Annotated in this window: 46 protein-coding genes, 2 tRNA genes and 3 rRNA genes (2 of these 51 cut by a window edge); 31 read left to right on the top strand and 20 right to left on the bottom strand. The window is 62.7% G+C overall.

From position 1 onward, the window contains the following. Window positions 1-209: the beginning of a 2-aminoethylphosphonate--pyruvate transaminase gene (locus PP4_RS18150; protein WP_016500640.1), read on the bottom strand. It extends 898 nt beyond the left edge of the window; 209 of the gene's 1,107 nt are visible here — the first part of the coding sequence; its start codon is at window positions 207-209; its stop codon lies beyond the left edge, outside the window. A 112-nt stretch (window positions 210-321) separates the two neighbouring features. Between PP4_RS18150 and PP4_RS18145 the strand changes: the two genes are divergently transcribed. The 13 genes from PP4_RS18145 to PP4_RS18090 all read left to right on the top strand — a co-directional run bounded on the left by PP4_RS18145 (window position 322) and on the right by PP4_RS18090 (window position 15,216). Continuing rightward, window positions 322-1,185 carry a LysR substrate-binding domain-containing protein gene (locus PP4_RS18145; RefSeq protein ID WP_016500639.1) on the top strand — a complete coding sequence of 288 codons (864 nt, stop codon included), beginning with the start codon at window positions 322-324 and terminating at the stop codon, window positions 1,183-1,185. Window positions 1,186-1,242: 57 nt separating this feature from the next. After that, on the top strand, window positions 1,243-2,277 hold the full coding sequence (locus PP4_RS18140) for an AraC family transcriptional regulator (RefSeq protein WP_016500638.1): 1,035 nt from the start codon (window positions 1,243-1,245) through the stop codon (window positions 2,275-2,277). Between the two features lie 157 nt (window positions 2,278-2,434). After that, a complete protein-coding gene (locus tag PP4_RS18135) occupies window positions 2,435-6,925 on the top strand; it encodes an NEL-type E3 ubiquitin ligase domain-containing protein (RefSeq protein ID WP_016500637.1) in 4,491 nt (1,496 codons plus the stop codon). Between the two features lie 124 nt (window positions 6,926-7,049). After that, the gene (locus PP4_RS18130; protein WP_016500636.1) at window positions 7,050-8,696 is read left to right on the top strand and encodes an AMP-binding protein; all 1,647 of its coding nucleotides are present in this window, start codon (window positions 7,050-7,052) and stop codon (window positions 8,694-8,696) included. Window positions 8,697-8,709: 13 nt separating this feature from the next. Next, the gene (locus PP4_RS18125) at window positions 8,710-9,477 is read left to right on the top strand and encodes an SDR family NAD(P)-dependent oxidoreductase (RefSeq protein WP_016500635.1); all 768 of its coding nucleotides are present in this window, start codon (window positions 8,710-8,712) and stop codon (window positions 9,475-9,477) included. An 11-nt stretch (window positions 9,478-9,488) separates the two neighbouring features. Further along, window positions 9,489-10,682 (top strand): acetyl-CoA C-acyltransferase, encoded by a 1,194-nt coding sequence (locus PP4_RS18120; protein WP_016500634.1) that lies wholly within the window; start codon window positions 9,489-9,491, stop codon window positions 10,680-10,682. Window positions 10,683-10,690: 8 nt separating this feature from the next. Beyond that, entirely contained in the window at window positions 10,691-11,818 is a 1,128-nt protein-coding gene (locus PP4_RS18115) for an acyl-CoA dehydrogenase (RefSeq protein ID WP_016500633.1), read from the top strand. 13 nt (window positions 11,819-11,831) lie between these two features. Continuing rightward, on the top strand, window positions 11,832-12,605 hold the full coding sequence (locus PP4_RS18110) for an enoyl-CoA hydratase (RefSeq protein WP_016500632.1): 774 nt from the start codon (window positions 11,832-11,834) through the stop codon (window positions 12,603-12,605). A gap of 459 nt (window positions 12,606-13,064) precedes the next feature. Beyond that, a complete protein-coding gene (locus PP4_RS29280) occupies window positions 13,065-13,451 on the top strand; it encodes a hypothetical protein (protein ID WP_158490999.1) in 387 nt (128 codons plus the stop codon). Further along, window positions 13,414-13,818 carry a TraR/DksA family transcriptional regulator gene (locus PP4_RS18105; protein WP_016485822.1) on the top strand — a complete coding sequence of 135 codons (405 nt, stop codon included), beginning with the start codon at window positions 13,414-13,416 and terminating at the stop codon, window positions 13,816-13,818. The genes PP4_RS29280 and PP4_RS18105 overlap by 38 nt, the downstream gene beginning before the upstream one ends. A 178-nt stretch (window positions 13,819-13,996) precedes the next feature. Then, complete coding sequence (locus PP4_RS18100) at window positions 13,997-14,191, top strand: hypothetical protein (RefSeq protein ID WP_012271507.1); 195 nt, start codon at window positions 13,997-13,999, stop codon at window positions 14,189-14,191. 345 nt (window positions 14,192-14,536) lie between these two features. After that, window positions 14,537-15,007, top strand: a complete 471-nt coding sequence (locus PP4_RS18095; protein WP_016500631.1) for a hypothetical protein — start codon at window positions 14,537-14,539, stop codon at window positions 15,005-15,007. Continuing rightward, window positions 15,004-15,216, top strand: coding sequence for a hypothetical protein (locus PP4_RS18090; RefSeq protein ID WP_016500630.1), 213 nt, complete (start codon window positions 15,004-15,006; stop codon window positions 15,214-15,216). Before PP4_RS18095 ends, PP4_RS18090 begins: the two co-directional genes overlap by 4 nt. A 12-nt stretch (window positions 15,217-15,228) precedes the next feature. On the opposite strand, the gene PP4_RS18085 is transcribed toward PP4_RS18090, so the two are convergent. From PP4_RS18085 to PP4_RS18055, 7 genes are all read right to left on the bottom strand, one after another. Continuing rightward, complete coding sequence (locus PP4_RS18085) at window positions 15,229-15,594, bottom strand: Na+/H+ antiporter subunit G (protein ID WP_016500629.1); 366 nt, start codon at window positions 15,592-15,594, stop codon at window positions 15,229-15,231. Beyond that, on the bottom strand, window positions 15,591-15,869 hold the full coding sequence (locus tag PP4_RS18080) for a K+/H+ antiporter subunit F (protein WP_003250109.1): 279 nt from the start codon (window positions 15,867-15,869) through the stop codon (window positions 15,591-15,593). The genes PP4_RS18085 and PP4_RS18080 overlap by 4 nt, the downstream gene beginning before the upstream one ends. Then, window positions 15,866-16,354 (bottom strand): Na+/H+ antiporter subunit E, encoded by a 489-nt coding sequence (locus tag PP4_RS18075; protein WP_016500628.1) that lies wholly within the window; start codon window positions 16,352-16,354, stop codon window positions 15,866-15,868. Before PP4_RS18075 ends, PP4_RS18080 begins: the two co-directional genes overlap by 4 nt. Beyond that, window positions 16,351-18,030 carry a monovalent cation/H+ antiporter subunit D gene (locus tag PP4_RS18070; protein WP_016500627.1) on the bottom strand — a complete coding sequence of 560 codons (1,680 nt, stop codon included), beginning with the start codon at window positions 18,028-18,030 and terminating at the stop codon, window positions 16,351-16,353. Before PP4_RS18070 ends, PP4_RS18075 begins: the two co-directional genes overlap by 4 nt. Then, a complete protein-coding gene (locus PP4_RS18065) occupies window positions 18,027-18,371 on the bottom strand; it encodes a Na+/H+ antiporter subunit C (RefSeq protein WP_003250128.1) in 345 nt (114 codons plus the stop codon). Before PP4_RS18065 ends, PP4_RS18070 begins: the two co-directional genes overlap by 4 nt. Further along, complete coding sequence (locus PP4_RS18060) at window positions 18,371-21,286, bottom strand: monovalent cation/H+ antiporter subunit A (protein WP_016500626.1); 2,916 nt, start codon at window positions 21,284-21,286, stop codon at window positions 18,371-18,373. The genes PP4_RS18065 and PP4_RS18060 overlap by 1 nt, the downstream gene beginning before the upstream one ends. A gap of 149 nt (window positions 21,287-21,435) precedes the next feature. After that, a complete protein-coding gene (locus PP4_RS18055; RefSeq protein ID WP_016500625.1) occupies window positions 21,436-22,386 on the bottom strand; it encodes a DMT family transporter in 951 nt (316 codons plus the stop codon). An 83-nt stretch (window positions 22,387-22,469) separates the two neighbouring features. Between PP4_RS18055 and PP4_RS18050 the strand changes: the two genes are divergently transcribed. Then, window positions 22,470-23,033 (top strand): helix-turn-helix domain-containing protein, encoded by a 564-nt coding sequence (locus PP4_RS18050; protein ID WP_016500624.1) that lies wholly within the window; start codon window positions 22,470-22,472, stop codon window positions 23,031-23,033. Between the two features lie 163 nt (window positions 23,034-23,196). Here the strand turns inward: PP4_RS18050 and PP4_RS18045 are convergent, their stop codons facing one another. Next, complete coding sequence (locus tag PP4_RS18045; RefSeq protein ID WP_016500623.1) at window positions 23,197-23,745, bottom strand: cysteine hydrolase family protein; 549 nt, start codon at window positions 23,743-23,745, stop codon at window positions 23,197-23,199. A 141-nt stretch (window positions 23,746-23,886) separates the two neighbouring features. Here PP4_RS18045 and PP4_RS18040 point away from each other — a divergent pair, with 141 nt between their 5' ends. After that, window positions 23,887-24,267, top strand: a complete 381-nt coding sequence (locus PP4_RS18040) for an antibiotic biosynthesis monooxygenase (RefSeq protein WP_016500622.1) — start codon at window positions 23,887-23,889, stop codon at window positions 24,265-24,267. Here the strand turns inward: PP4_RS18040 and PP4_RS18035 are convergent. Then, window positions 24,246-25,016: an alpha/beta hydrolase family protein gene (locus tag PP4_RS18035; protein WP_016500621.1), complete on the bottom strand. Its 771-nt coding sequence runs from the start codon at window positions 25,014-25,016 to the stop codon at window positions 24,246-24,248. The genes PP4_RS18040 and PP4_RS18035 overlap by 22 nt on opposite strands. Beyond that, window positions 25,000-26,118: a DUF3182 family protein gene (locus tag PP4_RS18030; RefSeq protein ID WP_041167798.1), complete on the bottom strand. Its 1,119-nt coding sequence runs from the start codon at window positions 26,116-26,118 to the stop codon at window positions 25,000-25,002. Before PP4_RS18030 ends, PP4_RS18035 begins: the two co-directional genes overlap by 17 nt. A gap of 220 nt (window positions 26,119-26,338) precedes the next feature. On the opposite strand from PP4_RS18030, the gene PP4_RS18025 reads away from it, so the two are divergent. After that, the gene (locus PP4_RS18025) at window positions 26,339-28,147 is read left to right on the top strand and encodes an aminopeptidase P family protein (RefSeq protein ID WP_016500619.1); all 1,809 of its coding nucleotides are present in this window, start codon (window positions 26,339-26,341) and stop codon (window positions 28,145-28,147) included. 40 nt (window positions 28,148-28,187) lie between these two features. Here PP4_RS18025 and PP4_RS18020 read toward each other — a convergent pair whose 3' ends face one another. Next, the gene (locus tag PP4_RS18020) at window positions 28,188-28,469 is read right to left on the bottom strand and encodes a hypothetical protein (RefSeq protein WP_016500618.1); all 282 of its coding nucleotides are present in this window, start codon (window positions 28,467-28,469) and stop codon (window positions 28,188-28,190) included. Window positions 28,470-28,660: 191 nt separating this feature from the next. Further along, complete coding sequence (gene rhtA, locus PP4_RS18015) at window positions 28,661-29,548, bottom strand: threonine/homoserine exporter RhtA (protein ID WP_016500617.1); 888 nt, start codon at window positions 29,546-29,548, stop codon at window positions 28,661-28,663. A 473-nt stretch (window positions 29,549-30,021) separates the two neighbouring features. Here rhtA and PP4_RS18010 point away from each other — a divergent pair. The 6 genes from PP4_RS18010 (at window position 30,022) to PP4_RS17985 (ending at window position 37,294) form a co-directional block, all read left to right on the top strand. Then, window positions 30,022-31,558, top strand: a 16S ribosomal RNA gene (locus PP4_RS18010). Window positions 31,559-31,645: 87 nt separating this feature from the next. Then, a tRNA-Ile gene (locus PP4_RS18005) sits at window positions 31,646-31,722 on the top strand. Window positions 31,723-31,745: 23 nt separating this feature from the next. Further along, window positions 31,746-31,821, top strand: a tRNA-Ala gene (locus PP4_RS18000). A gap of 244 nt (window positions 31,822-32,065) precedes the next feature. Beyond that, window positions 32,066-34,957: ribosomal RNA gene (locus tag PP4_RS17995) — 23S ribosomal RNA — on the top strand. 134 nt (window positions 34,958-35,091) lie between these two features. Beyond that, a 5S ribosomal RNA gene (rrf, locus tag PP4_RS17990) occupies window positions 35,092-35,207 on the top strand. Together the 16S, 23S and 5S rRNA genes with 2 tRNA genes alongside form the textbook arrangement of a ribosomal RNA operon. Before the next feature lie 278 nt (window positions 35,208-35,485). Beyond that, window positions 35,486-37,294, top strand: a complete 1,809-nt coding sequence (locus PP4_RS17985; RefSeq protein ID WP_016500616.1) for an ABC transporter ATP-binding protein/permease — start codon at window positions 35,486-35,488, stop codon at window positions 37,292-37,294. Window positions 37,295-37,304: 10 nt separating this feature from the next. Here PP4_RS17985 and PP4_RS17980 read toward each other — a convergent pair whose 3' ends face one another. From PP4_RS17980 to PP4_RS29685, 7 genes are all read right to left on the bottom strand, one after another. Further along, the gene (locus PP4_RS17980) at window positions 37,305-38,507 is read right to left on the bottom strand and encodes an MFS transporter (protein ID WP_016500615.1); all 1,203 of its coding nucleotides are present in this window, start codon (window positions 38,505-38,507) and stop codon (window positions 37,305-37,307) included. A 75-nt stretch (window positions 38,508-38,582) separates the two neighbouring features. Beyond that, complete coding sequence (gene prpR / locus PP4_RS17975; protein WP_016500614.1) at window positions 38,583-40,223, bottom strand: propionate catabolism operon regulatory protein PrpR; 1,641 nt, start codon at window positions 40,221-40,223, stop codon at window positions 38,583-38,585. 30 nt (window positions 40,224-40,253) lie between these two features. After that, window positions 40,254-41,027: an SDR family NAD(P)-dependent oxidoreductase gene (locus PP4_RS17970; RefSeq protein WP_016500613.1), complete on the bottom strand. Its 774-nt coding sequence runs from the start codon at window positions 41,025-41,027 to the stop codon at window positions 40,254-40,256. 15 nt (window positions 41,028-41,042) lie between these two features. After that, window positions 41,043-42,227 carry an acetyl-CoA C-acyltransferase gene (locus PP4_RS17965; protein WP_016500612.1) on the bottom strand — a complete coding sequence of 395 codons (1,185 nt, stop codon included), beginning with the start codon at window positions 42,225-42,227 and terminating at the stop codon, window positions 41,043-41,045. A 33-nt stretch (window positions 42,228-42,260) separates the two neighbouring features. Further along, a complete protein-coding gene (locus PP4_RS17960) occupies window positions 42,261-44,363 on the bottom strand; it encodes a 3-hydroxyacyl-CoA dehydrogenase NAD-binding domain-containing protein (RefSeq protein ID WP_016500611.1) in 2,103 nt (700 codons plus the stop codon). A gap of 172 nt (window positions 44,364-44,535) precedes the next feature. Continuing rightward, window positions 44,536-46,323 (bottom strand): acyl-CoA dehydrogenase C-terminal domain-containing protein, encoded by a 1,788-nt coding sequence (locus tag PP4_RS17955; protein WP_016500610.1) that lies wholly within the window; start codon window positions 46,321-46,323, stop codon window positions 44,536-44,538. A gap of 111 nt (window positions 46,324-46,434) precedes the next feature. Continuing rightward, window positions 46,435-49,092, bottom strand: coding sequence for a LuxR C-terminal-related transcriptional regulator (locus PP4_RS29685; protein WP_016500609.1), 2,658 nt, complete (start codon window positions 49,090-49,092; stop codon window positions 46,435-46,437). A gap of 275 nt (window positions 49,093-49,367) precedes the next feature. Between PP4_RS29685 and PP4_RS17945 the strand changes: the two genes are divergently transcribed. From PP4_RS17945 to PP4_RS17905, 9 genes are all read left to right on the top strand, one after another. Continuing rightward, the gene (locus tag PP4_RS17945; RefSeq protein ID WP_016500608.1) at window positions 49,368-50,417 is read left to right on the top strand and encodes a phosphotransferase family protein; all 1,050 of its coding nucleotides are present in this window, start codon (window positions 49,368-49,370) and stop codon (window positions 50,415-50,417) included. Further along, window positions 50,414-50,776, top strand: coding sequence for a DUF6285 domain-containing protein (locus PP4_RS17940; RefSeq protein WP_016500607.1), 363 nt, complete (start codon window positions 50,414-50,416; stop codon window positions 50,774-50,776). The genes PP4_RS17945 and PP4_RS17940 overlap by 4 nt, the downstream gene beginning before the upstream one ends. Then, complete coding sequence (locus tag PP4_RS17935; RefSeq protein ID WP_016500606.1) at window positions 50,769-51,488, top strand: histidine phosphatase family protein; 720 nt, start codon at window positions 50,769-50,771, stop codon at window positions 51,486-51,488. Before PP4_RS17940 ends, PP4_RS17935 begins: the two co-directional genes overlap by 8 nt. Window positions 51,489-51,518: 30 nt before the next feature. After that, window positions 51,519-52,697 (top strand): acyl-CoA dehydrogenase family protein, encoded by a 1,179-nt coding sequence (locus PP4_RS17930; RefSeq protein WP_016500605.1) that lies wholly within the window; start codon window positions 51,519-51,521, stop codon window positions 52,695-52,697. Next, entirely contained in the window at window positions 52,694-53,452 is a 759-nt protein-coding gene (locus PP4_RS17925; RefSeq protein ID WP_016500604.1) for an SDR family NAD(P)-dependent oxidoreductase, read from the top strand. The genes PP4_RS17930 and PP4_RS17925 overlap by 4 nt, the downstream gene beginning before the upstream one ends. Before the next feature lie 157 nt (window positions 53,453-53,609). After that, the gene (locus PP4_RS17920; RefSeq protein ID WP_016500603.1) at window positions 53,610-54,590 is read left to right on the top strand and encodes a quinone oxidoreductase family protein; all 981 of its coding nucleotides are present in this window, start codon (window positions 53,610-53,612) and stop codon (window positions 54,588-54,590) included. Between the two features lie 13 nt (window positions 54,591-54,603). Further along, window positions 54,604-55,452, top strand: a complete 849-nt coding sequence (locus tag PP4_RS17915) for a TauD/TfdA dioxygenase family protein (RefSeq protein WP_016500602.1) — start codon at window positions 54,604-54,606, stop codon at window positions 55,450-55,452. A gap of 97 nt (window positions 55,453-55,549) precedes the next feature. Then, entirely contained in the window at window positions 55,550-56,884 is a 1,335-nt protein-coding gene (locus PP4_RS17910; RefSeq protein ID WP_016485854.1) for an MFS transporter, read from the top strand. Continuing rightward, window positions 56,881-57,434: the 5' portion of a DsbA family oxidoreductase gene (locus PP4_RS17905; RefSeq protein WP_016500601.1), read on the top strand. The gene runs 109 nt beyond the window's last position; only the first 554 of its 663 coding nucleotides appear in the window; it begins with the start codon at window positions 56,881-56,883; its stop codon lies beyond the right edge, outside the window. The genes PP4_RS17910 and PP4_RS17905 overlap by 4 nt, the downstream gene beginning before the upstream one ends.

The following is a 57,434-nucleotide window of genomic DNA, read 5'->3' as shown; positions in this document are numbered from 1 at the left end:
GCTTCCACGGCAAAGGTGCCGCTGCCTTGCAGGGGCACGCAGTGGTGGCTGGCGGTGCCATCGATGATCGCCAGCAGTTGTTCGCAGACGCTGGCAGTCAGCTGGTTGAAGTCACGGTCCCAGGAGCCCCAGTCCACCAGCATGGCTTGGCGGGTGCGGATTGATGTGGTCAGGGGACCGGGGGTCAGCAAGATAGGGGCGTTGCTCATTCCGTTTTTCCTCACAAGCGGTGGAGTGAAACTACGGGTCCTAGGTTGCAATCCGGGCTGTCATCAATCAAATTGTTTGTTGTTATCCCAGCTATAAGTCAGGCCGATAAATATGAACCTGTTCCAGCTACGTGCCTTCGACGCGGTGGCCCGAGAGGGTAGTTTTACGCGTGCTGCCGAGCGCCTGTTCATCAGCCAGCCGGCGGTGACCGGGCACGTCAAGGCCCTGGAGGAGCACTACCAGATCACCTTGCTGCGGCGCACCGCACGGCGTGTGGAGTTGACTGAAGAAGGCATCCGCCTGGCGGCCATCACCCGCGCCATGTTTGGCCTGGCCGAAGAAGCACAGGCCATGCTCGAAGCCAATCGCCAGTTGCTGACCGGGCGCCTGGAGGTGGCAGCCGATGGCCCGCACCGGGTGATGCCGATGCTGGCGCTGTTGCGCGAGCGCTACCCGGGCATCACCGTCAACCTGCGCCTGGGCAATGCTCAGGAAACCCTGGCTGCGTTGCTCAGCGAGCATGCCGACGTGGCTGTGCTGACCGAGATCGAGCCGCGCAGGGGGCTGCATTTGCAAAGTCTTTGTGAGTCTCGCCTGTGTGCCTTGTTGCCGGCGGGGCATGCCTGGGCGAGCGATGAGGAAGACTTGCCGTTGGCCAAGCTGCACCAGCAGATCATGGTGCTGCGCGAACCCAGCTCCACCACCCGGCGTACCTTCGACAAGGCCTGCACCAAGGCGGGTGTGCAACCGCGTGTATTGCTGGAGCTGGACAGCCGTGAGGCGGTGACCGAGGCGGTGGCCTCGGAGTTGGGTATTGGCGTTGTTTCATCAACTGAAGTGGCCAATGACCCACGGGTGGTCGCACGACCCTTATCTGGCGAGGGCCTGATCAACCAACACTTGATTGGTTGCCTGGAGCGTCGTCGAGAATTGCGCCTTATCCAGGCATTCCTGGGGCTGGCGGCGGGGCTGTGATGGCTGTTTTCAGCGTGGCAGCCTAAGATGGCCGGCAACCAGCCGACAGGACCGTCGATGAGCGACAAAGATACGATTTCGATGCAACTGGTGCGCGAAGCGCTGTTGCAGACCTGCCCCGCCGGTAAGCCTGATAGCGGCTTGCTGGCCCGGGCAGGCATTGCCGTTGAACAATTGCACCTTCCAGAGGCGCGGGTCAGTGCCGAGTCCTATGCTCGGCTGTGGCGCTTGCTGGCACGGCGCTGCAACGACGAGTTTTTCGCGATGGATCCGCGCGGCCTGCGCAGCGGCAGCCTGGCGTTCATGTGCCGTGCCAGCATGGGTCAGCCGACCTTGGGCGCCGGCCTGGAAACCGCGCTGGCGTTCCTGTCGCTGATGCTCGAAGACATGCAGCCCAGCCTGGTGCGCCAGGCAGGCCTGGCGGAGATCGTCATCAACGAACCGCGTGACGAACCGCGCCGCGCATTCACCTATTTCACGTTCTGGATGATCGTGCATGGGGTGGCCTGCTGGCTGGCCGGGCGGCGCATCCCTATCCTGGCCATTGACCTGCGCTGTGCCGAGCCGCCGTTCTGTGACGACTATCGGGTGATGTTTTCGGAAAACCTCTGCTTTGAGCGCCCGCGTACGCGCATGATCATCGCGTCTGATTGCCTGGAACTGCCGCTAAAGCGCAGCGAAGAGGAGTTGCAGCGGTTTCTCGCCGGTGCGCCGGATAATATCCTGGTGAAATACCGTGACCCCGCCAGCCTGGCGCGGCGCATCCGTGATCAGTTGCGGCGCATGGACCCGGCCGGCTTGCCGGATGCCGAAGCCGTGGCTGGCGGGTTGTGCATCTCTCTTTCAACCTTGCGCCGGCGCCTGGTGGAGGAGGGGCAAACCTACCAAGGGCTCAAGGACAGCGTACGCCGCGAGCAGGCCATTGCCTGGTTGTCCGACCCCGCGGTGGGCCTTGGCGAGATCGCCGAGCGGTTGGGCTTTGCCGACAGCAGTTCGTTCTACAAGGCTTTTCGCAAGTGGTTCGGTTGCAATCCGGGGCATTACCGAAGCCTGGTACTGGGGCGACAAGCGCCCGCACAGGAAAAGCCTTGATACTGGATGAAGCTGAGCTGAAACACGCCTCGCCTGCCCTTCCTCTCGAGGCGTTTCATGCAGACCCTGGGGCCGGTGGCTGAGGTTCCCCCTGATGACGGCGCGTATCAGCTGACAGAGTGGGTGTTCCCCATGTCAACAAAGATCGCCCCCAATCATGGCCAACCCCACCGAAATCCCTACTGCCCAGACCCCAACGCGCGCCAGCGCGACCGATGCCTTCATCGGCAAGCTGCTGCCCGAATGGTTACGTGCAGCGACCCCGCAACAAATCAAACGCCTGCGCAACCTGTTCAAGGACCACAAGGCCGGGCAGGACAGCGTACGCGCAGCCACTCGGGGGCTTGTCCCGCTGCAAACCTTCGCCCTGGACAAGCTTGGCACGTTGCTCGAGGGCCGGCTCCCCGCGGGCAGCAAACTGAACGAGCTTGAATGGCTTGAACCCGAGGGCGGGGTGGTTAGCGACGGCTTTCTCGGTTTTTCCCTGGGGACTATCGAGGTGCGCCAATCCGCGCTGCTGCGTCTCATGCAGAACTTTCCCAGCGGCGCCACGCCGCTACGCGGTGAGTTTGTCGTCAACGGCGGGCGCAAGGTGCTCTATCGCGCCGACGATGCCTTTGTGAAAGCGTGCAGGGATCTGGACACTGGCAGGTTGTATCAAACCCTGATTGATCAAACCTTCAACGCTCAAACGTGCAAGCTGCTTGTCGCGGAAAAGCGTGCGGGGCTCCGGCTGGCTGCTGAGCTGGCAGTGATCCAGGGTGAACTGAACGAGCAGGTGTGTGAGGCGCTGGCCGAGGTGGCGGATGCCAAGCACAGTGAGGGCCTGCACCTGCAAGGTTACCCAGGGTTGTTGACCATGCTCGGCAAGCCTGTGGCAGATGCCCTGGTGATCGCGTTGCGTGACGCAGCTGGCGAGGCAAGTGGCTGGGTCCTCTATCTTCCCAGCGACCCGTCGCAGGCCTTGCATCACTTCCTCACGCTGGGGCAGATGCATCAGGCCATGGTCAAGCGGCTGAATGCACCTGAATATCAGGATTACTTTATCCAGTTGATTGCGCTTGAGGACCGTCAGGACTTCGTGCAACTGCTTCAGACACGTCTCAAAGACCCAGAGCCTGACCTGCAGATGGATGGCACGACTGGCCAGGGGGACGTGTCCGTACGGCTGGTCGAGCAGCAAGTAAAACGGATAAAAAGCGACGCCAGCCTGCTATTGGTGCCGCTGGCACAAGCTGATGCGCGGGCGGCCAAACAGCGCCAGGCAAGCTGGAAGTCGCTGGGCTGGGACGTGGCCAATCTGGCCGGCATGTTTGTCCCCGTGGTGGGTGAGTTGTTGCTGGGGCGGATGCTGGTACAAACCGTTTCCGGGGTCTACGAGGGTGTGACGGACTGGGCGTACGGCCACCAGCATGAAGCGCTGGAGCACCTGCTTGGTGTGGCTGAGACCCTGGCCCAGGTTGCGGTGACGGGTGCGGTGATCGGCGCTACCGGCCACTTCGTGCGCAGCCGCTTCGTCGATGGCCTTGAGCCAGTGAGGCTGGACAATGGTCAGCAAAGGTTATGGTCCAGCGACCTCACGGTCTACGAGTCGACGCCCGATGAACGCACCCTGGCTGATGATGGCTTGTATGGCAGCGGTACACGCCGCTGGATGCGCAGTGGTGATCGCTACCATGAGGTTCATCGCCCGCAGGTGCAGGGGCCGTGGCGGCTGCGTCATCCACGCGGTGATGAAACCTTTGGACCGGTCGTGGAGTTCAATGGCGAGCGCAGTTGGCATGTGCGGTCGGCTCGCCCGCAGACCTGGGATGACAGCGCCCGCATGCTCGATACGTTGTGGCCGTTCCAGGCACTGCTGAGCACCGAACATGCACAGCAGATCGTACACATGGCGGGCATGAACAAGGACATACTCCGCGGCCTGATAATTGAGAACCGCCCGCTGCCGGTTACCCTGCGCGAGACCTTGCGGCGTTTTGATGCCAACACCCGTATCGAGGCGTTTTTCACATCGCTTGGCGATGCATCGGTGGTGGGGGGGGATGCCGAGATCCAGGCGTGGTGCCTGGCCCGGCCTGGAATGACGGACCTGGATCCGGCCGCCCTCAAAGCCGCTTTACTGCAGCAGCAACCCCAGCTGGAGGGGCCTCTGCTGCAGCATCTGACCCGGGTCAGGCTGCCGGATGACCCCGTAGCCAGGTTGGTAAAGCGTGATTTCCCCCACTTGCCTGACGCCTATGTCGCGGAGGTCGTGGCCGAAGCCGATAACGCCCAGGCCAAGCTGTCCAGGCTCGGCAGGCTGTCTGTGAAGATGGCGACCAAGGCGCGCTTCTTGTCGCAGGTGGCGCGGCTGGACCGGGCAGTGCAGGGCGTGTTTCTAAGCAGTGATTACACAGACGAGGCCGGGGAACTGGTGATCAACCTGCTGTCGAGGCTGCCCAACTGGCCTTCGCAGCTCGGGGTGGAGTTACGCGACGGCTCGCCCTACGGTCGTTTGCTGACCCGGTTGTCGGCCATGTCGACCGAGGGTGAAACCGTGTCAATGGTCCATGTCCACGGACGTTTTCGCTTGTTCGATGGGCAGGGCTATGAACATTCCGCGGAAGTCGCCGAACCAGGCACGATCTTTCAGGCCCTTGCCGCTTTGCTGACGCCCGAACAGCTTGGCCGAATGGGGTTGCCCGCTGAGCAGCCTGCCGCGCTATTGCGTGCCAAGCTCCAGGCCTTGGTGCCCGACACGCGCACCGCCCGCCTGCACCTGCTCGGATGGCGTGAGCAAGCCCCGTGGTTCAACCCGGGCCAGCGTTTGACCAATGGCAGGGTCGGCTATCTGCTGAGCGGCCGCGGCGAAGCCGGTACCGGCCTGCAGCAGCTGTTGCGCGCCCGCCTGGGAGTACTGTATCGAGGGCTCGGTGACGTCGAACTCGAGCAAGAGGCCATACGGCTGCAAGGTTTCGGTGATCAGGCATTCCAGCACCTGCTTGATCTGGAGGATAGCTACAACCGATTGGATCGGGCACTCAACCAATGGTATGGCAGCGAATTGAACGAGGCCCGCCAAACGTGCCGAAAGGTTGTCGCTGACAGCATTCGCAGGGCTTGGCGTTTCCAGGGCGAACAAGTTTACGACAGCGAAGGAAACACCATTGGCCAGCGCCTCAGGCTGGAGGGGCCAAGCATCACGACACTCCCGTCATTGCCGTTGTCGGTGGACTTCCCTCGCCTCGTTTCATTAGTGGTCAACGACACCGCGGTCACCGTTGTACCGGTGGACTTCCTCCACGGCCTTACGGCCCTGACCGAGTTGAACCTCGTCGGTAACCAGCTATCTGCAGTACCGATCGGTATCGCCTACCTTATCGAACTGCGCACCTTACGCCTGGCTCGTAACAACATTCACTTGAACATCAGCTCCATCAGCGCAATCAACCGCCTCCCACGACTGGAAGCGGTAGACCTGAGTTACAACCCATTGGGGCAATATCCTGTGCCCTACAACCAGCTGTCTCATTTGCGTGAGCTGGATTTGCAGCATTGCCGCCTGGGCGTCTGGCCGAGTGGCCTCGAACTTTGCAGCTCGCTTGAAAAAGTGAACCTGAGTGGTAATCACCTGAAGGTAATACCGGAAGTTGTCCTGAGGATGCCGCAGTACTTTCGGCACATGTTCGTGGTGGTGCGCAACCCCCTGAGCACGTATGACGTGCAGCGCCTGTATGCCTTCGATGTCATTCTGGAAGAGGGTGTGATGCCTGCGCCGTCGTTGAAAGGGCTGCAACGGGCACGTTCGCTGTGGGTGGAGGGTAGCGAGGCCAGCACTTTGGAGGCGCGAGGGCGGCAGTGGGATGAATTGGCAGGCATGCCTGACAGCGTCGGTTTGTTTGCGCTGGTTGAGCAGTTGGAACGCACTACCGACTATGTCAACGCCAGCGAGTACCTGCGGGGCAACCTGTGGACGCTGTTGGATGCCTTGTGCAGCAATACGGCTTTGCGTTTGGAAGTGTTCGCCGAGTTGCGCCCCCCGTTCGGCTCGATCAACCGCGTCGTTCGCCGCTTCAGCGATTTGCTAAAGCGGGCAGCGATTGCCCAGGCTGAAAACAACACCTCACCTGATCGCGGTAATCAGTTGCTCAATCTTGGGCGGGGGTTGTTCCGCCTGGAGCAAGTCGAACGACGTGCCACTGCCGAAACAGCCCGACGCGCAGCCCAGGGGCAGTTTGTTGACGACGATACCATCGACACGATCAACCTGTATTTCCGAGTCAAGCTGCACGAGGTACTGCAGTTGCCCTTCCAGCCGCAGACCATGGATGCCAGCGAAACGGCGGGGGTTAGCGATGCAGCGATTGCGCAGGCGTTGCGTCGAGTCAAGGATGCTGAAACATTGCTCAACCTCTCGCGCAGTCTTGCACAGCGCGAGTTCTGGCAGCGTTACCTGTGCGAACGGAGCAGCGAGTACTTCACCAACCTGGAGCGTGTCTATCGGGACCGCGTACAGCTTATAGAGCAGCAACGTGCTGAACTTGCCCCCGCTGAAGTCACCCAGCGCCTTGACGACCTGGTCATCGAACGCGACCAGGACGAGCGAGCCCTGTTGGTGCAACTGACTCACCAACTGTTATATGGCAAGGAGCGCGGCCAGGCCTGAGGTCGGCAGCGGCCAAACCGGTCATCCAGATTGACAACTTTGGCCATTGCCGCCGCGGTTGAGCGGCGCGAACATCATCGGACTTATGGTTCAACTCCAAAAACAATAAACCAGGAGTCCGACGATGCGTGATTACGCCGAGGCCGCTCGAGCGTTCGACCCTGCCCAGGCCGCTAGCGCGGCGCTGCATGGCCACCTCGAAGCCCTCAATGCCTGTGTCGAATGCTGTGACCGCCATGCCGGTGACGGCAAGCTGGCGCTGATCCACGAAGACCGCGACGGCACCAGCGCACGCTACAGTTTTGATCAGCTCAAGGCACAGGCGGCCCGCTTTGCCAATGTGCTCAAAGCGCAGGGCGTGGGTGCAGGGGACCGGGTGGCGGGCCTGATGCCGCGTACTCCCGAGTTGCTGGTGACCATTCTCGCCACCTGGCGTCTCGGTGCGGTGTACCAGCCGCTGTTCACCGCGTTCGGCCCCAAGGCCATCGAACACCGCCTTGAACAGTCCCACGCCCGCGCTATCGTCACCGACAGCCACAACCGTGCCAAGCTGGACGAGGTGCAGGCCTGCCCATCGATCATCACGGTCAGGGCCCGCAGTGGCGAGCTGGATTTTCAGCAATGCCTGGATGCTGCCTCGCCGGTATGTGAACCGGTCATGCGCACGGGCAACGACCCGTTTCTGCTGATGTTCACCTCTGGCACCACCGGCCCGGCGAAACCCCTGGAAGTGCCATTGCGTGCCATTGTCGCGTTCCAGGGTTACATGCGGGATGCCATCGACCTGCGCCCCGAGGACAACTTTTGGAACCTGGCCGACCCGGGCTGGGCCTACGGCCTGTATTACGCCGTCACCGGCCCATTGTCGCTGGGCCATGCCACCACCTTCTACGATGGCCCGTTCAGCGTTGAAAGCTGTGCCCAGGTAATCGACAAGCTGGGTATCACAAACCTGGCTGGCTCGCCCACGGCGTATCGTTTGTTGATTGCCGCGGGCAAGGCATTTTCGGCACCGGTCAAAGGCCGGCTGCGTGTGGTCAGCAGCGCCGGAGAACCCCTCAACCCGGAGGTGATCCGCTGGTTCGCCGAGGAACTGGACGTGACCATTCACGACCACTACGGCCAGACCGAGTTGGGCATGGTGCTGTGCAATCATCATGGTTTGTTGCATCCGGTGCACCTGGGCTCGGCCGGCTTCGCCATCCCCGGGCATCGCATCGTGGTGCTGGATGCCCAAGGTAACGAACTGCCAGCTGGCCAGCCGGGCATCCTCGCGGTTGACCGCGAGCAGTCGCCATTGTGCTGGTTCGCCGGCTACCACGGCCAGGCAACCAAGGCCTTCGTCGGCAAGTACTACCTCAGCGGCGACACGGTGGAGCTGAACCAGGACGGCAGCATCAGTTTCGTTGGCCGCAGCGACGACGTTATCACTACCTCCGGTTACCGAGTCGGCCCGTTCGATGTGGAAAGTGCATTGATCGAGCACCCGGCGGTGATCGAGGCAGCGGTGATTGGCAAGCCGGACCCCGAGCGTACTGAGCTGATCAAGGCCTTCGTGGTTTTGGCCAACGGCCATGTGGGCAGCGTCGAGCTGGAAGAAACCTTGCGCCAGCACGTGCGCCAGCGCCTCTACGCGCATGCCTACCCCAGGGAAATCGAATTCGTCAGCGAGCTGCCCAAGACCCCGAGCGGCAAGCTGCAACGCTTCATCCTGCGCAATCAGGAAGTCGCCAAACAACAAGCGCAACAGGCCACCCCTGCCAGCGTCTGAAAGGAAACCGATCATGCACATAGCCAATAAACACTTCATCGTCAGCGGCGCCGCCTCCGGGCTGGGTGCTGCCACTGCGCAGATGCTGGTCGAGGCCGGCGCCAAGGTCATGCTGGTCGACCTCAATGCCCAGGCCGTCGAGGCCAAGGCCCGTGAGCTGGGTGACAACGCCCGCTTCGCCGTGGCTGACATCAGCGACGAGCAGGCTGCCCAGGCGGCCGTCGATGCAGCCGTCAGCGCCTTTGGCAGCTTGCAAGGGCTGGTCAATTGCGCCGGCATCGTTGGTGCCGAGAAAGTGCTGGGCAAGCAAGGTCCGCATGGCCTGGCCAGCTTCGCCAAGGTTATCAACGTCAACCTGGTCGGCAGCTTCAATTTGCTGCGCCTGGCCGCTGCAGCCATGGCTGAAGGGGCTGCCGATGAGGCCGGCGAGCGTGGCGTGATCATCAACACCGCCTCCATCGCTGCCTATGACGGCCAGATCGGCCAGGCCGCCTATGCTGCCTCCAAGGGCGCGATTGCCAGCCTTACCTTGCCGGCCGCGCGCGAACTGGCACGCTTCGGCATCCGCGTGATGACCATCGCCCCGGGCATCTTCGAAACGCCGATGATGGCTGGCATGACCGAGGAAGTGCGTGCTTCGCTGGCTGCCGGCGTGCCGTTCCCGCCACGCCTGGGGCGCCCGCAGGAATACGCTGCGCTGGCCCGTCACATCATCGAGAACAGCATGCTCAACGGCGAGGTGATCCGCCTCGACGGTGCACTGCGCATGGCTGCCAAGTAAGGAGAGCGAACATGACCCTCGCCAATGATCCGATTGTTATCGTCAGCGCCGTGCGCACGCCCATGGGCGGCCTGCAAGGCGACCTGAAAAGCCTGACCGCACCACAACTGGGCAGTGCGGCCATTCGTGGTGCCGTGGAACGTGCCGGCATCGATGCTGCCAGTGTCGAGCAAGTGCTGTTCGGCTGTGTGCTGCCGGCCGGGCTGGGCCAGGCGCCAGCACGCCAGGCCGCACTGGGGGCTGGGCTGGACAAGCACACCACCTGCACCACCCTGAACAAGATGTGCGGCTCGGGCATGCAGGCCGCGATCATGGCCCATGACCTGCTGCTGGCCGGCACCGCAGACGTGGTGGTGGCGGGGGGCATGGAAAGCATGACCAACGCCCCGTACTTGCTGGACAAGGCCCGTGGCGGGTATCGCATGGGCCACGGCAAGATCATCGACCACATGTTCATGGACGGCCTGGAAGACGCCTATGACAAAGGCCGCCTGATGGGCACCTTCGCCGAAGACTGCGCCCAGGCCAATGCGTTTAGTCGCGAAGCCCAGGACCAGTTCGCTATCACCTCGCTTACCCGTGCCCAGGACGCGATCAGCAGCGGCCGTTTTGCCGCCGAGATCGTGCCGGTGGAAGTCACCGAGGGCAAGGAAAAGCGCGTCATCAAAGATGACGAGCAGCCGCCCAAGGCGCGCCTGGACAAGATCCCGCAGCTCAAGCCCGCCTTCCGTGAAGGTGGCACGGTGACCGCAGCCAACTCCAGCTCAATTTCCGACGGCGCTGCGGCGCTGGTACTGATGCGTCGCTCCGAAGCCGAAAAGCGCGGCCTTGAAGCACTGGCAGTCATCCATGGCCACGCGGCCTTCGCCGACACCCCGGCGCTGTTCCCGACCGCGCCGATCGGCGCCATCGACAAGCTGATGAAACGCACCGGCTGGAACCTGGCCGACGTCGACCTGTTCGAGATCAACGAGGCCTTTGCCGTGGTCACCCTGGCGGCCATGAAACACCTTGACCTGCCCCACGACAAGGTCAACATCCACGGTGGCGCCTGCGCCCTTGGCCACCCGATCGGCGCTTCGGGCGCACGCATCCTGGTGACCCTGCTGTCGGCCCTTCGCCAGAACAACCTGCGCCGCGGCGTGGCGGCCATCTGCATTGGCGGCGGCGAGGCCACGGCCATGGCCGTCGAATGCCTGTACTGAGGTGAACCATGCTGGTAACTGACGAGCAACAACAGATCGCCGATGCGGTACGTGCCTTTGCCCAGGAACGCTTGAAACCATTTGCCGAGCAGTGGGACAAGGAACACCGCTTCCCCAAGGAGGCCATCGAGGAGATGGCGGGGCTGGGCCTGTTCGGCATGCTGGTCCCGGAACAGTGGGGCGGCAGCGACACCGGTTACGTGGCTTACGCCATGGCCCTCGAAGAAATCGCCGCTGGCGATGGTGCCTGCTCGACCATCATGAGCGTGCACAACTCGGTAGGCTGTGTACCCATCCTGCGTTTTGGCAGCGAGCAGCAGAAGGCGCAGTTCCTCACCCCCCTGGCAACTGGCGCGATGCTGGGTGCCTTTGCCCTCACCGAACCGCAGGCTGGCTCCGATGCCAGCAGCCTGAAGGCCCGAGCGCGCCTGGACGGTGACCACTATGTGCTCAATGGTAGCAAGCAGTTCATCACCTCCGGGCAGAACGCCGGGGTAGTGATCGTGTTTGCAGTGACCGATCCAGAGGCCGGCAAGCGCGGGATCAGCGCCTTTATCGTGCCCACTGATTCGCCGGGCTACCAGGTAGCGCGGGTGGAGGACAAGCTCGGCCAGCACGCGTCGGACACCTGCCAGATCGTCTTCGACAATGTGCGTGTGCCGGTGGCCAACCGCCTGGGCGCAGAAGGCGAGGGCTACAAGATTGCCCTGGCCAACCTGGAAGGCGGGCGCATCGGTATCGCCTCGCAGGCTGTGGGCATGGCCCGTGCGGCGTTTGAAGTGGCGCGGGACTATGCCAATGAGCGGCAAAGCTTTGGCAAGGCGCTGATCGAACACCAGGCCGTGGCCTTCCGCCTGGCCGACATGGCGACGAAAATTGCCGTGGCCCGGCAGATGGTGCTGCACGCCGCCGCGCTACGTGACGCCGGGCGCCCGGCGCTGGTGGAAGCGTCCATGGCCAAGCTGTTTGCCTCGGAAATGGCCGAAAAGGTCTGTTCGGATGCCTTGCAGACCCTGGGCGGTTATGGCTATCTGAGTGACTTCCCGCTGGAGCGGATCTACCGCGACGTTCGGGTTTGCCAGATCTACGAAGGCACCAGCGACATTCAGCGCATGGTCATTGCGCGCAATCTTTGAAGGAGCAGACTGCATGGCATTCGAAACCATCCTGTTGGACATTCACGGCAAGGTCGGGCTGATTACCCTCAACCGCCCGCAGGCACTGAATGCGCTGAACGCGCAGATTGTTGGCGAGATCAACCAGGCCCTGGACCAGCTCGAGCGTGATCCGAGCATCGGTTGTGTGGTGCTCACGGGTTCGGCCAAGGCCTTTGCCGCTGGCGCCGACATCAAGGAAATGGCCGACCTGCAATACCCGCAGATCTACGTCGATGACCTGTTCAGCGACGCTGACCGCATTGCCAACCGGCGCAAGCCGATCATTGCTGCGGTATCCGGCTTCGCCTTGGGCGGTGGCTGCGAGCTGGCGATGATGTGTGACTTTATCCTTGCCGCGGACAACGCCAAGTTTGGTCAGCCGGAAATCAACCTTGGCGTGCTGCCGGGCATGGGCGGCACCCAGCGGCTCACCCGTGCGGTGGGCAAGGCCAAGGCCATGGAACTGTGCCTGACCGGTCGCCTGATGGGGGCCGAAGAGGCCGAGCGTGCTGGCCTGGTGGCGCGCATCGTGCCGCAGGCAGAGTTGGTGGAAGAGGCGCTGAAAGTAGCGGCGACCATTGCCAGCAAGTCGATTCCGGTGAGCATGATGGTCAAGGAGAGCGTCAATCGCGCGTTCGAAGTTACCCTTAGCGAGGGCGTGCGCTTTGAGCGTCGGGTGTTCCATGCGGCGTTCTCTACCGAAGACCAGAAAGAAGGCATGGCCGCCTTCATCGCCAAGCGCGAGGCGCAGTTCAAGAATCGCTGATCAGACTCGGTTCGTGCCGTTGCCGTTGCCGTTGCCGTTGCCGTTGTTTTTGCTTTTGCTTTTGCTTTTAAGTGCGCGGTAGTTCAGGCGACGCAGATTGCGACTTCAGGAACCCGGAGCGAGGGGACCCCGGAGCGAAGCTTAGGGTCCGGATGATGAGAGCCAGCGTTTTTTGGTGGACCTGCCCCGTGACAACGGACGCCTTCAAGCGACAAGCGAAAGCGAAACAGTGGTGGTTTTTAGCTCGCGCATAGGCCATTTGCGATGGCGACGCATATTCACCTTTTCGCCCTTACGGCGAGTCACTTTTTGTCAAACGCGACAAAAAGTAACCAAAAAACGCTGCGCTCCGATCATCCGGCCCCTGCGCTGCGCTCCGGGGTTCCCTCACTCCGGCCTCGCTCCCGGGAGGACCGCGCTGCAGGCCCCATCCTGGGGCCCAGCGCTTGACGGGCATCCATGCCCGTCACCTCCCTCCGCAAGGCCTGCGTTCGGCCTCCTGAAGTCGCGAAGATCAAGATCAAGATCAAGATCAAGATCAAGATCAAGATCAAAAGCCGGCGATATGGCCGCAGCCAGAAATACGGTTTACTACTGGCTATACAGCAGAGCCGCGGTGCCGACCGGCGGATTGTAAGCACTGGAAGCAAATTTGCACCCGATTGCAGTTGCTCCACGCGACGTGGCGCCTTAGACTGCCGCCCCCTGAGAAAGAGTGCCGGTTGGCGCTTGAAAATTTCCGCTGCCGATGCCAAGGCGTCGGCGGCACCCGAATCGCCCCAATGCACATTTTTTCATAGAGAAATCGATGACCAAGGAACAGTTGCTGGCCATGTCGGCCGATGACTACATGAACGCTGACCAGCTGGCTTTCTTCACTGGCCTGCTGCAGTCGATGAAAGTCGAAACCCATGAACGCATCGAGCTCAGCCGTGCCACCATCGAAGGCCTGGACACTCCGTCGGATCCTGCCGATGTGGCGTCGGTCGAAGAAGAGCGTAGCTGGCTGGTCAATGCCATCGACCGCGACCAGCGCCTGCTGCCTCAGCTGGAAATGGCGCTGGACCGTATCTCCGACGAGAGCTTCGGCTGGTGCGATGACAGCGGTGAGCCAATTGGCCTTAAGCGCCTGCTGATCAGCCCGACCACCAAGTACTGCATCGAAGCGCAAGAGCGCCACGAGCAGCTCGACCGCCACCAGCGCCAGGTATAAACCCGCGCGCGGTGCCAAGCCCCACGGAGCAATCCCTGGGGCTTTTTGCGTTTTTTGCTGATACCGGTTTTGTTGTCCCGAACGTAACAGTGCTGTACCGCGAAGCGCTGTTTTCTCCCGGTGGGCAGGCGTATCATAACGCTATCGTTAGGGTGCTAACTAAGTGCCGGAGGGCATGATGAATAGCCGGGTCGATGTAGCTGTGATGATAGGTTCGGGAGTGCCAGCCACCTTGCAGGCGCTGGGTAAACGCATCTGTTGGGTGGTGCTGGTCAATGGCGAGCGTCGGGGCACCGCCTTCGCCACGCGTGAAGAGGCACTTGAATGCCAAGCTGCCTGGCAGCAGCAACTGAAGAAAGGCCTGGCCGCCTGAAATTGTTTTTTGCCTCTCGACGGGTTTCGGTGTTTTCGGGCATATTTGTCCTACGGTAATACGCACATGGATGCCAGGGCTTGTCTACTTGCAGGCTCACCCCCATGGTTGCGTTTTCTGGTAAGTGATCTCAGGCATCACGCTTCCCAAATCGGGAATTAGCCAAACGCCTTCGTTTGAGGGCGAATCTGGCAAACCAGAGTAAAGATTCCTGCACGCTGCATCGTCAGCGGGCACAGACATTTCGCATATCGCTTTATTACTCTTTTCGCCTATCGATAAGAAATGGCCGTGCCTCCCCGAGCTTGGGAGAGGGCGGGTTGTAACCGGTTGAGGATTACTTCATTGGCAGTCAGCACACTTGATACCCATGCGTTGTTCGCCTTGGGCGACTTGCGCGGTAAATTGGCCCAGCTGTTCCAGGGCCGCTTTATCTACGTTACCGAACAAACCCCCGAAGGCCTTTACATGGCCGAAATCGACACCGAAGAAGCATTGGTGGTCGATGACAAGCAGCGCCTTGAATTGAAAGTCGGCGATCACTTCCGCGCTGCGGTGTTGCCCAGCCGTGAAGGTGGCAAGCTGGAAATGCGCTTTCGCGAAATCAAACTGAATGTGTATGGCGTGGGCGATTATGCCTTCGTGTCGGTACCCGAAGGTGAGGGCATCGTGTTGCGCGAGGGGCATGGCGTGATGCTGGTTTTCGCCGCGCAACAGCAGGTTCAGGAAGGCTTGGGCAAATTGCTCAAGGCGGTGACCGGCAAGGTTGCCAAATGGCGCAAGGGCGAGTTGACCACCTTCAAGGCCAGTGAATGACCGACAGCGGCGATGCGCCTGTCACGCGTGTCGAGTTTCATCGACAGCACCAGGCAGATGCCGTGGCCGAGGCCGAACGTTTGCTGGCCAGGCGTGGGGAGCTGCAAGGCGCCTGGTTGCACTGGGTGGCGGGTGCGTTGTACCGGCTCGGTCCGCCCCCTTATGCCGCCATGGTACGGCGGGAGCTGCAGCGCCTCAGCCAAGGGTGAGGCGGAGGCCCTTCAATTGCCCCGGTCGCGGCCGCTGCTGACTTCTTCAGGCACTGGCTCTTTCGACATGCGCTTGCGAAACAACGCCGCCCGGGCCAGCAGCAGCGTGGTCACTGGCACGGTGATCGACAGCAGGATGGGAATCAGCCAAGCGTGCAGTACCGGTGCTTCCTTGAGCCACGAGAAATAGATGATCGAAGCCAGCGCTACGCACCAGGCGCCAATGGTCGACGCCAGCGCTGGCGGGTGCATGCGCTGGAAGTAATCCTTCAGGCGCACCAGGCCTATTGCTCCGACCAGCGCGAACAGGCTGCCGGTCAGCAGCAGTGCGGCGGTGACCACTTCCAGCCAGAAGGGCAGTACCAGGGTTTCGGTCATTCGATCACCTCACCGCGCAGCAGGAACTTGGCCAGGGCAAACGAGCCGACGAAGCCGAACAGCGCAATCAGCAGGGCACCTTCGAAGTAGGTGTCACTGGCATAACGGATACCCAGCACCAGCATGGTCAGCATGGCCAGGATGTACAGGTAGTCCAGCGCCAGCACCCGGTCCTGGGCGGACGGGCCACGGAACAGCCGGATCAGCGCCAGGCCCATGGCCAAGGCGAAGATGAACAGGCTGGCAAGGACAGCATTGGCGAGCAGGCCTGTCATTGGAATATCTCCATCAGCGGGCGTTCATAGGTGTCCTTGAAGTGCTGGATAAAGGCCGCCTCATCGTCCAGGTCGAACACATGCAGCAGCAATACGCTGCGGTCCAGCGCCAGCTCGGACCAGACCGTGCCGGGCACTACCGTAGTGATCATCGACAGTGCCGCCAGCCCATGTGCATCGTGCAGGGCCAACGGAATGTGCACGAACGCCGAGCGTGGTGGTTGCTTGCCAGCGCGCAGCACGCCACGGGCAACCAGCAGGTTGGACAGGATCACATCGATGCCTACCCGGCCTATCAGCCGGGCGATGACCATTGGTCGACGCACGTGGGCATGCTGTGGGCGCAGTGGCGCCATCAGCAGTGGCGCCAGCACGCCAAGTGCGGCGCCCAGCAACAGGTTGCCGGGGCTGACCGAGAGGTTCAGCAGCAGCCACAGGCCGAACAGCGAAACCGATAGCAGCGGGGCGGGGAACAGTCGGTTCATGGCTGCACCTGGATGTCGAGCGAGGTGGGGCCAGGCATCGGCCGGGCGGCCATCACGGCTTCAATGTAGGCATCGGGGGCCTGCAGGCTGGCGGCGGTGTCCTGGGTGTAGCGCAGCAATGGCTCGGCCTTGAGGCTGAGGATGATGCACAGGCCGAGCAGGATGACGATGGGCAGGCACTCATAGCGGCGCAGCACCGGCGACGGGCGCTCCTCGGGCTTCCAGAAACGCTGGATGCCGACGCGCCCGAAGGCGATCAGCGAGGCCATGCCGGACAGGATCAGCAGCGCCACCAGGCCCCAGCCCGCCGCACTCAGCGGCTGCTCGGCCGGCACGCCCAAACCCTGCGGGTTGAACAGTGCGCTGATCAGGTTGAGCTTGCCGACGAAGCCTGACAACGGCGGCATGCCGATGATGAGCAAAGCGCAGGCGATGAAGCTGAGGCCGAGGAAGGCCATCGTCCACGGGATGATCTGGCCGATCACCACCTTCTGCTCGTCGTCGAGGTTGATGCCCTTGGGTGGGTGCAACGACTCCAGCGGTGGCGGCATGGCATCTTCTTCTTCGTCCAGCGGCACTTCATTGGCCGAGCGCGAGCGTTCGACCAGTTCGGCGAGCAGGAACAGCGCGCAAAGTGCCAGGGTCGAGTTGACCAGGTAGAACAGCGCCGCACCCGTCAGCGCCGACTGGGCAAAGCCGACGGCGCCAAGCAGGGTGCCGGCCGAGACCAGGATGCTGAGCGCCGCCATGCGTTCCAGGCGTTGTGCCGCCAGGATCGACACTGCTGCCACTGCCAGGGTGACCAGGCCACCGTACACCAGCCATTCGCCACCGAAATGCGCCGAGGCCCCAGCCTGCCCGGAGAACAGCAGGGTCCACAGGCGCAGCAGGGCGTACAGGCCGACCTTGGTCATGATGGCGAACAACGCAGCTACCGGCGCGCTGGCCGAGGAGTAGGCCGGCACCAGCCAGAAGTTCAGCGGCCAGATACCGGCCTTGACCAGGAAGGCCATGGCCAGGATTGCCGCACCGGCATGCAGCAGGCCACGGTCGGCCTCCGGTACCAGTGGGATCTTCAGCGCCAGGTCGGCCATGTTCAGGGTGCCGGTTACCCCATACAGCATTGCCGCGCCGATCAGGAACAGCGACGAGGCGAACAGGTTGATGGCGATGTAGTGCAGGCCGGCACGTACCCGCGCACGCCCCGAGCCATGTAGCAGCAAGCCATAGGACGCTGCCAGCAGCACCTCGAAGAACACGAACAGGTTGAACAGGTCGGCGGTGAGAAAGGCGCCGTACAGGCCCATCAGCTGAATCTGGAACAGCGCATGGAAGCTGGCCCCGGCCCCGTCCCAGCGGGCGCGGGCAAACAACAGGGCGCTGAAGCCGATGATCCCGGTGAGGGTCAGCAGCAGCGCCGACAGGTGGTCCACAACCAGGACGATCCCGAACGGTGCAGGCCAGTTGCCCGGCAGGTAGACGCCGATCGACTCCGCCTGGCCCTGGGTGCGCACCCACAGCAGCAGGCTGACCGCGACGGCCAGGCCGGCGAAGGTCGACAGCAGGTTGAGGCGGGCCTTGATACGCCGGTGTTTCTCCCCCAGCAACAACATCACGGCTGCCGTTAACAGTGGCAGCAGGATGGGCGCGACAATCAGTTGGCTCATGCCATTCATTCGTCACGCTCCCGGCCATCCACGTGGTCGGTACCGGTCAAGCCGCGCGAGGCCAGCAACACCACCAGGAACAGCGCGGTCATGGCAAAGCTGATGACGATGGCCGTCAGCACCAGGGCCTGCGGCAACGGGTCGGTGTAGTGCAGCAGGTCCTGGGTGACGCCATCCTTGATGATCGGTTCCTTGCCGATGAACAGGCTGCCCATGCTGAAGATGAACAGGTTCACGCCATACGACAGCAGGCACAGGCCCATGATCACCTGGTAGGTCCGCGGGCGCAGGATCAGCCACACCCCCGAGGCGGCCAGCACGCCGATGGCGACTGCAATGACTTCTTCCATCAGGCGGCTCCTGCTTGGCTGGTTTTCGATGAATTGCCCGGGCGGTAGGCGCGCACCGACTGGTGCGCCAGGGCAGTGAGGATCAGCAGGGTCGAGCCGACCACCACGGTGTACACGCCAACATCGAAGAACAGCGCGCTTGCCACGTGCACATCACCGAGCAACGGCAGGTGCAAGTGGGCGGTATGGGTGGTCAGGAACGGGTAGCCCAGCAGCATGGCACCGACCCCTGTCAGGGTGGCGCACAGCAACCCGGTGCCCATCCAGCGCAGTGGGCGCAGGCTCATCTGCGCCTCTACCCACTGGGTGCCAGCCACCATGTACTGCAGGATGAACGCCACCGACATCACCAGGCCGGCGACGAAGCCGCCACCTGGCTGGTTGTGGCCACGCATGAACAGGTACATCGACACCAGCAGGGCGATGGGCAGCAGCAGGCGCACCAGCACCGCAGGCACCATCATGAAGCCCAGGGCGGTGTCGGTGGCATGCCGCGGGTTGATCAGGTCGGTGACCACATCAGGCGCGAGCTGGCGTTGTTGCGCCGGCAACTGCATGCTTTCTTTCGGCGGGCGGAAGCGTCGCAGCAGGGCGAACACGGTCAGCGCCACGGCCACCAGCACGGTGATTTCACCGAGGGTATCGAAGCCGCGGAAGTCGACCAGCATGACATTCACCACATTGGTGCCGCCGCCTTGGGGCAGCGCCCGGCTCAGGTAGAACGAGGAAATGTCGTTGGGCGTCGGCCGGGTCAGCATGGCGTAAGACAGCACGGCCATGCCGCCACCCACCAGCACTGCCAGTAGCAGGTCGCGCAGGCGGCGCATGCGCGCGCGTTCCAGGCTGCCCGGTAGCGGCGATACGCCTTCGATACGCCGTGGCAGCCAGCGCAGGCCCAGCAGGATCAGCACCGTGGTGACCACCTCCACCACCAACTGGGTCAGGGCCAGGTCGGGGGCGGAGAACCAGACAAAGGTAATGCAGGTCATCAGGCCGCAGACACTGACCATGATCAGTGCCGCGAGGCGGTGGTACTTGGCCTGGTAGGCGGCGCCGATGGCGCAGGCAATGGCGATCAGCCACAGCGCGACGAACACGCCCGACCCCGGAATCTTGGGCCGGTCGCCCCAGCTGAGCCCGCTGTACAGCATGGGCGTGAGGCCGGCGAGGAAGGCGGCGAGCACCAGCATGAACAGTTGTGCCTGGAGGCGGCGGGTGGTGAACAGGCGCTCGACGTGCCGGGCCAGCAACATCAGGTGCACCTGGCCGTGCTCGAACAGGCGTTTGCCATTGAAGCGTTCGATCACCGGTGGGTACGGGAAGCGGCCCAGGCGCAGTTGCTTGCGCAGCAGCAGGTACAGCACGATGCCGCCGCTCATGGCCACCAGGCTCATGATCAGGGGCGCGTTCCAGCCATGCCAGATGGCCAGGCTGTACTCTGGCAGGGTACCGCCTACGACCGGGAGGGCTGCGGCGGCCAGCAGCGGACCGACCGACTGGGCGGGGAAGATGCCCACCACCAGGCAGGTGAGTACCAGCAGTTCGACCGGCGCACGCATCCAGCGTGGCGGTTCGTGCGGGGTGTGGGGCAGGTCCTGCGCAGTGGGACCGAAGAACACATCTACGGTAAAGCGCAGGGCATAGGCCACGCTGAAGGTACCGGCCAGTGTGGCGATCACCGGCAGCGTTGCTTCGACCCAGGCGGTAGAACTGATGAACACCGTTTCGGCAAAGAACATTTCCTTGGACAGGAAACCGTTCATCAGCGGCACGCCGGCCATGGAGGCGCTGGCCACCATGGCCAGGGTGGCGGTGTAGGGCACCAGGCGGATCAGGCCGCTGAGACGGCGGATGTCACGGGTGCCGCTCTCGTGGTCAATGATGCCGGCGGCCATGAACAGCGAGGCCTTGAAGGTGGCGTGGTTGAGGATGTGGAACACCGCCGCGACCGCGGCCAGCGGGCTGTTCAGGCCCAGCAGCAGGGTAATCAGGCCCAGGTGGCTGATGGTCGAATAGGCCAGCAGGCCTTTGAGGTCGTTCTGGAACATGGCGGCGAAGGCGCCGAGCAGCAGGGTGAGGGCGCCGGCACCGCCGACGATCCAGAACCACTCTTCGCTGCCCGACAGCACCGGCCAGAAGCGCGCCAGCAGGAACACCCCGGCTTTGACCATGGTGGCAGAGTGCAGGTAGGCCGATACCGGGGTGGGCGCTGCCATGGCATGGGGCAGCCAGAAGTGGAAGGGGAACTGTGCGCTTTTGCTCAGGGCGCCGATGAGGATCAGGGGCAGCAGCACCGGGTACAGCGCATGCTGGCGGATGGTGTCGCCGGCAGCCAGGACCTTGTCCAGGTCATAGCTGCCGACCACATGGCCGAGCAGCAGGGCACCCACCAGCAGGCACAAGCCACCTGCGCCGGTCACCATGAGCGCCATGTAGGCGCCACGCCGGGCGTCTGCGCGGTGGTGCCAGTAGCCGATCAGCAGGAAGGAGAACAGGCTGGTCAGTTCCCAGAAGAACACCAGCTGGATCAGGTTGCCGGAAATGACCAGGCCGAGCATGGCGCCCATGAAGGCCAGGAAGAAGGCGAAGAAACGCGGCACCGGGTCCTGTGGCGACATGTAGTAGCGCGCATAGAGCGACACCAGCGTGCCGATGCCCAGCACCAGCAGCGAGAACAGCCAGGCAAAGCCGTCCATGCGCAGTACCAGGTTCAACCCCAGGCTGGGCAGCCAGAGGAATTCTTCGCGAATCACGCCCCCGTGGGCAATTTGAGGGTACAGCAGTGCTACCTGGACGGTGCCGACCAGGGCCACGAGCCCGGCGAGAATGGACTCGGCGTTACGTGCGTTGTGCGGCAGCACGGCTGCCAGGCAACTGCCCACGAACGGCAGAAGCAATAGCACTATCAATGACATAGGGGCCTATTCTGGAGAAGTTTGCAAAGATCATACGTGCCGGGGAAGTGATCACCAACACGCAAGCTGTCGCAGAATCCTACAAACAGGCTGTGACAAGCTGTTTTTTTATAACAGTTTTTTACAAAGCATAGTCGCTGTTGTCATCTTTACAGACCAGTCTGGCGCTCGCCTTCACTCTGGACGTCGTGTGCTTCGACGGTTTCGCGGGGGCGGCGTACCTTGAGCTCGCTGACCACCACCGCGATCACGATCAGCAGGCCACCGAGCAGCGCCACGCCCGGCAGGCGTTCGCCGGCGATGCGCCCGACGATCCCGGCCCACACCGGTTCACCGGCATAAATGAGGGTGGCGCGGGTGGGCGAGACCGACTTCTGCGCCCAGTTCATGGCCACCTGGATCACCGCGCTCATGGCACCCAGGCCTATTGCGCTGGCCAGCAGCAGCCAGGAAAAGTCGGGGATGCGCTCCTGGGTCGGCACGATCATCAGGAACGCCAGCAGCGAAGCGGTCGCCAGTTGCACCACGGTGACCCGGCGCACATCGACCTGGCCGGCGTAACGGCTGATCAGAATGATTTCGGCGGCGATCGCTACGGCGCTGACCAGGGTAACCACCTCGCCCTCGCTGAAGTGCAGGCTGCCGCCTTCCGGCCCGGCCAGCAGCATCAGGCCGATGAATGCCAGGCAAATGCCGATGCTGGGCATCAGGCCAGGCCGGCGGCCCAGCACCAGCCACTGCAACAGCGGCACGAACGGCACGTACAACGCAGTGATGAACGCCGACTGGCTGCTGCTGATGGTCTGCAGCCCCATGGTTTGCAGGCCGTAGCCGAGCATGATCGAAACGCCGATCAGCATGCCGGCCTTGAGCTCGGTGAAGGTCAGCCCGGGCAGCGCCCGCGCCGAAACCACGCCCACGAACAGCGCTGCCGCAGCGAAGCGCAGGCCGACGAAGAACATCGGACCGCTGACGGTCATTACGTTGTGCACCAGCAGGAAGGTGCCGCCCCACAACATGGTGATGAACACCAGCACCAGTTCTGCCTTGCTCAGGCGAAAGGTAACGGCGGGGGTGGGTGTGTTGCGGGCCTGGCTCATGGTCTTGCGCACTCGGAGGGGGCGGCGCACAATCGCCGCAAAGTGGGCAGTATACTGCGCAATCTCTACCAGTGAGCAATATAGTGCACAAAGATACTTCGCATCGGGCATCGGTGTTGCAACATGTAAGCCTCAACGTCCGCAGCCTGCGCCATGCTTCCCGGTTGAGCCAGACAGCGTTGGCCGAGCGCTCAGGGGTTAGCCGGCGCATGCTGGTGGCAATCGAGGCGGGCGAGAAGAATGTCAGCCTGACCACCCTCGACCTGATCGCCGAAGCTTTGGGGGTGGCTTTCAGCACCTTGATCCAGGCACCGGACCAGCGTGACCCTGGGCGCATCGAGGAACTGGCCTGGGCCGGTGAATACCCGCAGAGCAAGGCCGTGCTGCTGGGTAGCAGTGCGGCACGGCGTGAGGTGGAGCTTTGGGAGTGGACCCTGGCACCGGGCGAGTGCTATTCCAGCGAGGCTGATGCCGAAGGCTGGAGCGAGCAGATCTATGTGGCAGAAGGGCAACTGACGCTGGTCATTGAAGGGGTTGAGCATCGGCTGCTGGTGGGGCAGTTCCATGTGTTCCCGAGCAACTGCCAGTATGCCTACCGTAACGATGGGGTGGTGGCAGTGCGTTTTGTGCGTAATGTAGTGATCTGAGTTTGCAAGCGTTGGGGCTGCTGCGCATCCCATCGCGACACAAGGCCGCTTCCACAGGGATCGCTTACGGTTCTTGCTTGCGCATTACCTGTGGGAGCGGCCTCGCCGGGGCGCCGGACCGGTCGGAAAGGGGCGCAAAGCGCCCCCAAAGCTCTGAAGTCGATCAGTTCTTCAGCAGCTCATCGGTCTTCACCACCGACGCATAGGCAAAAGCCAAGGCTGCCATCGCCGAATCATGCACCTGCGCCGCCGGCACCTGCTTGCCGTCGAACTCCAGCGGCAGGGTAGCGCAGGCATCGTGCGCCACGGTCACCGTGTAGCCCAGGTCGGCCGCGGCACGTGTAGCGGCATCGATGCACATGTGGCTCATGCTGCCAACGATGGTCAGGGCTTCCACGCCATGTCGGTCCAGCGTGTTCTCAAGGTCGGTACCGAGGAAGGCGTTGACCTTGTGCTTGAGCACCACCGGCTCACCTGCCACCGGCTCGACCTTGGCGTGGATGGCCGCACCCTGCGAACCGGGTGCGAAAAATGGCGCATCGGCGCTGTCGAACTCATGCCGCACATGGACCACCAGGTCGCCGCGCTGGCGTGCCGCCGCCAGCAGCCGGGCGGCGTTGTCGGCCGCCTGGTCGGCGCCATCGAGGGTCCACTTGCCGCCTGGGAAGTAGTCGTTCTGGATGTCGATGATGATCAGCGCCTGCTTGCTCATGCTGCCTCCTGTGGCAGTAGTTGTCGGGAGACGTTAGTTATAGGCTGTTTGCACGGGCAGAAACCACTTGACCTTGACTTTGCTTGAGGTTTTACCCTGCTCGGCATCGCCAAGCATGCGTCCGTAACCAGGAGAACGTCGATGTCGGCAAACCCTCATGCGCTGTGGTTCACCCAGATGATCGAATACGAAGTGCCCAGCCTGTGCCAGCAAGCGCTGGCCCAGGCGCTGGTGGCGCGCAGCGAGGCGCTGGCCACGCGCTGCGAAGGGCTGCAGGGTGTCAGCATCCAGGCCAGTGACGATGGCAGTCGGGTGTTGCAGTACCTGCAATGGCAATCTCGTCAGGCGTGGGCGGCGGCGGCCGTGCACTTCGTCGAGGAGTCTTTCCTTGAACTGCTGGGCCAGCATCAGGCGCGGGGCGTCAACTTTGCCGCTTACCAGACCTTGCGCAGCCTGGTGCGTGGCGCTGATGGTGGCCTGCAGTGCGAGGTGGGTGAGCCTCAGGCATACCAGGGGGCGTAGTGCGGGTAGCGGTCCAGGCGGGCACCGATCACCATTTCGCTGATCCACGCCGCCAGGATCGAACTGTAGGCTTTCTGGCTCGCTTCGCTGGACAACGCGTGGTCGGCACCGTCGACGATGCGATGGGTAAGGGAGTGGGCGCTGACGAATGCCGAACGGTAGCTCATCAGCGTACTGTGCGGCACGTAGTCGTCCTGCTCGGACTCTACCAGCAATACATCACCGGCGAATTCTGCGCACGCCGCCAGCGCGCGATTGTCTGCCGGGCCCAGCGATTGCTGGCGGTAGGCGTTCAGGCGTTGGCGGTCGAGGGTTTGCTTGGGGGTGTTCCATTCGTCGTCCCAGTACATGGCCGGCACCCGCAGGGCCAGCCATTTGACTGGCCGTTCGCGGGTCAGCAAGGTTGCCAGGTATCCCCCATAGCTGCTGCCGATGATGGCGATGGCGCTGCCGTCTACGGCCGGGTGGCTGAGCAGCCGGTCGTAGGCCACCAGCAGGTCTTGCAGGTTCTGTTCACGGGTGACCGTCAGGCGTTGGCTTTCGGTTTTTTCGTGGCCGCGCAGGTCGAAGGTCATGCACACGCAGCCCAGCCCGGTGATGTGCCGGGCACGGGCCAGATCACGCTGCTGGCTACCGCCCCAGCCGTGGACGAAGAGGATGCCCGGCATCTTGCTGCCAGGGCTGACCAGGGTGCCGACAATGCTGTCGTTGTCGACTTGCAGTTCAACGGTTTCACTCTGAACGGCCATGTTCGCGAATCCGTGCAAATTTGCTGAGTTGTCCGAGTTCACTGTCGTTTCCTTGGTAGAAGAGGGTGGCGTCAGCGGGCAGGTCGGGGGTGCCGAACACTTCATGGGTGGATGCACGCACCCGCTGCAATGCCGGGTCATCGGCAAATGCCTGCAGGGCCAGCAGCTCGGCACTGCTGGCACCGCCCAGGCGCCAGGATTGTTCGAGCACACCGCTGCGCAGGTGGCCCTGGGGGGTCAGGCCGCGCGCGATGTCGTAGTTGCGCCGCGAGGCGATGAAGCCGGGGAAGTGTTGCTCGGCAGCCTGCTCGTAGGCGATCGCCTGGTTGATGGCCAGGCGCACGTAGTCTTCCAGTGGCAGTTGCAATAGCGCCTGGTAATCGCCACGTACCACCACCAGGTCGGAGCCGCCGTACACCTCGGTGCCCTGATGGTCACGGGTCAGTTGCTGGGTGCCGTGATAGCTGCAGGTCAGGCCGGCGACGCGCACCTGGCCGACGCTGAAGGTTTCTACATCGCTCAAGTCTTCTTCGAGCACCAGCCCCCACAGCGCCAGCATCTGGTCATCCATGCCCGCCAGCAGAGGCTCTAGCGCATCCGCACTGGTGATGACCTGCTGCCCCCGACCTGCGCAGGCCAGCACGGGCTTGACCCTCAGGGGGCCGTCGAGCAGCAGCAATTGTGCGGCGCTGCGCGCATCGGCTTTACTGAACACGGTATAGCCGCGCAGCAAGGCGTCGCTCGCCTGTCGGGCGAAGTCGTCGGTCCAGCCCGGCGGGAAACTGGCCCCGGCTGGTAGTGGGTGGGAAATCGCCTTGGTCGCCATGTAGGGGTGTGGCACCACGCCGCCGAACAGGTCCTGCTCGCTGCGAATGCCCAAGGTGGCAGGGTGCCTGGGATCGACGAGCGTTTCGGTAGGTAGGTAATAGTAGTTATCAGCGGCGGTGGGTGCATGAGCGGGATGGACGTGCTGGCAGCCCAGCAGGCCGGCCAGGCCATCGGCTAGCTTCAGGTGCACGGCATGCTCATGGTCAGGTGTATGTTCGCGGGTATCGAGCAGCACTACGCCGGCTTTCGGTGCGCTGGCACTGGGCATGGTCATTTGCCTGTGTGCAATGAATGTACTGTGTCTGAAGCCGGTGTCATGGGGAAGTTCAGCGGAACTTGATCGGTGGTCCTGGCCCTTTTGTAGGAAGCGTCCTGTTGGCACAGGGCGTGACGGGCAATGCATGCCGTGTCCTGGTCTTCCCGATTGCAGGGCTCTGGCGGCTGTTCCATTATCAGCGCATTGGATCAACCGTGATGTAGCCGCAGGAGAGCGCATGAACGTCCAGACCACCCTTGAACAAAGCGTGCCACAGCGCCTGGCGCATGTGCGCCAGGCCATGGCAGCAGGGGGCATCGATGCCTTGCTGGTACCTTCGGCCGACCCCCACCTTTCCGAATACCTGCCCGGTTACTGGCAGGGGCGCCAGTGGCTTTCGGGTTTTCACGGCTCGGTCGGCACGCTGGTAGTCACGCCCGCTTTTGCAGGATTGTGGGTCGATAGCCGGTACTGGGAGCAGGCGGATCACGAGCTGGCCGGTAGCGGTATCGAACTGATGAAGCTGCTGCCCGGCAGGCCCGGGGCGCTGGAGTGGCTGGGTGATAATGTCGAGCCCGATGGCAACGTCGCGGTGGATGGGGCCGTCATGGCGCTGGCGTCGGCGCGCCAGCTGGGTGAGCGGCTCAAGGCCCGTGGGGCAAGGCTGGTGACCGACAAGGACCTGCTAGCCCAGGTCTGGGAAGGGCGCCCGGCGCTGCCCGCCAACCCGGTGTATCAGCACTTGCCGCCGCACGCCACGGTAAGCCGGGCGGAAAAGCTCGCGCAATTGCGCCAGGGCATTCAGGCCAAAGGGGCTGACTGGCACTTTATTGCAACTCTGGATGACATCGCCTGGCTGTTCAACCTGCGTGGCAGTGATGTTTCGTACAACCCGGTTTTCCTGGCCTTTGCCTTGATCAGTCAGCAGCAGGCCATTCTGTTCGTGGGCCAGGACAAGGTGGACGCGCATTTGCGTCAGGTGCTGGCGGTGGACGGCATCGAGGTGCGCAACTATAGCGAGGCAGGCAACGCCCTGGCTGCTGTTCCGGTGGGGGCGCGGTTGTTGGTGGACCCTGCCCGTGTCACCTGCGGCCTGCTGGGCAACCTGACGTCAGAGGTGGTGCTGGTCGAGGGGCTCAACCCCACCACCCTGAGCAAATCCTGCAAAGGTGACGATGACCTGGTGCATATCCGCCATGTCATGGAGCAGGACGGTGCGGCCTTGTGCGAGTTCTTCGCCTGGTTCGAGGCCAACCTTGGCCAAGAGGTCATTACCGAGCTGACAGTTGACGAGCAATTGAGTGCCGCACGTGCCCGGCGCCCGAACTTCGTATCGCTGAGTTTCTCGACCATTGCCGCCTTCAATGGCAATGGCGCCATGCCCCATTACCGTGCCACCGAGCAGTCGCATGCGGTCATCGAGGGTGATGGCTTGCTGCTGATCGACTCTGGCGGGCAATACCTGGGTGGCACCACCGACATCACCCGTATGGTGCCAGTCGGTAACCCCAGCCACGCACAGAAGCTGGACTGCACCCGGGTACTCAAGGGCATGATCGCCCTGTCGCGTGCCACTTTCCCGCGAGGAATACTGTCGCCGTTGCTCGACGCCATTGCCCGGGCGCCAATCTGGGCTGACCAGGTCGATTATGGCCACGGTACCGGGCATGGTGTTGGCTACTTCATGAACGTGCACGAAGGGCCCCAAGTGATTGCCTACCAGGCGGCACCTGCACCGCAGACCGCGATGCAAGCGGGCATGATCAGCTCGATCGAGCCGGGTACGTACCGCCCGGGGCAGTGGGGTGTCCGTATCGAGAACCTGGTGGTCAACCGTGAGGCGGGCAAGAGTGCCTTCGGCGACTTCCTGCGCTTCGAGACCTTGACGCTGTGCCCCATCGATACCCGCTGCCTGTTGCCCGAGCTGCTGGCCAAGGAAGAGGTGGAGTGGCTGAACGGCTATCACGCGAATGTGCGTGAGCGTCTGGCACCGCTGCTCAAGGGTGATGCGCTGGCCTGGCTGCAGGTGCGTACCGCGCCCCTGTAAGGGCAAATGAAAAAGGGCAACCTGTGAGCTGCCCTTTTTTCTACTTGCAGATGACGATCATGCTGCGGCTGGTGTAGCCCGCCGGATTGATGCCGAACAAGTAGTCACCGGCTTCTTCATCACTGTCACCAGAGCGGGCGATGACCCGGTATCCGCGCGTGCTGCAGGAGCTCTCGGCCTTGCTGTAGCAGTTGTCCCATGAGGAGGAAAGGCCGGAGCAATTGATATGCAGGCCCTTCTTGCCCCTTTTGACCTCAGTCTTGGCTGTAGCGGCACATCCAGCAATAGCCAAGATGGCCAGGATGAGAAAAATACGTTTCATTCCTGTCCTTAAATGCAGGGCGGATCAGCTGCCTGGCCCTGTCGTTATCGCTTCGCTTCTTCCTGAAAATATCCCCAGCGTCCGTGTTCGGTCCAGTAAATAGCGCAAAGATGATGATTCTGTGACAGCTTAATCAGCGAGGCGGGCGGCTACAATCACTAATCCTGTCCCAAATGAAAATATTTCTCATATCAGTCTGCTGCAACGGTCGGTGTGGGCTCCTTGCGCATGGACAAGGTAGTGCCAACCGACGCGGCGATGATTGCAGCGATCGCCAGCCATTGGGTGAGTGTCAGCACCTCGCCAAGGAACAGCAGGCCGGACAGTGCGCCGAACGCTGGTTCGATGCTCATCAAGGTGCCGAAGGTGCGTGCCGGGATACGCGTGAGGGCAACCATTTCCAGGCTGTAGGGCAGGGCGGTGGACAGTACCGCAACGGCTAGGGCCATGGGGATCAAGGCAGGTGTGAGCAGAGCGCTACCGGCGTGGGCGATACCGATGGGGGCGACGAACAGGGCGGCGACTACCACGCCCAAGGCTGCACTCTGGATACCGTGCTCGGCCCCGGCGCGTTGCCCGAACAGAATATAGAGGGCCCAGCATACACCTGCGCCCAGGGCGTAAGCAGCGCCCACCGGGTCGAGTGCCTGGCCGCTGTGGCCAGCGGGCAGCAACAGCAGCAGACCGGCGATGGCCAAGGCAATCCACAGGAAGTCGATCGGCCGGCGCGAGGAGAAGATCGCCACTGCCAACGGGCCGGTGAACTCCAGGGCCACGGCGATGCCGATCGGTACTGTTTGCAGGGCCATATAGAAGAGGAAGTTCATCCCGCCCAGTGCCATACCATAGATGACCACGTTGCGCAGGGTGGCAGCGGTCATGCGTACCCGCCATGGGCGCAATATAAGCAGCATGATGATGCTGGCGAAGATCAGGCGCAGGGTGGTGGTGCCTTGTGCGCCAATGATGGGGAACATGCTTTTGGCCAGGGAGGCACCGGACTGGATCGATGCCATGGCGATGAGCAGCAGGCCGATCGGGAAAAGAGTGGCGGCCAGGCTGCGGGGCTGGGTGTTCATTTAGGTGCGGCGATCCTTGGGCGGGGTAGGGGTGAGCAATATAGTGCGCAATTGCTGAGGCGCGTGATAGCCCTCAAGTGGATTAGCCACAAATATTTCAAATCATTGAAATTAAAGGTTGACCTGCGTAATGACTGCCCTATAATGCGCACCATTCCAACGGGGTAGCGAAGTAAAGCTAGCCACCCGGTTGAGTCAAGTGTTTGAAGTAAAACGAGTTTCTCGCAAAAAACTTCAAAATAAACGCTTGACAGGCTCTGAGGAAAGCGTAGAATGCGCGCCTCGGTTGAGACGAAAAGCTCTTAACCAAACGCTCTTTAACAAATTGAATCAAGCAATTCGTGTGGGTGCTTGTGAGTATGGACTGATAGTCAAAAAGATTATCAGCATCACAAGTGACCATGCGAGAAATCACATAGTCATTTGAGATTGCTGAGCCAAGTTTAGGGTTTCTTAAAAACCCAAGCAGTATTGAACTGAAGAGTTTGATCATGGCTCAGATTGAACGCTGGCGGCAGGCCTAACACATGCAAGTCGAGCGGATGAGAAGAGCTTGCTCTTCGATTCAGCGGCGGACGGGTGAGTAATGCCTAGGAATCTGCCTGGTAGTGGGGGACAACGTTTCGAAAGGAACGCTAATACCGCATACGTCCTACGGGAGAAAGCAGGGGACCTTCGGGCCTTGCGCTATCAGATGAGCCTAGGTCGGATTAGCTAGTTGGTGAGGTAATGGCTCACCAAGGCGACGATCCGTAACTGGTCTGAGAGGATGATCAGTCACACTGGAACTGAGACACGGTCCAGACTCCTACGGGAGGCAGCAGTGGGGAATATTGGACAATGGGCGAAAGCCTGATCCAGCCATGCCGCGTGTGTGAAGAAGGTCTTCGGATTGTAAAGCACTTTAAGTTGGGAGGAAGGGCATTAACCTAATACGTTAGTGTTTTGACGTTACCGACAGAATAAGCACCGGCTAACTCTGTGCCAGCAGCCGCGGTAATACAGAGGGTGCAAGCGTTAATCGGAATTACTGGGCGTAAAGCGCGCGTAGGTGGTTTGTTAAGTTGGATGTGAAAGCCCCGGGCTCAACCTGGGAACTGCATCCAAAACTGGCAAGCTAGAGTACGGTAGAGGGTGGTGGAATTTCCTGTGTAGCGGTGAAATGCGTAGATATAGGAAGGAACACCAGTGGCGAAGGCGACCACCTGGACTGATACTGACACTGAGGTGCGAAAGCGTGGGGAGCAAACAGGATTAGATACCCTGGTAGTCCACGCCGTAAACGATGTCAACTAGCCGTTGGAATCCTTGAGATTTTAGTGGCGCAGCTAACGCATTAAGTTGACCGCCTGGGGAGTACGGCCGCAAGGTTAAAACTCAAATGAATTGACGGGGGCCCGCACAAGCGGTGGAGCATGTGGTTTAATTCGAAGCAACGCGAAGAACCTTACCAGGCCTTGACATGCAGAGAACTTTCCAGAGATGGATTGGTGCCTTCGGGAACTCTGACACAGGTGCTGCATGGCTGTCGTCAGCTCGTGTCGTGAGATGTTGGGTTAAGTCCCGTAACGAGCGCAACCCTTGTCCTTAGTTACCAGCACGTTATGGTGGGCACTCTAAGGAGACTGCCGGTGACAAACCGGAGGAAGGTGGGGATGACGTCAAGTCATCATGGCCCTTACGGCCTGGGCTACACACGTGCTACAATGGTCGGTACAGAGGGTTGCCAAGCCGCGAGGTGGAGCTAATCTCACAAAACCGATCGTAGTCCGGATCGCAGTCTGCAACTCGACTGCGTGAAGTCGGAATCGCTAGTAATCGCGAATCAGAATGTCGCGGTGAATACGTTCCCGGGCCTTGTACACACCGCCCGTCACACCATGGGAGTGGGTTGCACCAGAAGTAGCTAGTCTAACCTTCGGGAGGACGGTTACCACGGTGTGATTCATGACTGGGGTGAAGTCGTAACAAGGTAGCCGTAGGGGAACCTGCGGCTGGATCACCTCCTTAATCGACGACATCAGCCTGCTGATGAGCTCCCACACGAATTGCTTGATTCACTTGTATAAAGACGATGCTGTAACGCGACCCTGTTATAGGTCTGTAGCTCAGTTGGTTAGAGCGCACCCCTGATAAGGGTGAGGTCGGCAGTTCAAATCTGCCCAGACCTACCATTACATGGTTTAGCCGTAGAAACGGGGCCATAGCTCAGCTGGGAGAGCGCCTGCCTTGCACGCAGGAGGTCAGCGGTTCGATCCCGCTTGGCTCCACCACTTTCGCCGTACGCAGTAGCTTGTCAGAACTTAGAAATGAACATTCGTTGATGAGTGTTGATTTCTGACTTTTGTCAGATCGTTCTTTAAAAATTCGGATATGTGATAGAAATAGACTGAACACCAGTTTCACTGCTGGTGGATCAGGCTAAGGTAAAATTTGTGAGTTCTGCTCAAAAGAGCAACGTGCGAATTTTCGGCGAATGTCGTCTTCACAGTATAACCAGATTGCTTGGGGTTATATGGTCAAGTGAAGAAGCGCATACGGTGGATGCCTTGGCAGTCAGAGGCGATGAAAGACGTGGTAGCCTGCGAAAAGCTTTGGGGAGTCGGCAAACAGACTGTGATCCAGAGATCTCTGAATGGGGGAACCCAGCCAGCACAAGCTGGTTATCTTGTACTGAATACATAGGTGCAAGAGGCGAACCAGGGGAACTGAAACATCTAAGTACCCTGAGGAAAAGAAATCAACCGAGATTCCCTTAGTAGTGGCGAGCGAACGGGGACCAGCCCTTAAGTTGGTTTGAGATTAGTGGAACGCTCTGGAAAGTGCGGCCATAGTGGGTGATAGCCCCGTACACGAAAATCTCTTATCAATGAAATCGAGTAGGACGGAGCACGAGAAACTTTGTCTGAATATGGGGGGACCATCCTCCAAGGCTAAATACTACTGACTGACCGATAGTGAACTAGTACCGTGAGGGAAAGGCGAAAAGAACCCCGGAGAGGGGAGTGAAATAGATCCTGAAACCGTATGCGTACAAGCAGTGGGAGCCTACTTGTTAGGTGACTGCGTACCTTTTGTATAATGGGTCAGCGACTTATATTCAGTGGCGAGCTTAACCGAATAGGGGAGGCGTAGCGAAAGCGAGTCTTAATAGGGCGTTTAGTCGCTGGGTATAGACCCGAAACCGGGCGATCTATCCATGGGCAGGTTGAAGGTTAGGTAACACTGACTGGAGGACCGAACCGACTACCGTTGAAAAGTTAGCGGATGACCTGTGGATCGGAGTGAAAGGCTAATCAAGCTCGGAGATAGCTGGTTCTCCTCGAAAGCTATTTAGGTAGCGCCTCATGTATCACTGTAGGGGGTAGAGCACTGTTTCGGCTAGGGGGTCATCCCGACTTACCAAACCGATGCAAACTCCGAATACCTACAAGTGCCGAGCATGGGAGACACACGGCGGGTGCTAACGTCCGTCGTGAAAAGGGAAACAACCCAGACCGTCAGCTAAGGTCCCAAAGTCATGGTTAAGTGGGAAACGATGTGGGAAGGCTTAGACAGCTAGGAGGTTGGCTTAGAAGCAGCCACCCTTTAAAGAAAGCGTAATAGCTCACTAGTCGAGTCGGCCTGCGCGGAAGATGTAACGGGGCTCAAACCATGCACCGAAGCTACGGGTATCACCTTTTGGTGATGCGGTAGAGGAGCGTTCTGTAAGCCTGTGAAGGTGAGTTGAGAAGCTTGCTGGAGGTATCAGAAGTGCGAATGCTGACATGAGTAACGACAATGCGAGTGAAAAACTCGCACGCCGAAAGACCAAGGTTTCCTGCGCAACGTTAATCGACGCAGGGTTAGTCGGTCCCTAAGGCGAGGCTGAAAAGCGTAGTCGATGGAAAACAGGTTAATATTCCTGTACTTCCAGTTATTGCGATGGAGGGACGGAGAAGGTTAGGCCAGCCTGGCGTTGGTTGTCCAGGTTTAAGGTGGTAGGCTGGAATCTTAGGCAAATCCGGGATTTCAAGGCCGAGAGCTGATGACGAGTTGCCATTAGGCGACGAAGTGGTTGATACCATGCTTCCAAGAAAAGCTCCTAAGCTTCAGATAACTGGGAACCGTACCCCAAACCGACACAGGTGGTTAGGTAGAGAATACCAAGGCGCTTGAGAGAACTCGGGTGAAGGAACTAGGCAAAATGGCACCGTAACTTCGGGAGAAGGTGCGCCGGCGAGGGTCAAGGACTTGCTCCGTAAGCCCATGCCGGTCGAAGATACCAGGCCGCTGCGACTGTTTATTAAAAACACAGCACTCTGCAAACACGAAAGTGGACGTATAGGGTGTGACGCCTGCCCGGTGCCGGAAGGTTAATTGATGGGGTTAGCGCAAGCGAAGCTCTTGATCGAAGCCCCGGTAAACGGCGGCCGTAACTATAACGGTCCTAAGGTAGCGAAATTCCTTGTCGGGTAAGTTCCGACCTGCACGAATGGCGTAACGATGGCGGCGCTGTCTCCACCCGAGACTCAGTGAAATTGAAATCGCTGTGAAGATGCAGTGTATCCGCGGCTAGACGGAAAGACCCCGTGAACCTTTACTATAGCTTTGCACTGGACTTTGAATTTGCTTGTGTAGGATAGGTGGGAGGCTTTGAAGTGGGGACGCCAGTTCTCATGGAGCCATCCTTGAAATACCACCCTGGCAACTTTGAGGTTCTAACTCAGGTCCGTTATCCGGATCGAGGACAGTGTATGGTGGGTAGTTTGACTGGGGCGGTCTCCTCCCAAAGAGTAACGGAGGAGTACGAAGGTGCGCTCAGACCGGTCGGAAATCGGTCGTAGAGTATAAAGGCAAAAGCGCGCTTGACTGCGAGACACACACGTCGAGCAGGTACGAAAGTAGGTCTTAGTGATCCGGTGGTTCTGTATGGAAGGGCCATCGCTCAACGGATAAAAGGTACTCCGGGGATAACAGGCTGATACCGCCCAAGAGTTCATATCGACGGCGGTGTTTGGCACCTCGATGTCGGCTCATCACATCCTGGGGCTGAAGCCGGTCCCAAGGGTATGGCTGTTCGCCATTTAAAGTGGTACGCGAGCTGGGTTTAGAACGTCGTGAGACAGTTCGGTCCCTATCTGCCGTGGACGTTTGAGATTTGAGAGGGGCTGCTCCTAGTACGAGAGGACCGGAGTGGACGAACCTCTGGTGTTCCGGTTGTCACGCCAGTGGCATTGCCGGGTAGCTATGTTCGGAAGAGATAACCGCTGAAAGCATCTAAGCGGGAAACTTGCCTCAAGATGAGATCTCACTGGGATCTTGAATCCCCTGAAGGGCCGTCGAAGACTACGACGTTGATAGGTTGGGTGTGTAAGCGCTGTGAGGCGTTGAGCTAACCAATACTAATTGCCCGTGAGGCTTGACCATATAACACCCAAGCAATTTGCTAGCGCAGATTGCGGTGGTGAAGATGATACGAACCGAAAGTTCGCAACAAACCACAAATATCGCATATCCGGATTCGCTGGGCTGTCCATCTGGACATTCTGGCTACAGAATTTCTTGACGACCATAGAGCATTGGAACCACCTGATCCCATCCCGAACTCAGTAGTGAAACGATGCATCGCCGATGGTAGTGTGGGGTTTCCCCATGTGAGAGTAGGTCATCGTCAAGATTCATTTCGCAAAACCCCTATCTGCGCATGCAGGTAGGGGTTTTGTCTTTGCGGCGCAAATATCCCCGGTCCTGCCCGCCCCCCTGTAGGAGCAGCCTTGTGCTGCGAAGAGGCCGGTAAGGCTAAAGATTATCTTGGGTTGCAATGGCCTCTTCGCAGCACAAGGCTGCTCAGGGGGCCGCGGCAACAGGTCAGGATCATGAAATGTGCGTCATCTATGCCTGATGAACCGTAGGGCAATGCTACGCTCGCGGAAATACTCAGCACGGATACCCACCATGGACATGAACTGGCACCAGGCCCTGCAAGAGAGCCTGAGATGGCTGGCAATCGCTTCGTTCATCACCCTTGTCTGCTTTACCGCTGCCGCGACACTGGCTGTCCGTTGCACGCGCTGGGGCAGCCAGTTCTGGCAGCTTGCCGGGCCTTACTTCAGTTTCAGGCGCAGTTGGCGGCCACTGTTGGTGTTTGCGCTGTTGCTGGTGTTGACGCTGTTCTCGGTGCGCCTGAACGTCCTGTTCTCGTTCTGGTACAACGGCTTCTACAGTGCCTTGCAAGGGCTGGATCAATCCGCCTTCTGGTACATGCTCGGCGTCTTTGCCGTACTGGCCACCATCCACGTGCTGCGCTCGCTGTTCACCTTCTATGTAACCCAGGCATTCAGCATTCGTTGGCGGGTCTGGCTCACCGAGCGCCTGACCCACGACTGGATGCACGGCGATGCCTACTACCGTGGTCAGTTTCTGGCCGAGCCGGTGGACAACCCTGACCAGCGTATCGAGCTGGATGCCAATGCATTTGTCACCAACTCGGTCACCCTGGCCTTGGGCGCTGTCAGTGCACTGGTGTCGCTGGTAGCGTTCACCGGGATCCTCTGGTCGCTGTCGGCACCGCTGGCGGTTGCCGGTGTGGAAGTCCCCCGGGCGATGGTGTTTGCCGTGTACCTGTATGTCATCGTTGCCACCTGGATTGCCTTCCGCCTGGGGCGCCCGTTGATCCGCCTGAACTTCCTCAATGAAAAACTCACCGCCAACTTTCGCTATGCGCTGATGCGCCTGCGCGAGAATGCCGAGAACATTGCCTTCTACCAAGGCGCCTTGGTGGAGCGTGGCACGTTGCTGGGCCGCTTTGGCGCCTTGATCGTCAACGCCTGGGCGCTGGTGTTCCGGAACCTGAAATTCAGTGGTTTCAACTTGGGTGTTAGCCAGGTTGCCGTGGTGTTCCCGTTTATACTCCAGGCGCCACGCTTCTTCAGCGGTGCGATCAAGTTGGGTGACGTCATGCAGACCGCCCAGGCCTTTGGCCAGGTGCAGGATTCATTGTCGTTCTTCCGCGAATCTTACGATGCGTTCGCTCAATACCGGGCCACCCTCGACCGTCTGACCGGTTTTCTTGATGCCAACGAGCAGGCGAGCGCCTTGCCGCGTGTCACCGCCGAGGCTCAGCAACATGCGCTGGAAATCACGGATCTGCAGGTACTTCGGCCAGACGGGCATGCCCTTGTCGCTGACCTTGACCTGAGCCTGCACGCCGGTCAGGCACTGTTGATCAAGGGCCCGTCGGGCAGTGGTAAAACCACGCTGCTGCGGGCCTTGGCGGGCCTCTGGCCATATGCTGAAGGCAAGGTCAGGCGCCCGCCAGGCCATCAGGCATTGTTCCTGTCGCAGCGACCCTACCTGCCGCTGGGCGACTTGCGGGCGGTCATCGCCTACCCGGCAGCCAGCAAGCCCGAGGACGAAGTACGTATGCAACAGGCCTTGCGCCAGGTCAACCTGGCTCATCTGGCGGATCGGCTGGAGGTCAGTTGCGACTGGTCGCATATTCTCTCGGTGGGCGAGCAGCAGCGCCTGGCGTTCGCACGGGTGCTGTTCAACCGGCCTCAGGTAGTGTTCCTCGACGAGTCCACTTCGGCGATGGACGAAGGGCTCGAGCACACCCTGTATTCACTGCTGCGCACGGAAATGCCGGGTGCCCTGCTGGTCAGTGTTGGCCATCGCAGCACACTGGCGGGGTTCCATACTCACCGGCTGGAGGTGGATGGGCACGGGGGCTGGTCGTTGCTCAAGCAGGAACCGGCGTTGGCCTAGGCCGGTGTGCTCAACGTAACAGCATCACCCCCACCAGGGTGGTGCTGGCAAGCCCTGAACCGACCAGGAAGGTTGCCTGGTACCCCGCACCATCCCACAACAACCCTGCCACCACGCTGGCCGCCAGCAGTGCCACCCCGGTCAGCAGGTTGAACAGGCCGAAGGCGGTGCCGCGCAGGTTGGCGGGTGCGCTGTCGGCGATCATGGCCGCGAAGATGCCTTGGGTAAAGCCCAGGTGCAGACCCCAGGCGGCAACCCCCAGGGCCAACCCCGCCCAGCCAGGCAGCAGGGCCAGCAACAGGTCGGCGGCGATCAGCATCCCCAGTCCCGTCATCAGCACGCCGCGGCGCCCCAGGCGGTCCGACAGCACCCCGGCAGGGTAGGCCGACACCGAATAGGCCAGCGCCATCAGCACCAGCACCGCCGGCGCCCACATCGGCGCCAGGCCCATGTCCTGGGCGCGCAGTAACAGGAATGCCTCGCTGAAGCGGGCAAGGGTGAACAATGTGGCCAGGCCGATCAGCCGCCAGTAGGCCGGGCCCAGCCGGACCAGTTCGTGCACCGCCAGCGGTGCGCGCACGGGCCTTGTCGTGGCCGGCGTTTCAGGTTCGCGCACGAAGGCGATGAGGATGTACACCGCCACGAACGCCGGGATCACCGACACCCAGAACACCATCTGGAAGTGGCTCGCGGTCAGCCACATCAGCATGATTGCCAGCAATGGCCCGAGGAAAGCACCAACCGTATCCAACGCCTGACGCAGGCCAAAGGCGGCACCACGCAACTCGGGGGGCGTGACATCAGCCACCAGCGCATCACGCGGCGCCCCACGGATGCCTTTGCCGACCCGGTCGACGAAACGTGCTGCGATCAGCCACTCCAGCCCGCAAGCCATGGGGAATACCGGCTTGGTTAGCGCGCCCAGGCCATAGCCGAGCACGGTCAGCAGCTTGCGCTTGCCCAGCCGGTCGCTGAGCGCACCGGAAAACACTTTGGTGATCGAGGCGGTTGCCTCGGCGATACCTTCGATAACGCCCACCGCCACCACCGAGGTGCCGAGCACGGTGACCATGTAAATTGGCAGCAGGGCGTGGATCATCTCCGAGGAAATGTCCATGAACATCGACACGAAGCCCAGCGCCCAGACACTGCGCGGGATCTTTGGCAAGGATCGGCTGGCATTAACGGCGCCGCTTTCTTCATTGCTGCGCATCTGGGGTCTCGTCGGCGTTGCTACGTTCAAACTGTAGGAGCCCACGTGCAGGATGCAAACCGGAACCACGACCGGTCAGGCCAGGCTGCGCACCCGCCGCCAGACGGTGCTGCGGCTGACCCCCAGGCGCCGTGCGGCCTCGTCCATGTCGCCGTCGCAGCCGTCCAGCACCTGACGCGCATGGGCCGTTTCGGCTGCTTTGCCCAGGCTACGCAGGTTGTCGGTGGCGGCAAGGGGCCGCTTCGGGGCTGCAGCCGCGCCGGCCTCGAAGAACTCCGGGAACAGGGTGGCCAGATCGACCTCGTCATCGTGCCCCTGCGTACTCAGGCAAAAGGCCGCGCGCTCGGCGATGTTCTCCAGTTCACGAATGTTACCCGGCCAAGGGTGACGCAGCATCAGTGGCATGAGCTGCTGCACGTGCTCGTCGCTTGAAGACGGCAAGCCATTGGCACGGCAGTGACGCGCAAGCAGGGCATTGAACAGCGGCACGATGTCCGCGATCCGCTCGCGTAGCGGCGGTACGGCCAGGCGCAGGATGTTCAGGCGGTAATACAGGTCTTGGCGAAAGCGCTGGTCGGCGATGCGCGCGGGCAGGTCGCAATGGGTGGCGGCAATCACCCGGATGTCAACCGGGGTCGGCTCGCAGGCACCCAGGCGCAGCACCTCGCGCTCTTGCAACACACGCAGCAGGCGGGTCTGCAGCGCCACCGGCATGTCGCCTATCTCGTCGAGGAACAAAGTACCGGTGTGCGCCAGCTCGATCAGGCCGGGCTTGCCGCCTTTGCGCGAACCGGTGAAGGCACCGTCCTCGTAGCCGAACAGTTCACTTTCAAGCAGCGACTCGGGCAGCGCAGCACAGTTGATCGCCACGAACGGCCCCTGTTGGCGCGGGCTGGCATGGTGCATGCTCTGCGCCAGCAACTCCTTGCCGGTACCGCTTTCGCCAGTGATCAGCACCGTGGCGTCGGCCTGTGCGTAACGCTGAGCCAGGTTGAGGATGGCGCGAAATGCCGGCGCGTCACCGAGCAGTTGCTCGAAGCGATGGCGCGCCTTGAACGGGCGCGTATCGGGTTGTTCAAGGCTGCGCCGTGGCAGGCGGCGTGTGGGGGCGCCACCAGCCTTGGCACTCAGGGTCACCAGGCTGTCGAATGTATGGCGCAGGCTTTCGGCATCCAGCGCCAGTACCCCTTGGGCACCTGCTGCGTCGGCCAACTGGCATACCGTTGGCGAGCCGATGATCACCTCGAAGCCATCCGCGACCAAGCGTTCGACCTGATCCCGGGCCTGCTCCAGGCTGGTGTAGGTCTGCTCGCGAATCTGCAGGGTGAACAGCGCCTGCATCGCCGCCAGTTCCGGATACGGCTGGCCGAAACTGAGGATACCCACCCGGCTGGCCCGGTCGCGGGCCTGCACCAGGGCACGGATCAGGTCGAACTCGCCCAGGTGCAGGGTCCGCACCGAGGTAATCAGGTGCTGTCGCAAGTAATCGGCGGCAGCACCGGAACACAGAATGACGTCTGCCTGCTGGTGGCTTTCCAGCTCGCGCGCGAGTGGCAGCAGGTCGGCCAGGGTGGTTTCGATGACCTCTATACGGGCTTGTTGCCGGTAGTCGGCGCTTACTTGCTCGATCAATTGCGCCATGCGGCTGGGAGCGGCGGGGCGATGCAGGTGGGTAACCAGCGCAACCACGCGGGGCAGGTAAGCGGTGACGGACATACAGGCTCCTTGTCTATAGCAACTGGGGCATTACAGAGGGTTTACCAGGTGCCCGCCATCCACGGCCACGATGCTGCCGGTCATGAATGCGCCGGCATCACTGGCCAGCAACAGCAAAGGCCCGTCCAGTTCGTGCAGTTGCCCCAGGCGGCGCATCGGCACGTGGTTTTTGATGTAGCCCTGGCCGTCCTCGCTGTCGAAGTAATCTTCATTCATTTCGGTCCTGAAGTAGCCTGGGGCAATGGCATTGACGCGGATCCGGTAACGGGCAAGCTCCAGTGCCATGGACTTGGTCAGTTGCACCACGGCGGCCTTGGCCGTGCAGTAGTGGCTCAGGCCGCTGCCGACCCGCAGGCCGAGGATCGAGGCGATGTTGACGATGCTGCCTGGCTGCCCGGCCTTGACCAGGCGCTGGGCTGCGCACTGGGCGACATGAAACACACCGTCGAGGTTGGTCGAGAGCATGCGTTGCCAGTCCTGCTCCCTCATATCGAGAAAGCGCCCGGGGTCGCCGATACCGGCATTGTTGATGATCACGTCGACCACGCCAAAGCGTGCCTCGGCTTGGTCGAAGGCCTGTTCGACGCTGTCGCGGCGGGTCACGTCCAGTGCTATGGCAAGTGCTTCACCGCCGTTGGCCTGCAGTGCTTCGGCCAGCACCTGCAGGCGCTCGACCCGGCGCGCTGCCAGCACTACCCGGGCGCCAGCAGCCTGGGCCAGGCGTGCGAAATGCGCGCCCAGGCCGCTGGAGGCCCCGGTGACCAGCACGGTCTTATCAGCCAGGGAAAATGTGTTTGCAAGCATGCTGTCGGCCCTTGGTCAAAGTACTTCGAACAGGCCGGCGGCACCCATGCCACCGCCCACGCACATGGTCACCACCACGAAGCGCACCCCGCGCCGTTTGCCTTCGAGCAAGGCATGCCCGACCATCCGCGCACCGCTCATGCCATAGGGATGGCCGATGGCGATGGCGCCGCCGTTGACGTTCAGCCGCGCGGGGTCGATACCCAGCTTGTCGCGGCAATACAGCACCTGGCAGGCGAACGCTTCGTTGAGTTCCCACAGGCCGATGTCGCCCACCTTCAGCCCATGCTGCTGGAGCAGGCGCGGCACGGCGTACACAGGGCCAATGCCCATCTCTTCCGGGGCCAGGCCGGCCACCGCGATGCCCCGGTACAGGCCGAGCGGCTCAAGGTTGCGCTGCTCGGCCAGGCGCGCGTCCATCAATACGCAGGCGCTGGCACCGTCGGACAGCTGGCTGGCATTGCCGGCGGTGATGCAGCCGCCTTCGAGCACGGGTTTCAAGCCGGTCAGGTCCTCCAGGCGTGTCTGCGGGCGGTTGCCTTCGTCCTGCGTCAAGGTCACCTCGCGGTAACTGACCTCGCCGGTCTGCTTGTCTTTGATCAACTGCTGCGCTGTCACGGGCACGATTTCGGTCTCGAACAACCCGCTGCGCTGGGCGGCGGCGGTGCGCAGCTGTGACTGCAGGGCGTAGGCGTCCTGAGCGTCGCGGCTGATGCCATAGCGCTTGGCCACGTGCTCGGCAGTCTGCAGCATCGGCATGTAGGCGTGTGGGACACGTTGGATCACGCTGATGTCCTGCTCTGCCAATGCCCATTCCAGGTTACGCGCCTGTACCGCGCTGATGTTTTCCTGGCCGGCGCCGACGGTCACCTGCATGCCATCGACCATGATCTGTTTGGCGGCGGTGGCGATTGCCATCAGCCCGGAGGCGCACTGGCGGTCCAGGGTCTGGCCGCTGACCGACACCGGCAGGCCGGCAGCCAGCGCGCTCATGCGGCCCAGGTTCCAGCCAGCGGTGCCGGAGGGCATCGCGGTTCCCATTACCAGGTCTTCGATTTCATCACCGGCGATGCCGGCGCGGGCAACTGCCGCCTGGATGGCCTGTGCGGCCAGGCTCGGCGAGCGGGTGTTGTTCAGCGCGCCGCGAAAGGCCTTGCCGATCGGCGTACGGGCGGTGGAGAGAATGACGGCTTCTTTCATGTCCGGGGGTCCTTGATGACAGGGGAGAACGGCTCAGATGCTGGCCGTGCGCAACTTCGCACTGGAAGCCAGGCGCCGCAGCAACGGGGCTGGCTGCAGCCACATTTGGCCATAGGCGCCGAGCGCTTCGCGCTGTTGCTCGATGCCCGCCAGCACGTTGTCCAGGCCCAGCTCGCGGGCATAGTGCAGCGGGCCCCCACGCCATGCCGGGAAGCCGTAGCCGTTGGTCCACACCAGGTCGATGTCGCCACTTCTCAGGGCAATGCCTTCATCGAGCAACTGCAGGCCCTCGTTGACCAGCATGAACAGGCAGCGGTCGTGGATTTCGGCGTCGCTGATGGTGCGCCGGGTGATGCCCAGCCTGGCCGCCAGTTGCGCCGCAATCTGCTCCACTTCCGGGTCTTCGATGCGTTCGCGGCCTTCGTAGCGGTAGAACCCCCGCCCGCTCTTCTGGCCGTAGCGGCCCAGGCTGTAGAGCTCGTCGGCCAGGCGGAAGTAGCTCGGGTCGTGGGCGATTTCACTGCGCCGTGCCTGACGCACCAGGTAGCCGACATCGATGCCGGCCAGGTCGTACATGGCGAACACGCCCATGGCCAGGCCCAGGCCGGTGAGCACCTTGTCAACCTGGGCTGGCGAGGCGCCTTCAAGCACCAGGCGGTGGGCTTCGCGGGCATAGGGTTCGAGCATGCGGTTGCCGATGAAGCCAAAGCACACGCCCGACACCACTGGCAATTTGCCGATGCGCCTGGCGACCTGCAGCGTGGTGGCCAGCACGTCGGGCGCCGTCAGCCGGCCGCGCACCACTTCGAGCAGGCGCATGACGTTCGCCGGGCTGAAGAAGTGCAGGCCGACCACGTCCTGCGGTCGGCGGGTACAGGCGGCGATGCGGTCGACGTCCAGGGTCGAGGTGTTGCTGGCGAGAATCGCGCCCGGCTTGCACACCCGGTCCAGGGTGCGGAATACCTGCTGCTTGATCGACAGGTCCTCGAACACCGCCTCGATCACCAGGTCGGCGTCGGCCAGGTCGGCGTAGTCGAGGGTGCCTTGCAGCAGGGTCATACGTTGTTCGAGCTGCCCGGCGCCAAGCTTGCCGCGCTTGATGCTGCCTTCGTAGGTCTTGCGGATGTGCGCCAGGCCCCGGTCCAGTGCTTCGGGCTTGAGCTCCAGCAGGCGCACCGGGATACCGGCGTTGATAAAGTTCATGGCGATGCCGGCGCCCATGGTGCCGGCGCCGATCACCGCCACCCGGTCAATGCTGCGCAGCGCCGTGCTGGCGTCGATGCCGGGTACGCGCAGCGCCTCGCGCTCGGCGAAGAACTGGTGGCGCAGGGCGGTGGCCTGTGGGTCTTGCAGGGCTTCGCGGAACAGTACCTGCTCGCGGGCCAGGCCCTCGGCCAGGGGCATCTCGCAGGCGGCGCGGACTGCGGCGAGCACGCGCAGGGGCGCAGTCTGGCCGGGCTTGCGGGCGATCAGCTGTGCCTCGCGGCTGGCGAAGAAGTCGCTTTCCAGGCCAGCGGCCAAAGGTGTTGCAGGGGCGCTTGGCAGGGCCGGTTGGGCCAGTTGCTCGCGAGCCAAAGTGCAGGCTGCTTCGAGTAAGTCCTGCCGGCTTTCGACCAGGCGATCGATCAGACCCAGGGCAAGGCCCTGGCGGCCATCGATCGGGTCGCCGCTGAGCATCATCTCCAACGCCGGGGCTACGCCGATAAGGCGCGGCAGGCGCTGGGTGCCGCCAGCACCGGGCAGCAGGCCCAGGCGGACTTCGGGCAGCCCCAGGCGTGCGGTGGCGGTAGCCAGACGATGGCTGCAAGCCAGGGCCAGTTCCAGGCCGCCGCCCAGGGCCACCCCGTCGATGGCGGCAATCAGGGGTTTTTCGATGCGGGTCAGGGCATCGAGGAGTTCGGGCAGTGCCGGCGCCTCCCAGGTGCGTGGGCTGCCGAACTCGCTGATGTCGGCACCGGCACTGAACGGCAGTTGCTGACCGTGCAGGATGATGGCCTGCACTTCGGGGTCAGCAGCGGCCCGGCTGCAGGCCTGCATCAGTGCCTGGCGCAAGTCATGGCCAAGGGCGTTGACCGGCGCGTGGCGCAGGCCGATCAGGGCCAGCTGGTTTTCGCGGCGATAGTCGATGAGTTGCATGGGGTAACCTTTCTGTTGGTGGGCCATGGGCGCTCGGCCGACCCTGTGGCAGCGGGCTCGCCCGCGAACACCGGCGAAGCCGGTGCCATGCACCGCGGTGTTTTCTTCGCGGGCAAGCCCGCTGCCACAGGGTAAAGCGCCGCTTGCCGGGGTTTTGACCGGCGCGGTGGTATCAGCGGGCGAATGCGGCCTCGCTGATGTCCATCAGGTTGTTGCTACCGGTGCGAATCAGCGTTTCGTGCAGGTTGGCGCGTGGCAGCAGGCGCTGCAGGTAGAAGCGCGCGGTCTCGCGCTTGCCCTGGTAGAAGGCAGCCTCGTCGCTGCCGGCAGCCCGGGCCCGTTCCGCCACGCAGGCAGCGCGCAGCCAGAGGTAGCCGAGCAGGGTGTAACCGCTGAGCATCAGGTAGTCGTAGGCGCTGGCGCCGATCAGGTTGGCATCGCCTGCGCTGGCGTCACGCAGCCAGGCACTGATTTCGCGCCAGGCAATCACTTGCTTGAGCAGAGCCTGGGCCAGGTGGACCGGGGCACTTGTGCTCTGGATGAAGTCTTCGATTTCACCGAGCAGTTCGCCCAGGGCTTCGCCGCCATCGGCCAGCACCTTGCGGGTCAGCAGGTCGAGGCCCTGGATGGTGTTGGTGCCTTCGTAGATCGCGGTGATGCGCACGTCGCGTGCAATCTGCTCCATGCCCCACTCGCGGATGTAGCCGTGGCCACCGAATACCTGGATACCCAGTTGCGCGGCCTCGTTGCCGGTTTCGGTGAGGAAGCCTTTGGCAATCGGCGTGAGCAACGCCAGGCGGCGCGCCGCGGCCTCGCGCAGGCCGACGCTGGCGCCGTGGTGCAGCTGGTCGACGCCCTTGGCGCAGGTGTAGGCAAGCATGCGGCCACCTTCGGCATAGGCTTTTTGCGTCAGCAGCATGCGCCGTACATCGGCATGGCCGATGATCGGGTCGGCTGGCTGGTCACTGCGCAGGCGGGGTGTGGCGCGCATCTGCACGCGGTCGCGGGCATAGGCCAAGGCACCCTGGAACGACGCTTCGGCGTGGGCCTGGGCCTGCTGGGACACCGCCAGGCGCGACTCGTTGATGTAGGTGAACATGGCGTTCAGGCCACGGTTGGCCTCGCCCAGCAGGTAGCCTGTGGCGCTGTCGAAGTTGAGCACGCAGGTAGCGTTGCCGTGGATGCCCATCTTGTGTTCGATGGAGCCGCAGCTCACACCGTTGGGCTCGCCAAGCTGGCCTTGGGCGTCGACCTGGATCTTTGGCACGGCGAACAGCGAAATGCCTTTGACCCCTGCGGGTGCGCCTTCGATGCGCGCCAGCACCAGGTGGATGATGTTCTCGGTCATGTCGTGTTCACCGGCGGAGATGAACATCTTGCTGCCGCTGACCTGGTAGCTGCCGTCGGCCTGGGGCCTGGCGCTGGTACGCAGCAGGCCGAGGTCCGACCCGCAGTGGGCCTCGGTCAGGCACATGGTGCCGCCCCAGCGGCCGGCGATCATCGGTGGCAGCAAGCGCTGCTGCAGGGCTTCGTCAGCGTGCTCGCTGAGGGTGCTGATGGCGCCACCAGCGAGGTTGCCGTACATGCCCCAGGCGTGGTTGGCGCTGCACACCATCTCGTAATTGACGAACCCCAGCGACGGCGGCAGGCCCTGGCCACCGAAGGCCGGGTTCTTGTCCAGGCCCAGCCAGCCGTTGTCGGCGAAGCGTTTGTAGGCATCGGCAAAGCCGGGCGGGGTGGTGACCTTGCCGTCCTGCCACTGGCAGCCGTGCTGGTCGCCCACGGCGTTGAGCGGGGCCAGCTGCTGTTCGGCGAATTTGGCGCCTTCTTCGACGATGGCGGCGAAGGTAGCCGCGTCCGGGGCTTCACAGCCTGTCAGTTGTTGGTAGTGGCGGCTCAGGCCGAGCAGCTCCTGGGCAACAAAGGTGATATCGCGCAATGGGGCGGTGTAGCTGGGCATGCCGAACTCCTGGCTGGGTGGACTCGGCATGTTGTAACAGGCAGGCCCGGGCGCCGCGTCCACCCCCCGGGTGGAATGGCGGGTGGAATCGCGGCGAGGGCCAGGTGGAGGTCAGCCCAGCAGTTGCAGTTCGCGCGCCGAACACAGGGCGCTGTCGCGGTCGGCCACGTCGAGCTTGCGGAACAGGTTGTTGATGTGGGTCTTGACCGTGCTCAGGCTGATGAACATCGCCTCGGCGATCTGGCCGTTGCTCTGCCCGCGGGCCATGCGCTGCAACACTTCCAGCTCACGGCGCGAGAGCGGCACGATCAAGGCGCTTTCCACGTTTTCCTTGTTTGCCAGCAATGGCCGGAACAGGGCATTCAGGTGCTCGCGCGAGGGCGCTGGAGCCTCCAGGCCCAGGCGTTCGCGCACCTGGGGCAGCAGCAGTTGGCGCAGGGACTCCAGGCAGGCGTCACCTTCGTACTGCAGCAGTTGGCCGAAGCCGTAGGTGCAGGCCAGTTGCAGCGCCTGTTCGAGGCAGAGCAGGGCGTCGTCGCGGGCGCCACGGTCCAGTAGCAGGGCAGCATCGAGCAGCAGTACGTCGAGCAGCAGGCGGCGGTTGCCTTGGGCCTGCGCTTGAGCCTGCAAGCTCTGCTGGATCTGCCAGGCCTTGTCGCGCTGGCCGAGGTGGCGTTGCACCCAGGCATAGGCAAGCCACTCTTCCGGTAAGAGTTGCTCGCCATATTGGCGACGGCACCAGTGCCATTGGTCGAGCCAGTCGGGCAGGTAGTCCTGGTCATTGTCGCGCAAGGCCAGGCGCGCGAGCCAGGCGCCGGCCTGGCGGTAGAGGGTGAGCAAACGGTTCTGGCGGGCCAGCCGGCGTACCTCTGCCCAGCGTGCCTTGGCCTGGCCGGTCTCGCCCAGCGCCCAGTGCAGGCATGCCTGGTGGTGGAACACCCACGGCAGGGCAGCGCTGTGGGGGAAGCCCAGTGCCAGCACCTCGGCCTGGGCCAGGGCTTGGCGTGCCTGGGCCAGGCGGTTGGCTTGCAGCAGTGCCAGGCCTTTGCCCAGGTGGCGGAACAGTTCATAGAAGCGCCCCGAACTGCCGGCGGCAGGCAGCTCGGCCATGCCTTGCAGGCGCGCCCATGCAGCATCGTTGGCGCCCTGGGCCAGTTCGATCTGCGCCAGCAACAATTGCAGCAGGTTGGTGTAGCCGCTCAGGCCAAAGCCCTGCAGCTCGCGCAGGGCGCGGCTGCCTTCGGTGTGGGCCTGCTCCAGTTGGCCGAGCGCAGCCAGGCAGTTGGCGCGGTCGAAATACAGCACCGAGCGCGCTGCGTTGTGCTGGGGAAACCGCTGCAGTGCCCGCGCCGCGAGGGCCAGGGCGTGCCCCAGGTTGCCCCCCAGGTAGGCCAGGCGGCTGCGCAAAAACATCACCGTCTGCTGCACCCGCTCGGGGTGGCGCGGCACTGCCTGGCGGCGCTGCAAGGCGTGTAGCTGGTGCAGGCACTGGCAGGCCTGGGCGATATCGTTGGTGACCATCACCGTGGAGGCCTCGGTCACCGCCAAGGTGAAGCTGTCGTTGCCGGCATGGCCGGCGACCTCGTCGAGCACATCGACCAGGGTGTTGACCTTGCCCTCGCGCAGCAGCTCGAAACCGTGCCGGTCGACGATGTTGAGCACGGCATCCAGGTCGCGTGCCCGGCCAAACTGGTAGATCGCTTCGGTGTAGCGGCGCTGGGCCAGCAGCCAGCGGGCAGCCTGGCGATGCAGTTGGCGCAGGCGTTGGGGGTCGCGTTGTTCCAGGCGTTGGTAGAGGCTGTTGCGCAAGGCAGGGTGGTAGCGGTACTCGGCATGGCTGCCCTGGGGGACTTCGATGATCAGGTCAAGGCGCTGCAGCTGGCGCAGCGCGGCGGGCACATCGGCATTGGCGGCCAGTTCGCTGGCAAGGCCTGCATCGAACACCTGGGCCACGGCAGTGTGTTCGAGAAATGCGCGCAACGGCATGGGCAGGCGCTGCAGCCGTTCTTCTTCGAGAAACTGCCGGGCATGGGCATAGGCCTGGCGGGTGATCGGGCGCAGGTCAGCGGGGGCCTGGCCGGTGCTGTGCCGCGCCTCGCGGTAGGCCTCGAACCAGAACAGCACACCGCTGGGCCAGCCCTCGCTGCCGGCGCGCAGCTGGTACAGCGCATCGCTGCCCAGGTTGACGTCCCGGGCCTGTGCCAACTGGCGCGTCTCTTCGCTGTCCAGGGCCAGGTCACGGGCGCCCAGCACAATCAGTCGACCATCGCGGCGCAAGTGGGCCAGCGGCAGCGGGGGCGGCCCTTCGCTGGCGGCGACCAGGCGCAGCGCAGGCGGCGGGTAATGCAGCAGCGTGTCCAGGTACTGCCAGGCGGGCGCGGCGTTGAGCAGGTGCAGGTCGTCGAGCAGCAGCGTCAGCGGCGCCTGGCGGGCCTCCAGGTCGGCCAGGATCAGGCTCCACAGGTGCTCGGCCTGCGGTGTGTCGCGTTGTTGCGCAGGCAGTTGCAGCGCAGCGTGCAGGTGCAGCAGCAGGGCCAGTGGCTGGTTCTCGGCGCGGGTCAGGCGCAGCCATGCCCAGGGCCCGGCCAGGCTGCGGGTGAACTGGCCAAGCAGTGTGCTCTTGCCGTAGCCCAGCGGTGCTTGCAGGAGCACGACGCTACCTTCGTCCAGGGCGTTGGCCAGCTGCTCGAGCAGCCGCGCTCGCACCATCCCCTTGGTCGGCTCGGCGGGGGGGCGCAGCTGGTTCGGTTTGAGCGCGGGAAGATGCATGGCTAGCAGGTTCCATCGGTTTGGCCAGACATCCTAGCCGAGCGCACGCCCGGCGCGGGGAAATTCTGCTGGGGGAGGGCAGTGGCCTGCTGTGCAGAATTGAACGGCGGTTTCAGCTGTGCGATGGCACTGTTCAAGTTTGACTTGAATGGCGTTGAGTGCGCTGGAAAATTAGATTCAACCTATTGATTTTTAAGTGAATATTTAATTTTTAGGAAGCTGGCAACCATCTTGCTTAGAGCCACCGCACTCGTGAACAGTGAGTTGGACCGACCATGCCAAGCAGCCATTTCGCGCAGCAATCCAGTGCTCGCATCGACGTATCAGACGCCCATGAGGTGCTGTCTGCCTATCTACAGGAGCGCCTGCACGGCCAGCCGGTGCGCATCACCCACAGCGAGCGATTGTCGGGTGGCGCCATCCAGGAGAACTGGTTGATAAAGGCCGAGGTTGCCGGAGTGCCGCAGCGTTGGGTACTGCGCACCGATGCGGCTTCCGCCGTGGCCGCCAGCATGAGCCGCGAGCAGGAGTTCGCCGTGCTCAGCGCTGCTCACCACGTGGGTGTGAAGGTGCCCAAGCCACTGTGGCTGTGCCAGACGCCACAGGTGATCGGCCGCGATTTCTTCATCATGCAGGCCCTGGCCGGCCACGCTGGCGGCCACCGCTTGACCAGCAGCCAAGGCGGCCCCGAGGGCAACCCGGGGCTGTGCCGGGCGCTTGGGGCCAACCTCGCACGCTTGCACCAACTGCGCCCACCGCAAGCGGCGCTGGCGTTCCTGCCTGCACCGGTGGCCGACGCCGTGCAGGCCAGCGTCGACCAGTACCGTCTGTTCCTCGATGCTTTGCCGGGCAGCCACCCGATCATCGAATGGGGCCTGCGCTGGTGCGAGCTGAACAAGCCTGCGCCCCTTGCCTCCTGCCTGATCCACCGCGACTACCGCACAGGCAACTACATGGTCGAGGGAGGGGAGCTCTGCGGTGTGCTGGACTGGGAATTCGCCGGCTGGGGCGACCCCCGCGAAGACCTGGGCTGGTTCACCGCACGCTGCTGGCGGTTTACCCGGCCGGACCTGGCGGCGGGCGGCATCGGCCGCCTGGACGACCTGCTCGCCGGCTACCGCAGCGTCTCGCCACTCGACCTGGACAAAGAAACGCTGCGTTTCTGGCAGGTCATGGCCCACCTGCGCTGGGCGGTAATCGCCCTGCAGCAGGCCGAACGCCATGCCTCAGGCCAGCAACGCTCGCTGGAACTGGTGTTGACCGGGCGCATGGTCAGCGAGCTCGAACAGGAACTGCTGTTGCTCACCCAAGGAGGCCGCGCATGAACCAGCCCGATGCCCAGGATTTGCTGCTGACGGCGCGTGACGCCGTGCTCAGACAGTTGTTGCCCGCATTGCCGGCGCACTTGCACTACGAGGCGCGGATGGTGGCCAGCGCCTTGCTGATCGCCAGCCGCGAGGCCGCCCAGGGTGCGGCCTGTGCCGACATCGAACGCCAGGCCATGGCCGGTCTGCTGCAAGGCCAGGCCTCGCTCGAGCAAGCCCGCAGCGAACTCGCCCAGCATATTCGCCAGGGTGCCTACGACCAGGCCGGCGAGCCCCGCGCCCGCCTGATGGCGGCACTGCGCACCATCAACCGTGCACAACTGAGCATCACTAACCCCAAGGTATTGGCCCATGACTGAACAGCCTGCCCAGCCCGTGCGCCGACGCCGCTGCTACCTGGTGCGCCATGGCCATGTCGACTACTTCGACGCCAGCGGCCGCCCCCTCGACCCACGCAGCGTGGCGTTGTCGGCCAAGGGCGTAGCCCAGGCCCAGGCGCTGGGCCAGGTGCTGGCGCACACGCCATTCGACCGCGCCGTGTGCTCAGACTACCCGCGCACCCGGCAAACCCTCGACCAGCTCCTGGGCGGCCGCGTCCAGCCTGTGGAGGAGCGCGCCGGGTTTCGTGAAATCCGTGCCGGCCGCTTGCGGGAAATCCCCCGTGAATACCTGCATCGTGAAGTGGCCCATGCTTACCAGCTCGCCGATCGCCCCGACGCAGCCTTCTTGCGCGGCGAGCCTTGGGCCGCGTTCCGGCAACGCGTGCTGGGCAGCTTCCAGCAGTTGCTGGAAGCACCTGACTGGAACGCGCTGCTGCTGGTCAGCCACGATGCGGTCAACCGCATTCTTCTGGCCTGGGCCTGCGGCGCCGGCCTTGGTGCCTTGGCTGCCTTCGAGCAAGACCCGGCCTGCCTGAACATCGTCGACATCGACATGGCTGGCCCGCAGGTGCTGCGTGCCTACATCCGCACCCTCAACTACTCAGCCTACGACCCTGCCAAGGCAACGATCGACCAGACCGTCATGGAGCACGTGCACGCCTCCATCGACCCGCGTCGCCTGCTCGCCTGACCCCTGATGACCCTGTTAAGGAATACCGCCATGCATTTCGCCCTGTCTGCCGAGTTGACTGCCCTGCAAGCCAAAGTACGGCAGTTCGTTGCTGACGTCGTCATCCCCCTGGAGCGCGACCCGCGCCAGACACTCCACGGTCCGTCGCCCGAGCTGCGCCAGGTGCTGATCGAGCGCGCCCGTGAACACGGCCTGCTCACTCCGCATGCCTCGCGAGAGATGGGCGGGCTGGGCCTGAGCCACATCGAGAAGGCGATCATCTTCGAAGAGGCCGGCTATTCGCCGCTTGGGCCGGTGGCCCTGAACATCCATGCCCCCGACGAAGGCAACATACACCTGATGGAACAAGTGGCAACGCCTGCGCAAAAAGACCGCTGGCTCAAGCCACTGGTGCAGGGCCGGATCCGCTCCTGCTTCGCCATGACCGAGCCCAGCCCGGGTGCCGGCTCCGATCCGTCGATGCTCACCACCCAGGCCGTACGCGACGGCGACGACTACGTCATCAATGGCCAGAAGTGGTTCATCACCGGTGCCGAAGGCGCGCAAGTGGCAATCATCATGGCGCGCATGGAAGACGGCAACGCGACCATGTTCCTCACCGACACCGACCGCCCCGGTTTCATCCTCGAGCGCATGATGGACTCGCTCGACAGTTGTTTCGCCGGCGGCCACGCGGTGCTGCGCTTCGACAACCTGCGCATTCCCGCCAGCGATGTGCTTGGCGAAGTGGGCAAAGGCTTCCGTTACGCCCAGGTGCGCCTGGCCCCGGCGCGCCTGACCCATTGCATGCGCTGGCTCGGCCAGGCCCGTCGTGCCCATGACGAAGCCTGCCACTACGCAAGCCACCGGGTGTCGTTCGGCAAGCCGCTGGGCGAGCATCAGGGCGTGGGCTTCATGCTCGCCGACAACGAAATGGACCTGCACACCACGCGCCTGTCGATCTGGCACTGCGCCTGGGTACTGGACCAGGGCGAGCGCGGCAATTTCGAGTCGAGCATGGCCAAGGTGCTCAGCTCCGAGGCCATCTGGCGGGTGATCGACCGTTGTGTGCAGGTGCTCGGCGGGCAGGGCGTTACCGGCGAGTCTATCGTCGAGCGGATTTTCCGCGATGCGCGCAGTTTCCGCATCTATGACGGCCCCAACGAAGTGCACCGCATGAGCCTGGCGAAGAAGATCCTCGCCCGTACCGCGCCGGGGGTGGCCGGATGAACCTGGACAGCTATCGCAACCAGGTGGTGATGATCACCGGCGCCGCCAGCGGTTTTGGCGCATTGTTGGCCGAGCGCCTGGCCGGGTTGGGCGCCCGCCTGGTGCTCGGCGACCGCAACTTGACGGGCCTGGAGCGGGTGGCCGGCGCCTTGCGCGAGGCCGGCACCACAGTGCTGGCGGTGCCGTGCGACGTGACCCATGAGGTGCAGGTCAAGGCGCTGGTGGACGCGGCCATGGCCAACTTCGGCCGCCTCGATGTGGGGGTGAACAACGCCGGCATCCTTACGCCGATGAAGCGCTTCGTCGACACCACCGAAGAAGAGCTGGACCGCAGCTACGCGGTCAACACCAAGGGCGTGTTCTTCTGCATGCAGCAACAGCTCCGCCAGATGTTGCCGCAAGGCGGCGGGGTCATCCTCAACATCGCTTCCATGGCCGGGCTTGGCGGTGCGCCCAGGCTGGCCGCCTATGCCGCTGCCAAGCATGCAGTGGTGGGACTGACCCGAACCGCGGCGGTCGAATACGCCCGCCGAGGCATCCGCGTCAATGCGCTGTGCCCGTTCTACAGCGCCACGCCCATGGTTACCGGGAGCGATGTGGGCGAGGAACAGGCGTTTCTCGCCCAGGGCTCGCCGATGAAGCGCTTGGGTACCCCCGACGAAATCGTTGCGGCCATGCTGATGCTGTGCGCCCGCGAAAACAGCTACATGACCGGCCAGGCAATCGCCGTGGATGGCGGTATTTCGGCGTTCTGAGCCATGCCAGCCGCGCCCCGGCACTGAAACCGGGGGCGCTGTCATGAACTGAAAAACCGTTGTCGTCCGATGATAAGCGGCGCATTGCGCAACGGCCTAAATTGCCCTTCAAGACGGATATTGCTGTTCAACAAAAACTACAAGAAGGGAGATTGGCATGGCCAAAGCGGTACGTTTCTACGAAACCGGAGGGCCTGAGGTCCTGCGCTACGAAGACGTCGAAGTCGGCGAACCGGGCCCTGGGCAGGTGCGCCTGCGCCATGTGGCGGTCGGCTTGAACTACGCCGACACCTATTTCCGTAACGGCACCTACCCGATCCCGCTGGCCAACGGCATGGGCGTGGAAGCGTCCGGCGTGGTCCAGGCGGTGGGCGAGGGTGTCAGCCACGTCGCGGTTGGCGACCGGGTGACCTACACCGGCTTCATGAATACCCTCGGCGCCTACAGCACCGAGCGCCTGATCCCTGCCGCGCCGCTGATCAAGCTGCCGGAAACCATCGCGTTCGAAACGGCCGCGGCCATGACCATGCGCGGCCTCACGGCCTCGTACCTGATGCGTCGCCTGTACGACTTCAAACCAGGGGACAGCATCCTGCTGCACGCCGCTGCGGGTGGTGTCGGGTTGATCGTCTCGCAGTGGGCCAAGCTGCTGGGGCTGACCGTGATCGGTACCGTGTCCACCGACGCCAAGGCCGAATTGGCGCGTGCCCATGGTTGCGACCACACCATCAACTACAGCCACGAAGACGTGGCCAAACGCGTGCGCGAGCTGACCGACGGGGTTGGCGTCAACGTGGTGTTCGACAGCGTCGGGCGCACTACCTTCATGGGCTCGCTGGACTCGCTCAAGCGCCGTGGCCTGATGGTCTGCGTGGGCACCGCTTCTGGCACCATCGAGCCGTTCGACCCGCAGATCCTGGCGATCAAGGGCTCGTTGTTCCTGACCCGCCCGGCCCTGGCCGACTATATCGCCGACCCTGCCGAGAAAGCCGCCCTGGCAGGCGAGCTGTTCGGCCATGTGGGCAGTGGCCGCATCAAGATCGAGATCAACCAGCACTACGCCTTGCAGGACGCAGTTCAGGCGCACCGTGATCTGGAGTCGCGCAAGACCACCGGCTCGTCGATCTTCGTCATCTGAGGAGGGCACTGCCATGCAAGTCGAACAATTGACCTGCGCCATCGGTGCCGAACTGCTTGGCGTCAGGCTGGCCGATGCGATTCATGATGACGGCCTGTTTGCAGAGGTCCGTGCCCAGTTGCTCAAGCACCGGGTGCTGTTCCTGCGCGACCAGGACATCAGCCGCGCCGACCATGTGGCGTTCGCCCGCCGCTTTGGCGAGCTGGAGGACCACCCCGTCGTCGGCAGCGACCCGGACCACCCGGGCTTGGTGCAGATCTACAAGTCGCCGGAAACGCCGGTTGACCGCTATGAAAACGCTTGGCACACCGACGCCACCTGGCGTGAAAAGCCGCCGATGGGTTGCGTGCTGCGCTGCGTGGAAAGCCCTATGGTGGGCGGCGACACCCTGTGGACCAACATGGTGCTGGCGTACGCCAACCTGCCGACCGAGATCAAGACGCGTATCGAAGGGCTGCGGGCGCGACATAGCATCGAGGCCACTTTTGGCGCGGCCATGCCGATCGAAAAACGCCTGGCACTAAAGGCGCGCTTCCCGGATGCCGAGCATCCGGTGGTGCGTACTCACCCCGAGACCGGCGAGAAGGTGCTGTTCGTCAACGCCTTCGCCACCCATTTCAGCAACTACCACACCCCCGAGCGCGTGCGTTTCGGCCAGGACGCCAACCCCGGCGCGGGCGAATTGCTGCGCTACCTGATCAGCCAGGCCTACATCCCCGAGTACCAGGTGCGCTGGCGCTGGAAGCCCAACAGCATTGCCATCTGGGACAACCGCAGTACCCAGCATTACGCCGTCATGGATTACCCAGCCTGCCACCGCAAGATGGAGCGCGCCGGGATCATGGGGGATGCGACTTTCTGACCCGCCAGACACGTTGGGGCCGCAATGCGGCCCCAATCGCTACGCGATAGCCTGTAAGCAATAAAAACAAAAAAACTCAGATATCCGAGGAGGCAGCATGGCCACCTATCACGCCAGTGCGGCAGAACCAGGCACTGATACTTCGCTCGGCATTCCACGGCGCTACGCCTGGATCGTTTTCGCCCTGACCTTCGGCCTGCTGATTTCCGACTACATGTCGCGGCAAGTGCTCAACGCCGTATTCCCGCTGCTCAAGCAGGAATGGCAGCTCAGCGACAGCCAGCTCGGGCTGCTCAGTGGCATCGTTGCGCTGATGGTCGGTTTGCTGACCTTCCCCCTGTCGTTGCTGGCCGACCGCATTGGCCGGATCAAGAGCCTGACGTTCATGGCCGTGATGTGGAGCCTGGCTACCTTGGGTTGCGCCCTGGCGGAAAACTACCAGCAGATGTTCATCGCACGCTTTCTGGTTGGTGTCGGCGAGGCAGCCTATGGCAGCGTCGGTATTGCCGTGGTGGTGGCGGTGTTCCCGCGTGAGATGCGAGCCACCCTGGCCGGCTCGTTCATGGCCGGTGGCATGTTTGGTTCGGTACTTGGCATGGGCCTGGGCGGTGTGATGGCCCAGCACCTGGGTTGGCGCTGGGCATTCGCCGGCATGGCCTTCTTCGGCCTGGCGCTGGCGCTGCTGTATCCGCTCATCGTGCGCGAGGCGCGCATTGCCCCCAAAGGCCTGGCAGCAACGCCCGACAAGGCTGCGCTCAAGGCCATGCGGCCACTGCGTACCCTGTATTCAAGCCGCTCGGTCATCAGCGCCTATGTCGGCAGCGGTTTGCAGTTGTTCGTCGGTGGCACGGTGATCGTGTGGTTCCCCAGCTACCTGAACCGCTACTACGCCATGAGCACTGACCGCGCCGGCGCCGTGGCTGCGATTATCGTGCTGTGCAGCGGGGTGGGCATCGTGCTGTGCGGCATGCTTTGCGACCGCATGGGGCGCAAGCGCCCGGACCACAAAATCAGCCTGGCCATCGCCTACTGCCTGGGCAGCTGTGTGCTGCTGTCAGTGGCCTTTGCCTTGCCGCCCGGCATGCCGCAACTGGTGCTGATTTGCCTGGGCATGATGATCGCCGCCGGCACCAATGGCCCGTCCAGCGCCATGGTCGCCAACCTCACCCACTACACGGTGCACGGCACCGCGTTTGCCACGCTGACCTTGTGCAACAACCTGCTCGGGTTGGCCACCGGCCCGCTGATCACCGGCAAGGTGTCTGACCTGATCGGCTTGCAGTCGGCATTCCAGCTGGTGCCGTTGATCAGCATCGGCGCTGCAGCGGTGTTCATTTATGCCAAGCGTCACTATCACCTGGACATGGCGCGCCTGCAGCTCGGTGAAACTGCCCAGGCACCTGTCCAGCCAGAACTGGAGGCCCGTTCGTGAAGCGTTCGTTGTCGATTGATGTGTACTTCGATTTCATCTGCCCGTGGTGCTTGATAGGCCGCCGGCAATTGCAAGCCGCCCTGGCGCAGTTCAAGGCAGCGCAGCCAGAGGTCGAGGTCAACCTGGCCTGGCAGGGCGTGCAACTGTTGCCTGAGCTGCCATTCGATGGCCAGCCGTTCGCCGAGTTCTACCGGCGACGCCTCGGCAGCGATCAGGCGGTGCGGCAACGTCAGGCCCAGGTGCGCGCAGCGGCCAGCGCCGTCGGCGAGCAGATCGAATTCAGCCGCATCGAGCGCATGCCCAATACCGCCGACGCCCATCGCCTGTTGCTTCACGCCAGTGAGCTGGGCAGTGAAGCACAGGTAGAGGCACTGCTGGAGCGGTTACTGGCTGCGTATTTCAAGCAGGGTGAAGACCTGGGCGACCGCGCTACGCTGTTGCGCATCGCCGAGCAGTGCGGCTTTGCCCCAGAGGCCCTGGCCGGCAGCTTGCGTGGCGACGGCCTGCCGTTCGTCAGTGCCAGCGCCGACATCGCCGGGCGCGGCGTGCC

It is taken from the genome of Pseudomonas putida NBRC 14164, assembly GCF_000412675.1.
Classification (GTDB): domain Bacteria; phylum Pseudomonadota; class Gammaproteobacteria; order Pseudomonadales; family Pseudomonadaceae; genus Aquipseudomonas; species Aquipseudomonas putida.
This window is presented reverse-complemented; position numbering and strand designations above follow the sequence as displayed.

What these genes read in the sequence shown, in the direction of transcription:
- PP4_RS18145 (WP_016500639.1), top strand. Translation starts at nt 322, where the DNA reads ATGAACCTGTTCCAGCTACGTGCCTTCGACGCGGTGGCCCGAGAGGGT.
- PP4_RS18140 (WP_016500638.1), top strand. Translation starts at nt 1,243, where the DNA reads ATGAGCGACAAAGATACGATTTCGATGCAACTGGTGCGCGAAGCGCTG.
- PP4_RS18135 (WP_016500637.1), top strand. Translation starts at nt 2,435, where the DNA reads ATGGCCAACCCCACCGAAATCCCTACTGCCCAGACCCCAACGCGCGCC.
- PP4_RS18130 (WP_016500636.1), top strand. Translation starts at nt 7,050, where the DNA reads ATGCGTGATTACGCCGAGGCCGCTCGAGCGTTCGACCCTGCCCAGGCC.
- PP4_RS18125 (WP_016500635.1), top strand. Translation starts at nt 8,710, where the DNA reads ATGCACATAGCCAATAAACACTTCATCGTCAGCGGCGCCGCCTCCGGG.
- PP4_RS18120 (WP_016500634.1), top strand. Translation starts at nt 9,489, where the DNA reads ATGACCCTCGCCAATGATCCGATTGTTATCGTCAGCGCCGTGCGCACG.
- PP4_RS18115 (WP_016500633.1), top strand. Translation starts at nt 10,691, where the DNA reads ATGCTGGTAACTGACGAGCAACAACAGATCGCCGATGCGGTACGTGCC.
- PP4_RS18110 (WP_016500632.1), top strand. Translation starts at nt 11,832, where the DNA reads ATGGCATTCGAAACCATCCTGTTGGACATTCACGGCAAGGTCGGGCTG.
- PP4_RS29280 (WP_158490999.1), top strand. Translation starts at nt 13,065, where the DNA reads ATGCCCGTCACCTCCCTCCGCAAGGCCTGCGTTCGGCCTCCTGAAGTC.
- PP4_RS18105 (WP_016485822.1), top strand. Translation starts at nt 13,414, where the DNA reads ATGACCAAGGAACAGTTGCTGGCCATGTCGGCCGATGACTACATGAAC.
- PP4_RS18100 (WP_012271507.1), top strand. Translation starts at nt 13,997, where the DNA reads ATGAATAGCCGGGTCGATGTAGCTGTGATGATAGGTTCGGGAGTGCCA.
- PP4_RS18090 (WP_016500630.1), top strand. Translation starts at nt 15,004, where the DNA reads ATGACCGACAGCGGCGATGCGCCTGTCACGCGTGTCGAGTTTCATCGA.
- PP4_RS18085 (WP_016500629.1), bottom strand. Translation starts at nt 15,594, where the DNA reads ATGACCGAAACCCTGGTACTGCCCTTCTGGCTGGAAGTGGTCACCGCC.
- PP4_RS18080 (WP_003250109.1), bottom strand. Translation starts at nt 15,869, where the DNA reads ATGACAGGCCTGCTCGCCAATGCTGTCCTTGCCAGCCTGTTCATCTTC.
- PP4_RS18075 (WP_016500628.1), bottom strand. Translation starts at nt 16,354, where the DNA reads ATGAACCGACTGTTCCCCGCCCCGCTGCTATCGGTTTCGCTGTTCGGC.
- PP4_RS18070 (WP_016500627.1), bottom strand. Translation starts at nt 18,030, where the DNA reads ATGAATGGCATGAGCCAACTGATTGTCGCGCCCATCCTGCTGCCACTG.
- PP4_RS18065 (WP_003250128.1), bottom strand. Translation starts at nt 18,371, where the DNA reads ATGGAAGAAGTCATTGCAGTCGCCATCGGCGTGCTGGCCGCCTCGGGG.
- PP4_RS18060 (WP_016500626.1), bottom strand. Translation starts at nt 21,286, where the DNA reads ATGTCATTGATAGTGCTATTGCTTCTGCCGTTCGTGGGCAGTTGCCTG.
- PP4_RS18055 (WP_016500625.1), bottom strand. Translation starts at nt 22,386, where the DNA reads ATGAGCCAGGCCCGCAACACACCCACCCCCGCCGTTACCTTTCGCCTG.
- PP4_RS18045 (WP_016500623.1), bottom strand. Translation starts at nt 23,745, where the DNA reads ATGAGCAAGCAGGCGCTGATCATCATCGACATCCAGAACGACTACTTC.
- PP4_RS18040 (WP_016500622.1), top strand. Translation starts at nt 23,887, where the DNA reads ATGTCGGCAAACCCTCATGCGCTGTGGTTCACCCAGATGATCGAATAC.
- PP4_RS18035 (WP_016500621.1), bottom strand. Translation starts at nt 25,016, where the DNA reads ATGGCCGTTCAGAGTGAAACCGTTGAACTGCAAGTCGACAACGACAGC.
- PP4_RS18030 (WP_041167798.1), bottom strand. Translation starts at nt 26,118, where the DNA reads ATGACCATGCCCAGTGCCAGCGCACCGAAAGCCGGCGTAGTGCTGCTC.
- PP4_RS18025 (WP_016500619.1), top strand. Translation starts at nt 26,339, where the DNA reads ATGAACGTCCAGACCACCCTTGAACAAAGCGTGCCACAGCGCCTGGCG.
- PP4_RS18020 (WP_016500618.1), bottom strand. Translation starts at nt 28,469, where the DNA reads ATGAAACGTATTTTTCTCATCCTGGCCATCTTGGCTATTGCTGGATGT.
- rhtA (WP_016500617.1), bottom strand. Translation starts at nt 29,548, where the DNA reads ATGAACACCCAGCCCCGCAGCCTGGCCGCCACTCTTTTCCCGATCGGC.
- PP4_RS17985 (WP_016500616.1), top strand. Translation starts at nt 35,486, where the DNA reads ATGGACATGAACTGGCACCAGGCCCTGCAAGAGAGCCTGAGATGGCTG.
- PP4_RS17980 (WP_016500615.1), bottom strand. Translation starts at nt 38,507, where the DNA reads ATGCGCAGCAATGAAGAAAGCGGCGCCGTTAATGCCAGCCGATCCTTG.
- prpR (WP_016500614.1), bottom strand. Translation starts at nt 40,223, where the DNA reads ATGTCCGTCACCGCTTACCTGCCCCGCGTGGTTGCGCTGGTTACCCAC.
- PP4_RS17970 (WP_016500613.1), bottom strand. Translation starts at nt 41,027, where the DNA reads ATGCTTGCAAACACATTTTCCCTGGCTGATAAGACCGTGCTGGTCACC.
- PP4_RS17965 (WP_016500612.1), bottom strand. Translation starts at nt 42,227, where the DNA reads ATGAAAGAAGCCGTCATTCTCTCCACCGCCCGTACGCCGATCGGCAAG.
- PP4_RS17960 (WP_016500611.1), bottom strand. Translation starts at nt 44,363, where the DNA reads ATGCAACTCATCGACTATCGCCGCGAAAACCAGCTGGCCCTGATCGGC.
- PP4_RS17955 (WP_016500610.1), bottom strand. Translation starts at nt 46,323, where the DNA reads ATGCCCAGCTACACCGCCCCATTGCGCGATATCACCTTTGTTGCCCAG.
- PP4_RS29685 (WP_016500609.1), bottom strand. Translation starts at nt 49,092, where the DNA reads ATGCATCTTCCCGCGCTCAAACCGAACCAGCTGCGCCCCCCCGCCGAG.
- PP4_RS17945 (WP_016500608.1), top strand. Translation starts at nt 49,368, where the DNA reads ATGCCAAGCAGCCATTTCGCGCAGCAATCCAGTGCTCGCATCGACGTA.
- PP4_RS17940 (WP_016500607.1), top strand. Translation starts at nt 50,414, where the DNA reads ATGAACCAGCCCGATGCCCAGGATTTGCTGCTGACGGCGCGTGACGCC.
- PP4_RS17935 (WP_016500606.1), top strand. Translation starts at nt 50,769, where the DNA reads ATGACTGAACAGCCTGCCCAGCCCGTGCGCCGACGCCGCTGCTACCTG.
- PP4_RS17930 (WP_016500605.1), top strand. Translation starts at nt 51,519, where the DNA reads ATGCATTTCGCCCTGTCTGCCGAGTTGACTGCCCTGCAAGCCAAAGTA.
- PP4_RS17925 (WP_016500604.1), top strand. Translation starts at nt 52,694, where the DNA reads ATGAACCTGGACAGCTATCGCAACCAGGTGGTGATGATCACCGGCGCC.
- PP4_RS17920 (WP_016500603.1), top strand. Translation starts at nt 53,610, where the DNA reads ATGGCCAAAGCGGTACGTTTCTACGAAACCGGAGGGCCTGAGGTCCTG.
- PP4_RS17915 (WP_016500602.1), top strand. Translation starts at nt 54,604, where the DNA reads ATGCAAGTCGAACAATTGACCTGCGCCATCGGTGCCGAACTGCTTGGC.
- PP4_RS17910 (WP_016485854.1), top strand. Translation starts at nt 55,550, where the DNA reads ATGGCCACCTATCACGCCAGTGCGGCAGAACCAGGCACTGATACTTCG.